Genomic DNA, 54,304 nt, shown 5'->3' with positions numbered 1-54,304 from the left:
ATCCGCACCAGCCCGGCCCGCGCCGCGATGTCGCGCCAGATCGCGACCACATCGTCCTCATCGAAGCTGCCGAGCCGGTGGAGCTCTTCGCCCTCCGCATCGACCAGGATCAGGCTGAACCGGTCGGCCCCAGCCATCTCGGCCTCCTCGACGGCGTAGGCCAGCGCGATCCCGGCGGCGCGACGGGCGCCCGGGATGCGGCCGATCACCGGAAGCGGCGAGACCGTGAGGTGGAGCGTACCCGCGGCACCCTGCATGCAATGTCCTGCGCGACGTTCGTCGGTAAACGCGGAAGTGTTCATCTGTCCGAGTCCCTGGGGCAAGTGGCGGCCCCTGTCGGGCCGTCCGTTATGCCAAGCAAAATCGCACCCGAACTCCTCCGCACCGCTTAAGAGCCGTCGTTAAGCGAATCTGGACAGGGCTGTCATTTGCGGAATGCTCAATGCTTCCTTGAATGCTCAACATTTCCTTGCGCGGATTGGTCGTTATCGATTGATCAACCAGCATCCTTGTGGCGATGCGGGCGGCGCCGTACAACGGCACGGCCGGGTGCGCGACCCTCCGCGCCCGGCCCCCTCAGCCCGAACGTCCTGCCATCCGCGCGATCGGATGAACGGCGCGATGGTCTGTCCGGCCCTCAACGGATCCCACGCGGAGCGCGATGCCCGAGCCCCTCTCCGACGACGCCGTATCCGCCCTGATGCCAGAATTGCGCGCCGTCATGCGCGAGGCCGCCGACATCGCGCAGCCGTTCTTCCGGCTCGGCGGCCAAACCTCCGCGCGGATCTGGTCGAAGGCCGGCGGCTCGCCGGTGACGGAAGCCGACGTCGCTGTGGACGCCTTCCTGAAGGTCCGCCTGAGCGCGCTCGTGCCGCAGGCGGCATGGCTGTCGGAGGAGACCGCGGACGATCCGGCACGCCTCGGCCACGACCTCGTCTGGATCGTGGATCCGATCGACGGCACCCGGGCGTTCCTGTCCGGTCATCCCGACTGGTCGATCGCGGTCGCGCTGCTGGCGGGTGGCGAGCCGCTGATCGGGTTCGTGCACGCACCGGCGGGGAAGACTGATTACGAGGCCGTGCGTGGACGCGGCGCAACCCGCAACGGCGTGCCCATCCGGGTGGATGCGCGGCAGGATCTGACCGGCGCACGCGTCACGGGTCCCAAGCCCATGCTCGACCGTCTCGCCCGGGGCGCCGGGCCGAACCCCGATTTGAGCGTGGTGGCGCGGATTCCGTCCCTCGCCCTGCGGCTCGCACGGGTGGCGGAGGGCAGCGTCGATGTCGGCATGATCTCGGGCCATGCCCGGGACTGGGATCTGGCAGCGGCCGACCTCGTCCTGCGGGAAGCCGGCGGGGTCGTCTGCGATTTCGACGGCGCAGCGACCCCTTACAACCGGGCCGAGCCGGTCCACGGCGAGTTGCTCGCGGTACCGGCGGCCCTGCGCGATCCCGTCCTCACGGCTTGGAGCCGCTGAGGACGATGCGGCCCGTCAGGCCGCGCGTACTTCGCGCAGCGTGACCGCGCCCGGGGCGAGCCCGAGGCGATCGGCGAGATGCCAGTGCAGCTCTCGCGAGGAATGGTAGTTGTAGGAGCGGTCGATCAGGTGGCTGATATCGCCCCCGGTCTGATTTGCAGTCCCGGCCTCGGCCAGCTTGCCGACCCGGAAGGTCGGGGCGTCGGTCACGGGGGACCGGACGCCACGGCGGCGTGTATATTCAAATAACATAAGCGTCTTTTCTTTTCTGGACCGGACAATGGCTCCGTCCGGCGTCGTTTCTGGGATATTGCCTCCGACGCGACCGGCCTCCGGACGGGTTTGCCCGGATCGGTAGCGTCGGAAGGGGGAGCCGCATCGTGCGGCCTGTTCGTGGTCCCGACCCGGCACTCCGCTCGGCGGAACCCCCTGTCACGTCGTGCGCATCAGGGGGAGCCGGGCGGGACCCGCCGACGGATCAGGCCGCCTGGAGATTGCCCGCAGCGTCCTTGCCGCTGCGCTTGTCGGTCAGGATCTCGTAGGTAACCCGCTGACCTTCGATCAGGTTGCGCATTCCGGCGCGCTCGACGGCCGAGATGTGCACGAACACGTCCTTGCCGCCGTCGTCGGGCTGGATGAAACCGTAGCCCTTGGTCTCATTGAACCACTTCACAGTGCCGGTATTCACGTAGTGTACCTCGTTCGTCCATAGGCCACCCGCGCGGCGTGAGCGCCGCGTGATGCACCACGGTCTTTCTGGATTTGGCCAGTGCGGCGGGGCGCGAGTCGCTGAACCTTGAACAGCGTCAGCCTCGGTGGATGAGCCCCCCGGAGACGTATTTAGGCGCCGGCTGCGGCCGCAACAAGGCGCCGACCGCGCATCTTCTGCGTCGCAGGGGGGATGAAGGCGCAACCGCCGTCCACGGCCCCCTGTGATTTCGAGCTCTCACGATGCATATACGGAATGCGCGCAAGCAGTTACCGCGCGCGGCTCTGGACGATACATGGCAGGCATATCGGTTTCGCTGGACGGCGCGAACATCCAGCTGTCCTTCCAGAAGGACGATCAGGCGACCGCGGTGGTGATGGATGCCCGCGCCGCCCGCGCCCTGGTGCGGGCCGTCGGGCAGTTGCTCACGGCGATCGACGATACCGACGAGCCGGATATGGCGGATGAGATGGGCGATGAAGAGATCGCCATGCTCGACGTGACGTCGTCGGCGATCGAGATCGGCACCGACGAGGAGGGTCAGGCCGTGGTTGCGCTCCAGGCCGGGGCGCTGCCGCCGTTCCAGCTGCGCCTGACCGACGAAGAGGCCCGCCACGTCGTGACGAGCCTCTCCGAGATCCTCAACGCGCCGCGCGACGTCCGCACTTCGCACGGCGGCCACTGACACGGTCGGACTTACATGCGCGTGCCGGGATCGGTGGGCGTTCCCGGGAAGATGTCGGGCTCGGAGCCCGGGCCGCCCGGTTCGCCGATGCCGGGATCGTTCACCGGATAGGGCGTGCGCGGTCCGGTCGGCCCGATATCGGGCTCCTCATCGGGGATGGGCGGGGGCGGCGGCAGATCGCCGGGCGTAGGCTCGGGCAGGCCGGGATTGGCCATGACGCGGCTCCTCTTTGTTCGGGATGAGGACCAACGGATCGGACTTCAGGGAGTTCCGGCCTGCGTCCATCGCAGAGCTGGTCGGACCATGACTCGCGGGAACAGGCGCGCACAGTGTCAGTTGATCGGGCCGACCCTCAACCGCAGGAGGCTGTTCATGCCTGATATCAAGCAAGCCAAGATCCTGATCCTCGCCACCGATGGGTTCGAGGAAGCCGAGTTGACCGTGCCGCAATCCAAGCTGTCCCAGGCCGGCGCGAAGGTCACCGTCGCTGCCCCGCAGTCGCGCCAGAGCAAGGGCACGATCCGTGGCTGGGACAAGACCGACTGGGGCAAGGATGTCGCGGTCGACACCGATCTGGAGCAGGTCGATCCGTCCGCCTACGACGCGCTCGTGCTCCCGGGCGGCCAGATCAACCCGGACAAGCTCCGGCTCGAGCCCAAGGCGCTCGCAGTGATCAAGAGCTTCCTGACCTCGGGCAAGGTGGTTGCCGCAATCTGCCACGCGCCCTGGCTGCTCATCGAGGTCGGAGCGGCCAAGGGCCGCGACCTCACCTCGTTCAGCTCGATCCGCACCGACGTGATCAATGCCGGCGGCCGCTGGCACGACAAGGAGGTGGTGACCGATCAGGGCATCGTCACGAGCCGCAACCCCGGGGATCTCGACGCCTTCTGCGCCAAGATCGTCGAGGAGATCCAGGAAGGCGGCCACGGCACGCGGCAGCTCGCGGCCTGACAGGCGCAGAGCGGGCGCTTCAACCGCGCCCGCGCTCGCCCACGATCTCCAGTACGGTGCAGCTCCGGATCGGGCGCCCGTACTCGTCGGTCCCCTCCACGGTGACGCGGTGGGCGCCCGGCGCGAGGTCGTCGGGCAGGCGCGCCGTCCAGATATGGGTCGAGGGCGTCGCCTGCACCCAGCTCTTCTTGGTTTCGGGATAGCGGGCGAAAAGCTCGGCGACGAACGGATCGGTCCGCCGGGTCCGGGTCAACGCCTGGGCCGCCCGGTCGCCGATCCGGAAGGCGAGGTTCGTACGCGGGCCGCCATCGAACACGTTCACAACCAGAGTCGTGTCGGGCAGCGCGTCCTGCGGCACCGGGGGGCGGAGGCCCTGCACCGGCCGGGTAAGGCGGATCACCTCCACGGCCCCGCCCCGCGCCTCGCTTTCGAACAGGATGCGCATCGTCTCGTCCGGCTGGCCCTGCGCCGGGACGTAGCGGGTCGTGTAGTCCGCGCCTCGGATCGACAGGACGTGGAAGCCGTTCGGCGTGCCGTCGCGGCTGTCGGCCGAGGGGATGCCGGTGCGCGTGTCCGGCCCGCTCCACCATGAGCCCGAGACGGCGGTCAGCACGTGATGGTGGTGTCCGTCGGCCGGGTAATGATGCTCGGTGGTGTGGGTGTGACCGGACAGGCTCAGGACCTTGCGCCCTGCCAGCAGGTCGAGCAGTGCCGCGCGGTCGATGGTGATGCCGTGCGGATCGTCCGGCGTCGTGTCGGTGAAGAGCGGGATGTGCATCGCGAGCACGATCAGGTCGTCCCGCGGGATCTCGGCGAGCAGGTTGCGCAGGAAGGTCAGGCTGCGCTCGCCGATATGGCCCCGGTAGGTGTTGGCGCCCACCGGAACCGGCGGCCCCAGCCACTCGACGTTGTCGAGCATCACGAACCACGCCCGCCCGTGGCGGAACGCGTAGGTCGGCGCGCCGAACACCCGCTTCCAGGTCTCGCGGCTGTAGCCTGCGTCGGGCGCCTGCATGTTGAGGTCGTGGTTGCCCGGCAGGCTGTACCAGGGCAGGCCGATCCGCCCGACGATCCGGTTCGACCGGCCGTAGAGCGACAGGTCGTCGAACAGTACGTCGCCCATGGTCATGCCGAAGGCGGCCGGGATCGCCATGGCGCGGGCGATCGCGGTGTCGCGCACGTGGTCGAGCTCGAACCGGCTCTCGGGCTGCGGATCGGTGAACAGGATCACGTCGAAATCCGCGGGCTCATCCACCCGGGTCAGGGTGAAGTCGATCGCGGCCGGCAGCGGCCCGGTCGGCGCCAGACCGCGGTAGCGGAGCCCCAGATTTGCGGGCGTCCCGTCCGGCTGGTGGATGTAGGAATGACGCGGCACGTTGTCGGCGTCGCGCGGCAGGGCGTAGCCCGGCGGCTTGATCACGAAGACCGCCCCGTCACCCGGCATCGGCAGGCGGTAGCGGCCCTGGTCGTCGGTGCGCGCGATCTCGCGGCCGTTGGAGACCAGCACACCGGGCAGCGGCGCGCGATCCACGCCGGTCACGTCGGTGGCGTAGACGATCCCGGACGCCTCCGTGGCCCCCTGCGCGTCGGCGCGGCCGGCCACGAGGCCGAAACCCGCGAGACCGACCACGGTCTCGCGGCGGGTCAGGCCACCGTCACCGGATGTGGGTTCGCGCGACATCGGGGGCTCCTGCACGGTGTCCTGCTCCGCCGCAGGTGCCGGCACAGCGCCCCCGCGGCTCGGGCTCTGACGGCCAAGCAGACACATTTGACCGGGCGATGACAGATGCGCTCCCAAATGCGCGAGGCCCGCATCTCGGGAGATGCGGGCCTCGAACGATTCGGAGCGGGCCGGGCGGAGGATTACTCCTCGTCGCCGGGCTCGAAGGTTTGCGGCATCGGCTCGGCGCTGGCGACCGGGGTCGGGGCGCCGATGGTCGAGGGGACGTTGACGCCGTCGCGCTTGTAGATGTCGTCGCGGAACTGAACGATCCCGTCCGGGGTCGACCACGCGGTGATGTAGGTCCAGTAGACCGGCACCGGCTGGGCGATATTGGCATCGACGCGCTTGCCGCTCTCGATCGCCTCCTCGACCTTCTGGCGATCCCAGCCGGGCGTCTCCTTCAGCAGCCACGTGATGTACTCGCGCACGTTCTGCACGCGCACGCAGCCCGAGGAGATGAAGCGGAAATCATCGCCGAACACGCCCTTGGTGTTCGTGTCGTGCATGAACACGCCGTAGGGGTTCGGGATGTTGATGCGCACGATGCCCATCGAGTTGAAGTCGGCGCCCGAATCCTGCCGGTAGGTGTAGCGGGTGCCCTCGTCGGAGAACCAGTTCACCGATTTCGGCGAGATTTCCTGGCCGTTCGACAGGATGCGGATCCGGTTGTCCGTGAGGTAGTTCGGATCCTTCTGCATCTTCGGGATCAGGTCCTTCTTCACGATGGAAGCCGGGACCGTCCAGGTCGGGTTGAAATTGATCTGGGTCGCCTTGGTGTTCATGATCGGTGATTGCCGGTCGATCTTGCCCACGCCCGCGGCGTGCAGCGTGACGACCTGACCGTTCTCGACCGTCTCGACCAGGGCGGCCGGGATGTTGGTGATCACGAAGCGGCGGCCGAGATCGCCCGAATAGGAGCGCAGGCGCACCACGTTGGTTTCGAGCTGGCGCAGGCGCACGTCGGCGGGCACGTTCATCGCCTGCTGGGTGGCGAGGCTCATCGTGCCGGTCTGGCTGAGGCCGTGGCGGGCCTGGAAGCGCTTCACGCCGGCGGCGACGTAGGAATCGTATACGCCCGAGCTGCCGGCCGCGGCATCGAGGTCGCCGGTCACGATCAGGCGCTGGCGCACGGCGGCCACGGCCGGGCCGCGGGAGCCGATCCGCAGATGCTCAGCGCCGGACACCTGCCGCCAGCCGCCGCGGTTCACGATATCCTTGTAGCGCTCGACCATCTGCTCGGTCGCCGCCACCGTCTGGGGCGACAGGATCGGCACGGTCTCGCGCTGCACCTGCATGCCGGCGGGGGAGGCATAGTCCTGCGCCCATTCGGCCTGGGCGTAATTGCCCTGGTCACGGGCCTCCGCGGCGCCGATCCCAAGGGCGCCGAGGGCGGCCACGCTCAGGAAAGTGGTGAACCGGTTGTGTGCCGTCTTGCGCATCGGTCGCTGGCTCTGGTCCGGAGTTTGTCAGGTCGTGACGGGAGCGAGTATCTCGGGCGCCACGGTGTCGGGTTGGATTTAAGACTCCCTATCGAAGGGGCCGGAATGTGGCATCGTCGTGCGCCAGCGCACGCCGCGATCGGGTGCGGCGCGGGGGCAACAGCCACGGACGAGCGGGTGTGGCAGAACTGCCATAGCGGTCCGGCCGGGACCGCGCACGGGCGCAGCATGGACCGGGCTTCGGCCAGACCGAGACGACGCGACGGCGATCCAGTGGCGCCCCTGCGCGCCGCGATCGCCGTGCTGGCACTCTACGCCTTCGTGCTCCAGGCCTTCCTGGGCGGGCTGATGCCGATCCCGGCCGCGGCCGACGGCCTGTGCGCGCAGCATGCGGCCTCCGACTCGCTGCCGGCCAAGCCGCTCGCGCACGGACATGGCGATTGCTGCGCGGCGGCACAGGCGACGGGCGCTGCCCTTCCGCACCGGGCTGCCCCCGCCGCCCTCGGGTGGCCGCCAGAGGTCCGTGAGGCCCCTGCCGACTGGATTGTCGGACGGCTCGGCCCCCGCGCCCCGCCCGACCGCAGCGCATCACCGCGTGGCCCGCCATCCGCCTGAGCGATCGTTCTATCGACGAACTCTCAGGACGGATGCATCCCATGAAGATTTTTGTCCCGGCCGTGATCGGCCTCGGCCTCGTCGCCTCCGCGGCGCAGGCCCACGCGGTGCTGGAGCGCAAGCAGGCGAGCCCCGGCTCGACCTATCGCGGCGTCGTCCAGATCATGCACGGCTGCGACGGCAAGCCGACCACCAAGGTCAGCGTCACGATCCCGGAGGGGCTGATCGGCGCCAAGCCGATGCCGAAGCCCGGCTGGACGCTGGCGACCACCCGCGGCGCCTACGCGAAGACCTACACGACCCACCACGGCAAAGCCTCTGAGGGCGTGACGGGCATCACGTGGAGCGGCGGCAGCCTGCCGGATGATGAGGTCGACGAGTTCACCTTCCTGGCGCAGGTGGCCGACACGTTCGAGCCCGGCGCGACGGTCTACGTGCCGGTGCAGCAGGATTGCACGGAGGGCGGCTATTCCTGGTCCGACATTCCGAAGCCCGGTCAGGACGCCCATGACCTGAAGGCGGCGGCTCCGGCCTTCCGCATCGTTCAAGCCGCCCAGCAGAGCGGGGCGGCCGCCCCGGCGACCGCCATCAAGGCCGGCGACCTCACGATCGAGACGCCGTGGCTGCGCGCCACCCCGAACGGCGCCAAGGTGGCGGGCGGCTATGTGCGCATCACCAATACCGGCAGCACGCCGGACGTGCTGACCGGTGCGGCGGTGCCCTTCGCCAAGTCGGGGGACATCCACTCCATGTCGATGGAGGGCGGGGTCATGAAGATGGCGCCGGTCTCCGAGGGGCTGACCATCAAGCCCGGTGAGACCGTCGAGCTGAAGCCCGGCGGCTATCACCTGATGTTCGAGGGCCTCACCGGCGCGCCGAAGGCCGGCGAGACCGTCGCGGGGACGCTCACCTTCAAGCGGGCCGGAACCGTGCCGGTGAGCTTCTCGGTGGCGCCGATCGGGGCCTCCGCCCCCGGCGGCCAGCACCAGCACCAGCACTAGCGGCCCGGCGGGAGCAGCACCCCGAGAGAACGAGCGATCACGAGCGCCCGATGGCGTGCGCCCGATCCCACGGCACCCGGACCGGACCACCGGGGCGTCGCCCCCGGCTGAGCCCGGCGGGGCGCCGCCTCGTGGCGATCCTCGTCCTGTACGCCCTCGCGCTGCAGAGCGTCTTCGGCGGCCTCGCGATGGCCGCCGCGGCGGGGCCGGAGCATGTCCTGTGCCTCTCCGGCAGTGGCATCGACGGGTCGGGACCGGGCGATCCGCACGGCCCGGCCCACGCGCCGATGGCCTGCTGCGTCGCGTGCCACGCCGCCCCGGCCGCCCTCCCGGCCCCCGCGCCGGTCCAGGCCGTGCCCACCCTCTACCCGGTCACGCTCATCCGGGGGCGGCCGGCACGCGCCGCCCTGCCGCGGGCGCCCCCCGAGGCGGGTCCCCGCGCCCGAGCCCCGCCCGCCGTCGTCTGATCCGATCGCCCCTTTCCGATCCTCAGACACGGACACGCCATCATGCCCCACCTCTTCCGGGCCGGCCGCCGCGCCGCCCTGTCGTTCCTCGCCTGCGCGACGCCATGGGCAGCCCGGGCCGAGGCCCCCGCCATCGCCCTCCCCGAACTGAGCGTCATCGGCAGCGCCACGCCCACCGGGCCGCTTCCCGGAGAGGCGCGCGGCTCGCTCTCGGTCCCGAGCGTCGATCGCCAGCGCGCGACGCTCTACCGGACGGTCGGATCGGTCGCCTTCGTGGACGCCGCGACCCTCCAGGATCGCTACGCCAACACGATCCGCGACGTGCTCAAGGACGTGCCCGGCGTCTACGTGCAGGAACGCTACGGCCAGGAACTGCGCCTGTCGGTGCGCGGCTCAGGGATCGCCCGCGGCTATCACCTGCGCGGGCTCGAAATCCTGCAGGACGGCATCCCGTTCAACCTCGCGGACGGGAGCGGCGACTTCTACCAGATCGACCCGCTCGCCCTGCGCGCGGTGGAGGTCTACAAGGGCGGCAACGCCCTCACCTTCGGGGCGACGACGCTCGGCGGCGCGGTCAACTTCGTCACGCCGACCGCCTACACGGCGCTCGCGCCCAACATCCTGCGCATCGACGGCGGCAGCTTCGGCACGATCCGCGAGCAGGCGCAGATGTCCCGCATCGACGGACCGCTCGATGTGCTGGTCAACGCGACGCTGACCAATTCCGACGGCTTCCGCGCCCACGAGGCGCAGGCGACCAGGAATTTCAACGCCACTCTCGGCTACCGGATCGCCCCCGACATCGAGACGCGCTTCTATCTCGGCACCTATCTCACCGACCAGAAGCTGCCGGGCAGCCTGACCCTCGGCCAGAGCCTCGCCACGCCGACGCTGGCCAACCCAAGCGCGATCACCGGCAACCAGTCGCGCAAGGTCGAGACGGAACGCATCGCCAACCGCACCTCGTTCCTGCTCGATATCGGCAAGCTCGACGTGGATACCTGGGCGATCCACAAGAGCCTCTACCACCCGATCTTCCAGGCACTCGATCAGGACGGCTGGACCTACGGGATCAGCCCGCATTGGGCCGGGACCTTCGATCTCGGCGGTTTTCGCGACGACGTCGTGCTGGGCCTGCGCGCCTTCGCGGGCCAGAATTTGGCATTGCAATTCGTCAACATCCGCGGCCAGCGCGGCGCACAGACGCTGAATGCGCTCCAGAGCGCGTCAAACTACGAGGCCTATGGCGAGAACCGGTTCTGGTTCCTGCCGGACGTGGCGCTGATGACCGGCGCCAAGGCGTTCTCGTCGAACCGCACCTACAGCGACAAGGGCGGCCTGCCCGGGGATGTGACCCCGCGCTTCGCCGACGCGACCTATGCCGGCCTCAACCCGAAGATCGGTCTGCTCTGGCAGCCGCTGCCGGACGTGCAGGTCTTCGGCGACATCACGCGATCCCGCGACGTGCCGGACTTCACCGACCTCGCGCAGCAGAACCTCCTCAACACCACCTTCGTGCCGCTCCGGGCGCAGCGCGCCTGGACCTACGAGGCGGGCGCCCGCGGCCGGATCGACCGCCTCGCCTTCGACGTGACGCTCTACCGCGCGGATCTGCGGGACGAACTCATCAATTTCTCGACCAATCCCGGCCTCAACATCCCGGCCGCGACCTTCAACACGCCGCGCTCGATCCACCAGGGCGTCGAGGCCGCCGTGACCCTCGACCTCGGCGGCGATCTCATCGGCGCGGGCGACGCCTTGAGCGTGACGCAGATCTGGACCCACAACGACTTCCGGTTCGTGCGCGACCCGATCTTCGGCAATGACCGCATCGCCGGCATCCCCACGAACGTGCTGCGCACGGTCCTGACCTATCGCCACCCGAGCGGCTTCCACATCGCACCGGCTGTCGATTGGGTACCGGAGGGTGCTTTCGCCGACCACGCCAACACCCTGCGGGTGCCGGGCTACGCGCTGCTCGGCATCGAGGCCGGGATCGACTTCGCGAACGGCGTCGCCCTGTTCGTGGATGCCCGCAATCTCACGGACGAGCGTTACGTATCGGATATCGCCGTCGTCGCGAACGCCCGGACATCCGGGGGCGCAGCGGGCTTGGCCGCATTCTATCCCGGCAACGGTCGCAGCGTGTTCGCGGGCTTGCGCGCCGCGTTCTGAACGCTGGCATCCGCGGTGAGACCGCTTATCTTGGAGTCCGGCACGCCGTTAACGTTAAAGAAGGTTGAAGCCTGATCCCGGCGCCGATCGGCGCTAGGATTGCAGCGTCGTCGGACAGCACGGGACGAGGCGTCCCATTTCCGGGCGGATAGAGCCGTCGGACGGCACGGGAGAGGCAGGATGAACGGCTTCGATGTCACGTTCCGGGACGATCAGGACTGGGTCGATTTCGGCAAGTCCTACGTCAATTCGGAAGCCTTCAAGTCGCTGTTCCGCGAGGGGATGAAGCTCGTCGAGGAGACGGCCGCCTATCTGGACGGCGAGGGACGCGACGAGTCACGCCTCATCTCCCGCGACGCGACGCTGAGCTACGCGGCCGAGAGCATGCGGCTGACGACGCTGCTGATGCAGGTCGCCTCCTGGCTGCTGGTGCAGCGCGCGGTCGCCGAGGGGGAGATGACGCCGGCCGAGGCTCTCCTTGAGAAGCATCGCGTCAAGCTCGGCACCAGCGAGCCGCCGAAGCCGCAGGATTTCAACCTCCTGCCCGTGCGCCTCCAGCAACTGATCATACGAGCGCGGCGCCTGCACAGCCGCATCCTGCACCTGGATGGCCTCATCACCGAGGACCGGCCGACGCCGGCCCCGGTGGAAAGTCCAGTCGCCGCCCAGCAGGGCCTGCTCCGCATGGCGTTCCGCTTGAGCGACGGCTGAGCTTCGCCACGAGCGATCCGGCTTCAGAAGGCCGGGAACTGGCCGGGAAACTGCTCCTTGAGGAGCTGGCGGATGGCGTCGTTCTGGAAGGCGCGCACCAGCCGCGGCACCCAGGTCGCGTTCCTGTCTGCCTCGCGGACCACGATGACGTTGTTGTAGGGATTGGCCACCGCGGATTCGAGCGCGATCGAGTCCTTGCCGGGCGTCAAGCCGGCCGCCACGGCGTAGTTGGTGTTGATCACCGCCGCGTCGAGGTCGTCCAGGCTGCGCGGGAGCTGTGCGGCGTCGAGTTCGTGGATTTTCAGCTGCTTCGGATTCTCGACCACATCGAATACGGTGGGCAGGAGGCCGACGCCCCCCTTCAGCTTGATCAGTCCCTCCGCCTGCAGCAGCAGGAGCGCGCGGCCGCCGTTCGACGGATCGTTCGGGATGCCGACCGCGGCGCCGTTCTTCAGCTCGCTCAGGGCCTTTACGCGCCGGGAATACAGGCCGATCGGCGTGACGATCGTCTCGGCCACCGGGACGATCTTGTAGCCGCGCACCTTGATCTGATTGTCGAGGAAGGGCCGGTGCTGGAAGGCGTTGGCGTCGAGATCGCCGGCGGCCAGGGCCTCATTCGGCAGAAGATAATCGGAGAAGACCACCAGCTCGATATCGAGCCCGTCCCGGGCAGCGATCTCCTTGGCCTTGGCCCAATGGACCTCGGAATCGCCCCCCATGATGCCGAGCTTGATTCGGTCTCCGGCGGAAGCCGGCGCCGACACGGCCCACAGGATGGCGACGGTGAAGAGAAGCAACCCGACCCCTCGGATCAGATCCGCCCCGTATGCACGCAGTCTTTCGAGCCGCGTCGAAACCGGATGTTCAGCATAGCGCAACGCACGCACCCCGAGACTCCCCGATGATGAATCGAACGGTCCGGGATCTACGATGCTTCGACGGCAACGAAAATGCTTACAGCGCGCGCGAGACTGCGTGCCGAGGCCGATCGGCGGCCGTGCCGGGGAGGATCAACTCCGATCCGACGGAGAGATAACCGCCTTCTCACCCGGGCAGGCAGAATTATGAAAAACGGTCTTGTGGAAAACAGGCGGACAATCGAAGGCGGCATGACTGGAGAGGGCACGTCCACGCCTGCGAGGCCATCATAGAGAAACGGGCGGCCTCCCCGAGGAAGCCGCCCGTCCCGAAACGCGTCGCACCCGGGGATGCGGCGTTCGAATAGCTCAGCGCTTGCCGAGGTTGCCGAAACGCGAATTGAAGCGCGAGACGCGGCCGCCGCGGTCGAGCATCTTCTGCTCGCCGCCGGTCCAGGCCGGATGGGTGAGCGGATCGATGTCGAGGTTGAGGGTGTCGCCCTCCTTGCCGTAGGTCGAACGGGTCCGGTACTCGGTGCCGTCCGTCATCACGACCTTGATGAAGTGGTAATCGGGGTGCTCCGTCCCCTTGGCCTTCGCGGCCGCGTCCTTCGCCATGACCTGGGTCCCTGATCTGGCACGCCGGCGGGAAGCGCAGGAGGCGCCGCCCGGCCCGGAATGCGGAAGATGTCACCGGTTGCACCGAACCGTGGGTTCGTGCAACGGCACGTACAAGCCGACCGTGGTGGCGGCCCGCGGCCATTGAACACACGCAATCGGATGAGCGGCGGCGTATACCGCAGGCGCTTCCCGGTCACAAGCGCCGCCGACCGGGAGATCGACTGAGGCGAGAGGCGTGATGGCTCGTAGATCCAAAATGGCCGTCGGGGGACGGCCCAAAGCTCCGCTGAGCGCGCTCCGGCCGCTGCTCCCGTTCGCGCTCCGCTACCGCGGCCGGATCGTCGCCGGGCTCGTCGCCCTCGCCTGCGCGTCGGCCTCGACGCTGGTCGTGCCGGTCGCCATGCGCCGGGTGATCGATCACGGCTTCACGGCCGACGGGTCGGGCGTGATCAACGCCTATTTCCTCGCGCTGGTCGGCGTCGTGGCGGCCTTCGCGCTGTCGAGCGCGGCCCGGGTCTACACCGTCGTGACGCTCGGCGAACGCGTGGTGGCGGATCTGCGGGCGGCCGTGTTCGCCCGGCTCACGATCCTGGATCCCGCTTTCTTCGACCGGGCGCAGTCGGGCGAGATCGTCTCGCGGCTCACCGCGGACGCCACGCAGATCAAGTCGGCCTTCGGGGTCTCGGTCTCGATCCTGCTGCGCAACCTGTTCCTGTTCGTGGGCGCCACCACCATGATGGTGGTGACCAGCCCGCGGCTGTCCGTGATGGTGCTGGCGGCCATTCCGGTGATCGTGTTCCCGCTGATCGTGTCGGGCCGGGGCGTGCGCCGGCGGTCCCGGGCCGCCCAGGACCGGCTGGCCGAGGCCTCTGCCTACGCCGCCGAGGCGGTCGGGGCGGTGCGGACCATGCAGGCCTTCGGCCGCTCGAGCAGCACGGCGGCCCGGTTCGCCGCGGCCTCCGAGGAGGCCTACGGGGCCGCCCGCGACTCGGTCCGGGCGCGGGCGCTGCTCACGGGCGTCGCGATATTCCTCATCTCCGCCTCGGTGGTGGGGGTGATGTGGTACGGGGCGCAAGGGGTGCTCACCCACGCGATGACGGGCGGCGAACTCTCGCAATTCGTGCTCTACGCGGTGTTCGGCGCGGGGGCCCTCGGCCAGCTCTCCGAGGTCTATGGCGACCTCGCCATGTCGGCGGGGGCGGCCGAGCGGCTCACCGAGATCCTGGCGGCGGAGCCCGCGATCCGTGCGCCGGTGCCGGCCCTCCCCCTTCCGGAGCCCGCAAGGGGCGCCGTGACCTTCGAGGCCGTGCGCTTCGCCTATCCGACGCGCCCTGGCCACACCGCCCTCGATGGCTTGAATTTCACGGCGGCCCCCGGCGAGCGGATCGCCATCGTCGGCCCGTCCGGGGCGGGCAAGTCGACGGTCTTCCAGCTGCTGCTGCGCTTCTACGATCCGCAGGGCGGCCGGATCCTGGTCGACGGCGCCAACATCGCGCAGGTCGATCCCGAGCGCCTGCGCGCCCGCATCGCCCTGGTCCCGCAGGATCCGGTCGTTTTCTCCGGCAGCGTCACCGAGAACATCCGCTACGGACGGCCGGAGGCGAGCGAGGCGGAGGTCCGGCATGCCGCCGAACTCGCCCATGCCCACGGCTTCGTCACGGCTCTGCCCCAGGGCTACGACACGCAGGTCGGCGAGCGCGGCGTGACGCTGTCGGGCGGCCAGCGGCAGCGCATCGCCATCGCCCGGGCGATCCTCAAGGACGCGCCGATCCTGCTCCTCGACGAGGCGACCTCGGCCCTCGACGCGGAATCCGAGCGGGCCGTCCAGGCCGCCCTCGGTACCCTGATGCGAGGGCGCACGACCCTGGTCATCGCCCACCGGCTCGCCACGATCCGCGCCGCCGACCGGATCCTCGTCCTCGACGAGGGCCGCATCGTCGAGACCGGGACCCATGAGAGCCTGCTGGCCCAGGGTGCGCTCTACGCGCAGCTCGCGAACCTGCAATTCACCGACGCGCTCGACGAGACCGCCCGGGGCAAGGAGCCCCGCACCCGGGGTGAGCGGTTGCCGGCGGCCGAATGAGGCTTCGCCCCGAACGGGAGTCGGCCGCTACCGCTCGGTGAGCTTCATCTCGATCCGGCGGTTGCGGGCATAAGCCTCCTCAGTGGTGCCGGCATCGAGGGGCTGGAACTCGCCGAAGGCGCCGGCCAGCAAGTGCTGCGGCGGGATGCCCTTGCCGGCGAGGTACTGCACCACCGCGATGGCGCGGGCGGCCGAGAGCGCCCAGTTCGACGGGAATTGCGACGTGCTGATCGGTCTTGCATCGGTGTGGCCGTCGACCCGCAGCACCCAGGGCAGATCCGCCGGGATCTGCCTGGCGAGGTCCGAGATCGCGCCGGCGATCCGGTCGAGCTCCGGCCCGGCTTCGGGCTTCAGGGTCGCGGAGCCGGCCGGGAACAGCACCTCCGATTGCAGCACGAACCGGTCGCCGACCACGCGGATGTCGGGGCGGTTGCCGAGGATCTGGCGCAGGCGGCCGAAGAAGTCGGAGCGGTAGCGCGCCAGTTCCTGGACCTTCTGGGCCAGCGCGACGTTCAGCCGGCTGCCCAGCTCGGCGATGCGGGCCTGGGATTCCCGGTCACGGCTCTCTGAGGCGGCGAGCGCGTCCTCCAAGGCTGCGAGCTGGCGGCGCATCGCGCTGATCTGCTCGTTCAGCAGGTCGATCTGGGACAGGGCCCGCTTGGTCGCACCCCGCTCGGCCTCCAGTTGCCTGTCGAGGGCGCCGGCCGCCCCCTGGCTGACGGTGGCGGCCTCGGCCTGGGTCTTGGCCCGATCACGCTCGGCCTCGACGCCGGCGAGGGTCGTGCGCAGGTTGCGGACCTCGTCCTCCTGCGTGCGACGGCTCGAACGCTCCAGGGCAAGGAGGTCGGTGAGATCGGCGATCTGCCGGTTCAGCTTGGCGAGCGTCTCATCCCGTCCGGTCAGCTCCTGCGACAGGAAGAACTGCCCAACCACGAACACGGTCAGCAGGAATACCACGGACAGCAGGAGCGTCGCCAACGCGTCGACGTAGCCCGGCCAGACGTTGAGGGTGCGCCGGGACCGCGCCGCCGTGGACGCCATCAGACCCGCTCCCGGCCGAGCCGGTCGAGCACCTGCTTCAGCTCGCGCTCGCGGCTCGCCTGGGCCTCGACCCAGTCGCGGATCATCTGCTGCTCGGCGCGCATATGCTGCACGAGGCCCTGGATGCCCTCGGCGAGGTTGGTCATGGCGAGCGTCGCGGCGCGGCTGCCGCCGCCCTCGGCCACCAGGGAGGTCAGGCGATCGATCGCTTCCTTGAGTTCCTGCGTGCCGGTGCCGCCCGCCCGGATCGGAACCGCCACCTCGGCGGCGATCTCACCGGACATCAGCCAGTCCTGCAATTCGTTGTGGAAACGCGCATGCGCCTGGCCCGCCTGCAATTCCAGGAAGCCGGTGATCAGCGACGAGGCGAGGCCGAACAGGGAGGCCGAGAAGGCCAGGCCGATTCCCGACAGCGGCACCGCCAGACCCGATTTCAGCTCGTCGAACATCACCCCGGCATCGCCGCCGCCGCGCATGCCCTTGATCACGCCGCCCACGGCCGAGAGCGTATCGATCAGGCCCCAGAAGGTGCCGAGCAGGCCGAGCAGGATCAGGATGCCGGCGATGTAGCGCAGGATCTCGCGCCCCTCGTCGAGGCGGGCCGCGATCGTGTCGAGATAGCCGGCGGTGCCGGCAAGCGTCGTCCCCCCGACCCGGGCCGCGACCATCGGGGCCATCGGCGCCAGGAGGGCGGGCGGGCGCTTCGCTTGGTCGCCGCGCGCCGCAGCGTTCACGTAGGCGACCTCGCGGAACAGCCGGATGACCTGTCCGAAGGCGATCACGACCGCGATCAGCAGCACCCCGAGGATGAGCCCATTCAGCCCCGGATTGGCCAGGAAGGCCGGCGTGATCTGCTTGAACAGGATGAAGGCGAGGAAGCCGACGAGGATGAGAAAGACGACCATGCGCCCGAGATAGATTCCGGGCTGGGCCAGCGGCTCCGTGTTGTTCTCGCCGGTATCGCGGGCGGCCATCGGTCGCTCTAGCCTGATCTCAAACGATGCGGCCGCCGGCGGCGTCCGTCGTGCTCACTGTGGAGGCAGGACCTTGCGGGATCAAGTCGCGCCCAGGACGCAGCCGCATCGCGTAGTGAACGGGGGCCGAGACGCGGATCTCGGCAGCGCCATCGGGACCAACCCTAATCCCAGAACTGCGGCGCGCTCTCTTCGAGATGCGGCCCGAGCCGGAGCGCCGCCACCTTCGTGGCGAGCCCCCGCGCATCGATCTCGACGGCGATGCCGCTCAGCGTACCATCCCCGGTGGCGACCTCCCAGCGGGAGCCCGGCGTCTTCTGGATCATCCGGCGGATCGGCTCGTCCTTCTGCATGCCGATCACCGAATCATAATCGCCGCACATGCCGGCATCCGACATGTAGGCGGTGCCGCCGGGCAGGATCCGGTGATCGGCCGTGGGGGTATGGGTGTGGGTGCCGACCACGAGGCTCGCCCGGCCGTCGAGGTAATGGCCGAAGGCCTGCTTCTCGCTGGTCGCCTCGGCGTGGACATCCACCACCACGGCATCGGCCGCCGCGCCCAGGGGGCAGGCCGTGATCTCGCGCTCCACCGCCGCGAAGGGGTCGTCCATCGCGTCGAGGAAGACGCGGCCCATCACGTTGACCACGAGGACACGGGCACCGCCCGGCGTCTCCACCACGGTGGCCCCGCGGCCCGGGGTCCCGGGCGGGTAATTGGCCGGGCGCACCAGCCGCGGCTGGCGGGCGATGAAGACCAGCGCCTCGCGCTGGTCGAAACTGTGATTGCCCAGCGTCACCGCATCGGCGCCGGCCTGGATCAGCTCGTCGCAGATCGATTCGGAGATGCCGAAGCCGCCGGCCGCATTCTCGCCGTTCACCACCACGCAGTCGAGCCGCCAGCGCTCGCGCAGGCGCGGCAGCTGCTCGCACACCACCGTGCGGCCCGAGCGGCCGACGACATCGCCGAGGAAGAGCAGCCGCATCGGTCAGGCCGTCCTGTCGAAGCGGATCAGACCCGCCTCGGTGATCACGCAGTCGAGGGGGCGGTCGTGCGGCTCGGCCGGCACGCGCTCGACCTCCTGCACGGCGAAGCCGATGCCGACGGTGAAGAGCGGGCGGTCGCGGGACAGGCGCGCGATCGCGCCGTCGTAATAGCCGCGGCCGTAGCCGATCCGCTGGCCGGTCCGGTCGAAGGCGGCGAGCGGCACGATCAGCGCGTCGGGATCCACGAGGGGCAGGGACGGATCGGGCTCGCTCAGCCCGAAGCCGCCGGAGACCAGCGTGTCGCCAGCGCGCCATTCCCGGAAGACGAGGCCCGCCTTGGTGACCTGCGGCAGGGCGACGGCCTGGCCGCGGTCCAGCAGACCCTCTGCCGCGGCCCGCGGATCGACCTCGCTGCGGATCGGCCAGAAAGCGCCGACGAGCCGGGCGCGCGTCAGTTCCGGTAGGGCGAGGAGCGTGCGGGTGATCGCCGCCGAGGCGGCCTGCCTGTCCTCGACGCCGAGCGCGTCGCGGGCCGCCAGCGCCGCGCGGCGGAGTTCTGCCTTGCGCGTCGCGTCGGCGCTATCGGAGGAAAGGGAGTGCGGAGCCACGTGAGCCGTTGGAGGATCGATCCCGGGAAACCTACAGCGTAGGTGGGCGCCGTGTTGGCCAGGTCCAGGGACGAGGCCAGGGACAGCTCCCGAGGGAGTCGATAAGGCCCCGGGGATAGTGCTCCTGACGAACTCTGCAGCCCCGCCTCCGACATGTAGCGGCCCGGACGCGTTCCCGCCAGGGCTTCGCGGTGGAGAAAATGGTGCCGGCTGCGATTCGCTTTCAGGTGCCGATGAACGCCCTGTAGCGCGGCGCACGCCCCGCCCCGTCGATGCACTCGATCCCGCCGCCCGCGTTGAGGGTATGCAGGCGGTTGCCGGGCCAGGCGGGGCCGGGCTCGATCCGGCCGATCACGGTCTGGGCGAATCCCTCAGAGTCAAGGCGCTCGATCCGGGCGAGGACCAGGGCGCGACCGTAGCCGGCGGCACAATCCTGAATCGGGCGGATCAGGTGGCCGCCCCGCGATACGATCCGGCCCGCCGGGCGCGCCAGGGACGGATCGACCAGGACGGGGTTGGCCGGATGCGGCACATAGGGGCCGCGGAAATCGGGCGCCGACCAGAGCTGGAGCGCGTCGTGGAAGGAGCCCGCCCCGGCCGGCGCGTCAGGCCCGGCATCGCGCATTGTGGCGAAGATCCACCAGCGGCCTGCATGCTCGACGAGCGTCGCGTCGCTCGCCACCACGCCGGAGAGGAGCGTCGCCTCCTTGACCCAGCCGCCGGGGAAGTTTGTCGCGCGGTAGAGATCGACCGTCCCGGCGGCGGAACTCTCCGGCACCATCCACACGGAGCCCTCACGCTCGAAGACGAACGGATAGGAGAGGTGATGCGCCTCCTCCAGGACCGGCACGGGCGGCCCCTCCGGCCCGTCCGGCCCGAAGCGCACCGCCGCGATGATCGCCTTGCCGGTGGCGTGCGGGAAATCCTCGACGAAGAGGTGCGTGTGCCCTCCGACGGCGATCGGAAACGGATCGGCGTAGAAGCGCCGTCCGTCATCGGGCAGGACATTCCAGCCCGTCTCCGGATGGCGTCCCAGATCGATCAGATCCGGCCCGGCGAGGTGGCGCCAGCCGCAGCGCCAGTGCGGGGCGTTGTAGCACAGGCGGTACAGGCGCTGGACGAGCGCGCCCGCGAGCATGCGCCCGGCCCGCACGCCGAGGCGCGGAACAGAGAGCGCCACCGCGTGGCCCACGGGCGCATCGCCGCAGGCCGCCACTGCGATCCGTCCGGCGATCCGGTCGCGCAGGGCCGCGGCGATCAGCGTGATCGTCCGGGCGAGCGCGTCCTCGAAACACGCCAGCACGATCCCGGGCCGGTCCGCGCCGAGGCGGCCGGCGGCGCGGAGCGCGCCGTTCTCCACCAGGGTGAGACGCGGCGCGGCGCCCGCGAGCAGGCTCGCCAGCAGCGCGTCCGCGCCGGCTCTGCCATCGTAGGCGAGGTGCCAAGTGGCGGGGCCGGACGGGACATCGCCGCACAGGTCGAGCACGAGATCGGGCGCGCCGTCGGCCTGTCGCCACCGGTCGAGTTCGGCACCGGCCATCGGCTCGGAGCCGAGGCGGGGCAGGCCGTGGACGAGCGCCTCGAGCCTGAACAGGAGATCGGCCGTGTGCGGCCATGCCCCGGTTCCGGGCGCATCCGCTATGCTGACGGTGCCGATGCCGGGGATCGCGCTGATCCGTTGCAGCAGTGTACGATGCCAGCGGCGCGGCCGGGCACCGTCGAGGCGAACACGCACATGCATCGTTCTGCGTGCTCCTCTGCAGCCCCGTGATCGGTTGATCAACGGACCGACCTTCGATCCAATCCCTAACCGTAAGGGAGATGATTACACGGCATAGCTGACCCGAAGTTGCATCGGGTATTTACGACATGTTCAGTAATGGGTACGTCTTGCCGAGACAATCTCAGCTTCTGAACCATACGAGCAATTCGCGCGACTCTTGCAACCGGGCGAGCGGCCGGTGCGAACCTGGCCAGGATTGAGACGACGGTGACCGATCGTGACACGGATCGACCCTAACCTCGCTGTCGCGACCTGGCTGGCGCCGGTGCAGCCGGCTTTGCCCGAGCGGCCCGCCCGGCCGGAGACCAGCGCCGAGGCCGGCGATCTGTGGCGCATCCTCTGGCGGCGCAAGCGGATCGTGTTCGGGACCGCCCTGCTGCTCGCCCTCCTGGCCGGGGCCTATGCCCTGCTCACGCCGTCCCTCTACACGGCGACCGCCCAGATCCTGATCGACCCGCGCGACCGGCAGGTCGTCTCCAACGACGTCAACCCGGGCACCCTCTCGCCGGATGGCGGCATCGCGCAGGTCGAGAGCCAGGTGAAGGTGATCGAGTCCGACGCGGTGCTGGGACGGGCCGTGGCCCGGACCGGACTCGAGACGGAACCGGGCTTCGGTGTGCCGAAGAGCAGCTGGCTGGCGCGGGCCAAGGCCTCCCTCCGGACCCTGGTGGCCGGGCCGCAGCCCGAGCGGATGGCCGACGCGCGGGGCCGCGCCCTCGACCAGCTCCGTCGCAGGCTCGCGGTGAAGCGCGCCGACAAGGTGTTCGTGATCGACGTGATCGTCACCACGATGGATCCCGACCTCTCGGCGCGCATCGTCAACGCCATCGCGAACGCCTACCTCGCGGACCAGACCGAGGCACGCGCCGAGGCCGCCCGGCGGGCGGCGGGCGATCTGCGGGGCCGGCTCGACGAGCTGCGCAACGCGGTCAACGACGCCGACAAGAAACTCGAGGACTACAAGGCCAGCCACGGCCTGATCACCGCCAGCGGACGGCTCGTCAACGAGCAGCAGCTGACCGACCTGAACTCGCGGCTGGTGGCGGCCCAGGCCCGGACGGCCGACGCGCAGGCCCGCCTCCAGGGGATCCGGGACGCCCGCGGCCGGGCGATCAGCGCAGGTGCGATGCCGGAGGCGGTCCAGTCCGCGGTCATCGACCGCCTGCGCGGCCAATACGCCGAAATCGCCGCCAAGGAGGCGGATCTGCGCACCAATCTCGGCGAGCGCCACCCGTTCATCGCGGCCGTGCGCACCCAGATGCAGGATGTCCGCCGTCTGATCGACGCCGAACTCGGCCGGATCGCCGGCGCCGCCGAGACCGAGTTCCACCGCGCCCAGGCCAACGAGCGGACGCTCACCGCCGAGCTGGGTCGCCTCCGGCAGCAGGCGGCGGTCAACTCTCAATCCTCGGTTCAGCAGCGCGAGTTGGAGCGCGAAGTCGAGGCCGCGCGCTCGGTCTACAACAGCTTCCTGGTCCGGGCTCGCGAGATCAAGGAGCAGACCAGCATCGACAGCTCGAACGCGCGGATCATCACGGCGGCCCGGCCGCCGGAGGATCCGAGCTGGCCGCCGCGGCTGATCCTGATCGCCGCCGCCCTGTTCGGCGGTGTCGGCCTCGGCGCCGGGCTCGCGCTGGTGCGGGAATATCTCGCGCCCACGGTGCTGTCGCCGCGCCAGCTGGAGCGGATCTCGAACGCGCCGGTCGTGGCGGTGCTGCCCGGCCTGCGGCCGCGGGGCGCCAACGCGGCGGCCGCGAGCTTCACCCTGGATCACCTCGCCGCGACCACGGGCAGCCGCGGGCGCTCGATGGTGCTGATGGTGACATCGGGCGAATCGGACGAGCTGCAGCGCCGGGCCGTGATCGGGCTGCTCGCCGCGGTGGCGGTCGGGCGCGGCGACCGGGTCCTGCTCGTGGACGCGGATCTGCGGGCCGACGGTTCCGGCACAGGGGGCCTCCTCGACGTGCTGCGCGGCGAGCAGAGCCTCAACGCGGTGACCGCGATCGATCCGAAATCCGGCGCGCGCAAGATCGGGCTCGGCGACACCCGCAAATCGATCCGCGATGCCCTGACGACGGACAATATCGAGCGGTTCGTGGCCGGCGTGAAGGGCCGGTTCGATCTGGTCATCGTGGATGGCGGCGTGCTCAGCGAGAACCTGCGCCTCGGCCCGCTGGCCAATGCGGCCGACCGGGTGCTGATGGTCGCCTGCAACGGCGCGACCCGCCAGCGCGACCTGATCGACCTCGTCGACACCTCCGAGGCGCTGGGCCGGCCGATCTCGGGCTCCCTCCTCCTGGATCGGCGCCGGGCGTGAGGCTCGCGCGGGCCGAACCGACCGCGCGCCTTGCCGCGCCCCGCACCGCGCCGGTGCGGACGGGCACAGGGCGGCGTGTGATTTCCCGAGCTGAGTCCCTCGTCTACATCCTTTGGGCGGCGATCCTCGTCGGTGTCTCGGGCGGCCTCCTCTGGGCCATCGGGCTCAATTATGACGGGCTCACCGGCTCGGCGGCCTCGAAAATCCATCCGGCGACCTACCTCGCGGTGGCGTTGTTCGGCTGGATGCTTCTGCGCGCCGGCAATCCCGTGATCCCGGCGGCGCAGGCCCTGAACCGCCGGCCCGCCAGCGTGCTGCTGGCCTTCTGCGGCGTGTTGCTCCTCGCCCTGATCGCGGCCCGCGGCGGCAACGGGCTCGCCGGCTCGATCGACACCTTCGTGCTGGCGGGCCTCCTGCCGATCCTGCTCATGGATCGCGACGCCGCGACCCTGGAGCGGATCGAGACCGTGTTCCACCTCCTCATGCTCGCCAACGCGCTGCTGGGCCTCTACGAGCTCGCCAGCGGACAGCGCTTCTTCCCGTTCCGGCTCGACGGTATGGCCTTCGAGACGGACACGCGCTCGGCGGCCCTGCAGGGCCACCCGCTCAGCAACGCCACCGTCACCGCCTGCTACATCCTGGCGCTCGCCGCGGGCGGCGGACGGCTCGGTCCAGCCCTGCGCGCCGGGATGATCGCCCTGCAGCTCGTGGCGTTGGTGACGTTCGGCGGTCGCTCGGCCACCATCGTCACCCTGGCCCTCGGCGGCGCGGTCGGCCTCGTTGCCCTTGGCCGCGTCCTGCGGCGCGGGCGGATCCCGCTGATCGGCGCGGCCTGCGCCTGCTTCGCGCTGACGCTGGTGCCGGTCGCCGTGGCGGTGCTGGCCGCGATCGGCTTCTTCGACACCCTGCTGGACCGGTTCTCCTCGGACGGCGGCAGCGCGCAGGCCCGGGTCGACATGCTGGCGGTCTTCGACGCGATCCCGTTCCGGGACCTGCTGCTGGGCCCGGATCTGGTCCAGGTCACCACCCTGCGGCGGATCTACGGGCTCGAATGGGGCATCGAGAACTCGATCGTCTCGACCCTCCTCTACCACGGTATCCTGATGACGACGCTCCTCGTGGTGGCGGTGGGCCTCTACCTCGCGGAGGTCGCTCGCACCTGCCGCCGCGGGGTCTGGCTGCCGATCCTCGCCTTCGTGATCCTGGTCAACACCTTCGAGGGGCTGGCGGGCAAGACCACGCTGCTGGCGAAGTTCGCCCTGATGCTGATCGTCCTGTTCCCGCAGGCGCCGATCCGCGGACGCGCCGCAGACCACCTCACGGCGAAGCCTTGAGGCCCAGCGCCGCCACCAGGGCGGGATCGACCGCGTGCGCGTCGTCCATCAGGCCCAGCCCGTCGAACAGATTCCAGAACGACCACGCGAAGCCCGCCCGCTCGGCCGTGAGCCGCACGTCGCGGAGATAGGCGGCGCGGTCGGCGGCGCGCGCGGCCTGATAACGGGCATCGGTGCGCAGGGCCCCGAACTCGCCCATCAGCACATTCCGGCGCGGGATGCCGTAGAGGTCGGCCCAGGTCGCGACCGGCTCCATGGCGGCGGCGAGGAAGGCGGGTCCGGGCTCGGCCTCACCGTAGTCGCGCAGCTTGGCCTCGATCACCGCGAGATCGCGCGCCTTCTCGGCCTGCGGAACCGACCGATCGGCCGCCATGCGGGTCCGCACCGCCTCCAGCGTCCCGGTCATGCGCCCGCGCGTCCCAGGCCAGGGCACGGCGTTGAGCCAGCGATAGAACGGCTCCTCGGTGAGCCAGGTCGCCCCCTGATGGGAGAACAGGTACGGCTCATAGAAGTGGAAGGTGTAGAGCAGCGGCGCGAACCGCGCGAGCGGCGCCGGGTCGAGGGCCGTCAGGCCGGCAACGAGGCTGCCGCAGGAGCCCGTCGCCACCAGGGTCAGCGCCGGTGCGGCGGACCGGGCCGCGGTCAGAAGCCCCTCCTGGACGCGGGTCCACGCGCGGGCGCCGCAGGCTTGCGGCGGCTCGTTGACCGGCTCCAGCGCCACCCGGTCCACGCCTTTGCGGGCGCACAGGCGGGCCAGCTCGCCGACGAGATCCCGATAGGCCGGGAGGAGCGGCGCCCGGTCGGTGCCGTAGAAGGCCTCCGGCGTGTAATGGTGGGTCGCCGCGTTCGCCTGGACGTTGACCACCACGCGCAGGCCGGCCGCCAGAACCGTATCGATCGCGGCCGACAGGCTGCCGAGGAGGTCGGCCCGGCGCGCACCCGTGAAGGCCACGAACGGGCCGGGATCGAGGGGCAGGCGCGCGAAATCGAAGCCGAGGGCGGCGAGCCGCATCAGATCGGCGCGGCTCGGCACGGGGCGATCCGCCTGGAACGGCGGCCAAGCATAGTCGATGCGCGGCGCCGGGAATTCCGTGGTGAGCGAGAACCAGGGCCAGAGGGCGATGCCCCGGCGCAGCGGCATCGGCTCGACGGCGCTCCGGGCCGGAAGCACCCCCGCACCCAAAGCGGCGAGGCTGCCGGCGAGCAGCCCCCGCCGGCTGCGCCTCACCATTCGGCCCCGGCCGTGGCCCCGACGGGCTCGGCCAACGGCGCCTTGACGCGTTCCGCCGGTGGATAACCACCGAGCCGCCGCACCTCGTCCTCGTAGGCCGCCAGGACGTCGCCCCACCGGAACGCCTCGGCGCGCCGCCGAGCCGCCGCGCGGGCAGTCTCGACCGCATCCGCGTCGGCCAGCACGCACTCGATCGCGGATGCACAGGAGGCGACGTCGTCGAAGTAGAATTGCCCGTCGCCGGCGGTTCCCCGGTTGAACGGGTTGTCGTGGGCGATCACGGCATTGCCCGCCCACAAAGCCTCCACCAGCGACGGGTTGGTGCCGCCCACCATGTGGCCGTGGAGGTAGGCCAGCGCGTGGACCCGCAGGGCCTGGACCTGATCGGGCTCGTAGATGGCGCCGGGAAACAGAACCTCGGGCGAGGCGGCCTCCTCCACGGCGCGATGATAGCGGTTGTGGACACGCATGGCCCCGAGCACCACAAGGCGGACACCCCGGTGCCGGCGCGAGAACGCCTCCACCATCGTCAGGATGTTGTTGTCGGGCTCGATGCGGGCGATCGAGACGAGATAGCGGCCGGCCTCCAGCCCCAGCGGCGGCGGCCCGACCTCGGCGGGCGGCGGGTCGCCGCCATAGGGGATGGTCACGATCGCCCGGCGCGGGCGCCGGCTGGCCAGGTGGTCAGCGATGGCCGGATGGTCGGCGACGAGCCGGTGCGAGGACCACCCCGCAATCCATTCGCTGACGTAGAAATAGGCCCGGATGGGCAGCGACCATTTCGGGCGGCGCCACTCGATCCCGTCCATATTGGTCAGGATCCGGGCGCCGCTGGCGCGCAGATAGGGCAGGAAGGCCGCGCCGTTGTAGCCGAGCACGAGGCAGACGCCGCCGCGCCTTGCCGCGTCGCGAGCGCAGAGGGCATCGAAGGCCAGGGTCGCGGCCGGCCCCTTGAGCCCGACTTCCACGGTGATCAGCTCGATGCCGTTCCAGACCCGTGTCGAGATCCGCGCGCCGACGCGATCGACCTCTCGCTGGCAATAGACGCCGACACGCCAGCCCCGAACGGCGAGATAGCGGGCAAAACGTTCAGCGAAAGTCTCGAACCCGCCATGCGCGGCCGGGATCCCACGCGTTCCTAGAATAAGCACCGCGGGTACCCGATCAGGCATTGTCCTTCCTTCCAATATCGGCTCGTATACTATAAGAGACATTGACGGCCAAGCGACCCAGGGTTTTTCAACCTTTAGTTTGCCATTTAACCAGCACTTAATCCCACGGTAGAGGACCTGATCTTGCAGACCATTCGCGCTGCATTGACCGACGATCGGGAGGTCTCGGTTAATCCGGGATCGTACGGTGCGCCCGCGCGGAGGATGATGATCACCTGCGTGCATCAAGGCTTTGAACTTTACGGATCGGACCGCTGCTTCATCGAGACGGTCCGCACCCTGCGCACCCTGCATCCGACCGCGCGGATCGACGTGATCCTGCCCAGGGAGGGTCCGATCGTGGCGGCGCTGGAGCCCTTCGCCAGCCGCCTGGTGATCGAGCCGCTGTGGATCCTCCGGCGCAAGGGTCTGGCGCGGCGCCTCGCCGTCGCGCCGATCGCCCTGCCGGTCGCGGTGCTGCGCGCGCTTGGGCGGATTCGCGCGAGCGACCTCGTCTACATCAACACGACGGTGGTGGCCGACTACCTGCTCGCCGCGCGCCTGCTGCCCGGGCGCAGCCTCGTCCACGTTCACGAGATCCCGGAAGGGGCGGTGCTGACGGTCCTGCGCGGACTGATCCGCTGGAGCGGCGCCGACGTGGTCTTCAACGCGCATGCCACCGCCCGGGCCTACGCGCTGCCGACGGGGACCAGCGCCCGGGTGGTCTACAACGGCATCGCCGGGCCTGCCGCGATCAATGCGGGCGGATACGACGGCAGCCGTCCGCTCCGGGTGCTGATGCTGGGGCGTATCAGCCGGATCAAGGGTCAGGACGTGCTGATCGAAGCCGTGGCCGCGCTGCCCGACGCGCTGCGACGGCGGATCCAACTGCGCATCGTCGGCAGCGCCTTCGAGGATGAGGCCCGCGAGCGCGCCCTGGCGGAGCGGATCGTCACGTCCGGCCTCTCGGAACAGGTGAGCCTCGAACCGTTCGTGGCCGATCCGACCCCGCTCTACCGCTGGGCCGACGTGGTGACCATGCCGTCGCAGCGTCCGGAATCCCTCGGCCGGGTGGCGATCGAGGCCATGGCGTACGGCGTACCGCCGCTGGTGACGGCGATCGGGGGCCTGCCGGAGGTCGTGGAGCATGGGCAGACAGGATGGATCGTCCCGCCCGGCGGCCCCGAGCCGATCACGCAGGCCCTGGCCGGCATCCTTGCCGACCCGGCGGCCTGGAACGGCTTCGGGCAGGCCGCACGGGCGCGCTACGAGGCGCTGTTCTCGGAGGCCTCCGCGGCCGAAGGCATCGCCGACGCGGTGCAGGCGCCCCTGCAGCGGGCGCGGAAGTGGGGTCGCCCCGCGGTTCCGGTCGGATGAGCCGGGATGCGCGACGGGACCAGTATTGGAGCCGGATCGGAGGTCGCGCTGCATGGCGTCCACGGCACTGGTCCGCAATCGAAACCCACGTCCCGCAGACGGCCCGGCCGGCAAAATAGTCCGATGGCTACGCACCTCGTGTGGAGCAGACCACCGGAACCGGCCTCGACGCGACAGGACCTGAACGGCGCGCCGGTGAAGCGGTCTCGATCGGCCGAAGGGAACGCATAGACATGGATGTCGCCGATTTCATTCAGCAGATCGCCGCGAAGGTCTCGGGCGAGAACCTGCTCGCCGCCGGCCTGCTGTTCGCGACCGCGTTGGGCTGCGCCCTGATCGCCTATCTGCGCACGGCGGAGACGTACGCGTTCGCCGAGTTCTTCGAGTTCGCGCTCCCGCGGGAGGTGAGGACGCATCCGTCCGCCCGGGCGGACCTGCTGTTCTACGTCACCCGCAAGGCGATCATGCCGTTCCTGCTGATCCCGGCGGGAGTGACCTTCGTGGTCGCGGTCGGCTACGCCACCAACCGGGTGCTGGGCACGCTCTTCGGCATCGATCAGCCGATCCTCGGCGAGCCCGGGCCGATCACCGTCGTGATGTTCACCGCCACGATGCTGCTCGCCTACGACCTGTCCTACTACCTCTACCACACGGCCCAGCACCGTTATCCGTTCCTGTGGGAGCTCCATAAGGTCCACCACTCGGCCGAAGTGATGGTCGGGATCACCAAGGATCGGGTCCATCCCCTCGACGAGCTGATGAACCGGGCCTGGGACGGCGTGATCCCCGGCCTCTGCTTCGGGATCTGGAGCCTGCTGGCCTTGAACCCGGTCGAGCTCACCGTATTCGGCATCAACGTCTACATCATGCGCAACATCCTGATGATGGACTTCGTGCGCCATACGCATTTCAAGATCTCGTTCGGGCCGCTGAACACGATCATCCTGTGCCCCCAATGGCACCAGCTCCACCATTCGACGGCGCCGGAGCATTACGACAAGAATTTCGGGCTGCTGTTCTCGTTCTGGGACCGGCTGTTCGGAACCCTCTGCGTTCCGAAGCCGGATGATGACTTCACGTTCGGTCTCGTCGATCGCGACGTGGCCGATTACCAGTCTCTGTCGGGGCTCTACGTGCTGCCGCTGAAGAAGATGGGCCGCCGGATCGCCCAGCAGGTCCGGCGCCTGCGCGGCGTGCCCGCCCCATCCCGGCCGGGGGCCTGACCATGGTGACGGAGCGTTTCGAGTCCATCCGCACGGCCGAGCGGCTGGCCGAGGTCGGACCGGCCTGGACCGCCCTGTGGGCGGCGCGTGGCGCCCTGGTGTTCCAGAGCCACGCCTGGATCTCCGCATGGTGGGCCAGCGCGCCCGACCGGGAACGAAGGGCGCTCGCGATCGTGCTGGCGTGGCGGGGCGACGATCTCGTGGGCGTGCTGCCGCTCGCCACCGTGCGCCGGAAGGGATTCCGGGTGCTCGAATGGGCCGCCAAGGACTGCTCCGATTTCGGCGACGCGCTGCTCGCCGACCGGACGGACCACGATCTCGTCCGGCGGATGTGGCGCCATGCCGGCCGGGCCGGCGGCTTCGATCTCGCCTATCTCAACCGGCTCCTGCCGGATGCCGCAGCCCGGACACTGCTCCAGCCGGAAGCCGGCGGGGTGCGGCTGCATCTGAATCACCGTGACGAGGCCAATTGGCGGGTGCGTGGCCCGTGGATGACGGGCCAAGCGTGGTTCGACGCCCAATCGAAGAAGACCCGGCAGAACTACCGGCGCGGCCAGAAGTCCTTGAGCGAGCGCGGCCCCCTCGCCTTCCGCCTGCTTGGCCCGGAGGAGCCCCTCGGGCCGGTGCTCGACCGGCTGACCACCTTCAAGCGGGCTTGGCTCCAGCGCCACGGCCTTCCCTCCACGGCCTTCTACGACGCAGGCTCCCGGGCGCTGCCCGCCATGGTGCAGGTCCTGGCCGAGACCGGGCTGCTGCACGCCTTCGTGCTGGAATGCAGCGGCGCGGTCGTGGCGGTGTCGATCAACTTCGTCCAGGCCGGCGCGATGATGGCCTTCGTCACCACCTATGATCCGGAGGTCGAGCGCGCCTCGCCCGGCATGGTGCTGATGATGGACTACATCATGTGGTCGATCGACCGCGGGCTGCACGTTGTGGATTTCCTCTGCGGCGACGAGGGGTTCAAGAGCCGGTTCGGCACCGAGTCGCTGACCCTGGCCTCGATGACGGGTGCGCGCACGCCGCAGGGCGCGGCGGCGCAGCTCGTGGACCGGGCGCAGCACGCGTGGCGTCAGCGCTTCGGCAAACGGGCGGCCGCGGCCGGCCAGCCCTCCGCGTCGGAGATCGCGGCCTGACGATCGGGCTACGCCGCGCCGCTTCGGCCGCCGAGGCTGGCTCGGATCGCGTCGACGCAGCGGGCGAGATCCCCGTCGTCGACCCAGACATGGGGGCTGAGCCGCAGCGCCCCTGCACGCTCACTCGCGAAGACGGCATTCCGGCGCAGGCCCTCCACGAGGCCGGCGGGGAGCCCGCCCGGCGGCCGGATACCGAGGATATGGGGCGCCCGCAGGCTTCGCGGCGCGATCGGAAGATCGAGCGCGGCCATCGCGTCCGCGAGCCGGTCGGTGAGGCCGCGCAGGCGGGCCGCCACGGCCGGCACGCCCCAGCCGGCGATCAGCTCCAGCCCGGCCGCAGCCATCGGCAGGGCCACGGGATCGTTCAGTTCGCCCCGATCGTAGCGCCGCGCGCCCACGGCCGGCGGGCGATTCCCGGAATGCTCGTCGAGCGCCAGCCCGTCCTGCCGGTGCGGCGCCGCGTACAGGAAGGCGAGGCCGTAGGGTCCGAGCGTCCATTTGTAGGTCGGGAACGCCAGGAAATCGGGCCGCCAGCGAGCCACATCCACCGGAACGGCGCCGACCGCCTGCGTCGCGTCGATCACCAGGGCCGCCCCGGCCGCGTGGACCGCCGGCGCGAGACGGTCGAGGTCGATCAGGCTCCCGTCGGTCCAGTGCAGGGGCGTCAGGGTGGCGATTGCCAGCGGCGGCGCGCCCGGACGCGCGATCGCGGCGAGCAGCGCAGCGGTCCAATCGCCGTCCGGGGGACGTGCGACCTCCTCCACGATGAGACCCCGGGCAGCGGCCAAGCGATCGAAGGCGAAGCGCAGGGATGGAAACTCGTCGGCCACCCGCAGCAGGCGTCCGCCCGGGACGGAGGCGAGGTTATGCGCCGCCACCGCCATGGCGTGGCTGACCGCACCGACGATCGCGACGTCGTCCGGCCCGGCGCCGATCAGCCCGGCCGCCGCGGCCCGGGCGCGCTCGACCCAGGCGGGAATGACCTCGCGCGGATGGTCCCAAGGGCGGCGCTTGATCAGGAGACCCGTTTCGCCGGCGGCGCGCACGCAGAGCGGCAGCGGCGACCACGCCGCCGCATCGAGATAGCTGACCTCGGCCGGCACCTCGAACAGATGGCGCTGGCAGGGAAGTTCTTGGGCGGGCGCGGGCATGGCGAACCGGAGCGTAGCGGATCGGATCCGCACGGGCGATGATTCGCGCCGATGCCAGGACTTGATCGCGCGTTCCCGATGCCGCAAGCCGGCACGCTACCGGCCCCGTGCCGACCCATCTGCCCCAACCTGATCCAATGCCATCATGGGTCGCCTGAGTTCCGACTGCTTCGACACGGCGCCCGCGCCGCTGCGGGTCGCCGATGCGGTGGCGCTGATTCGAGAGCGCCTGCCGGTGCTCGCCGGCATCGAGACGGTGCCGCTCGCGCGCGCCGACGGCCGGATCCTGGCGGAGGATCTGATCGCGCCGCTCGATCTGCCGCCCTTCGACAATTCCGCGGTGGATGGCTACGCCTTCCGGGCGGCCGATCTCGCATCCGGAACGGACAGCCTGCCCCTCGGCGGCCGGGTGCCGGCGGGGCACGCGCCGGCCGGAAGCGGCGCGGGTCACGCGGTACGGATCTTCACCGGCGCGCCGATGCCGCCGGGGACCGATACCGTGGCCATGCAGGAGGACGTCCGGATCGCCGGGCAGGCCGTGCATCTGCCGGCGGGCCTCGCGCCGGGCGCCAACCGCCGCCGGGCCGGCGAGGATATCGCCCGCGGCGCCCGCGCGATTCCCGCCGGGACCCGGCTCGGCCCCCGGCACCTGGCACTCGCCGCCGCGCTCGGGCTCGCCGAGCTGCGCCTGCGCGTGCCCCTCCGAGTGGCGCTGTTCTCCACCGGCGACGAGCTGATTCCAGCGGGCGAGCCCCTGACGCCCGCCGGCATCCACGACGCCAACCGGCCGATGCTCGCCGCGCTCCTGCGGCGGCTCGGCGTCGAACCCAGCGACCTCGGCATCCTGCGCGATGCGCCCGGACCGGTGCGCGACCGCCTCGCGGCGGCGGCCGCGGAGCACGACCTGATCCTCACCTCCGGGGGCGTATCGGTCGGCGAGGAGGACCACGTCCGCGCCGCCGTCGAAGCATTGGGGGCGCTCACGCTCTGGCGCCTCGCGATCAAGCCGGGCCGCCCTGTGACGCTCGGGACCGTGGCGGGCACGCCGTTCATCGGGCTGCCGGGCAACCCCGCCGCCGCCTACGTCACGGCGCTCGCCGTGCTCAAGCCCGTGGTCCTGCACCTCTCGGGGACGGCGGACGCAACGCCGATCCTGACCGTGCGCAGCGGCTTCGCCCTGGCGAAGCGTCCTGGCCGGCGGGAGTACCTGCGGGTGTGTCTGCGCCCGGGCGAGGCCGGGTCGCCCGAAGCCGTCATCGCGCCGGGCGGTGCCCTGACCGGCTTGTCGGCCAGCGACGGGCTGGTCGAACTCGCCGAGGATCTGACTGCGATCCGCGTCGGCGACCTGCTGCCGTACCGGCCGCATGGGGACCTGGGCTGACGTGCATCCGTCGCAGGAAGCACTGCGGCGACCGCCCCCGTCATCCAAACCCGATCTAGACACCAACCGCCGCTCGTATATACGCCCCGTATACACATGGGGTCGGGAAGGGCACGGACGCGGGTTTTTCGATCAGGCAACAGCCAAGCGGTTCGGATACCGACCGAGTACCGACTGAATGGACCTGAAGTCGAGATCTATCGGCGGGGCGATGAGATCGTGCTGCGCGAGGTGCGAAACCGCGACCTGACAGCAGCATTCGATCTGCTGACGGAGTTGCCGCTCGATGATCTCGTACGCGACGACGGCCTGCCGCAGGATCGCGAAACGCCGTGACTCCGCGTTTCATGCTGGACACGAACATCTGCATCCATATCCGCCGTGCGAGGCCGCCGCAGGTGCTGGAGCGGTTTCGTTCGCTTAAGCCCGGCGCGGTCGTTATGTCGCCGATCACCTTGGACGAACTTCTGTTCAGTGTTGAGAAGATCCGCGATACCCCAAGATTCGCGGCAACGAACCGGGCGCTTGCCCAACTGACGCAGCTCATCTCAACAGCACCTTCGACACATCGACGGCCGCTCAATACGCGCTGTTTCGTGTGAAGCTCCAAAAAGCCGGCGCATTGATCGGGAACAACGATCTCTGGATCGCCGCGCAGGCAGCCGCGCTCGACGTGACATTGGCGACCGACAACACGCGCAAATTCGACCGGCTGAAGCCCGACCTGTGTGTCGAGACCTGGGCCGAAGGAGCGGCGGGCTCGCCTGAGTGACGACGCCGTGTCCGGGACCAGCCACACGTCCGTACGCGTTTACGCCATCGGCGGCGGGACTTCGCGGTCAGGAGCCTGTACAGCGACCGCTCGTTCGAACCTTCACCCGCCCGAGATCCCGTGCCCCTGCTCGCAGACCGCGCCCCCGCCAAGGTCAACCTGACGCTCCACATCCTCGGGCGGCGGGCGGATGACGGCTACCACGCGCTGGAAAGCCTCGTGGCCTTCGCGGGCACCGCCGACCGGCTGACCCTGGACCCCGCCGCCCCCCTCGGGCTGACCGTCTCGGGTCCGACCGCCGGACCGGCCGGCCCGACCGGCGACAACCTCGTCCTGCGCGCGGCACGCCACCTCGCGGCGCGGGTGCCGGGCCTGCGCATGGGCGCCTTCCACCTGACCAAGCGCCTCCCGGTGGCGGCCGGCATCGGCGGGGGCTCCTCCGACGCCGCCGCGGCTCTGCGCCTGCTCGCGCGCCTCAACGGGCTGCCGCTCGATGACGCGGCCGTCGTGGCGGCGGCGCGGGAGACGGGGGCCGACGTGCCGGTTTGCCTGGATCCCCGGGCCCGGATGATGCGCGGCGTCGGCGACGAGATCGGCGCGCCGCTCGACCTCGCGCCGCTGCCGGCCGTGCTGATCAATCCCGGCGTGCCGGTGCCGACGGCGCCGGTGTTCAAGGCGCTCGGCCTCGCGGTCGGGCAGAGCCTGCCTGGGGCGGAGCACCCGACGATCGATGAGGGGCTCGGCGGCGAAGCCCTCGTGGCGGCCATTGCCCCCGCCCGCAACGACCTGGAGCCGCCGGCCCTCACGGTGGCGCCGGTGATCGGGACCGTGCTGGCCGCCTTGCGCGAGCGCGGCTGCCGGCTGGCGCGCATGTCGGGCTCAGGCGCGACGGTGTTCGCGCTGTTCGCCGACCGGCGCGGGGCGGTCCGGGCGGCCTCGGGCCTGCGCGCCGCCCATCCGGACTGGTGGGTAGCGCCGACCTTCCTGCGCTGAGCCCCGCCGGGTTCAGGCCGACTCCGCCTCGTAGAGGGTGACGACGCCGCCTGCCTCCGGGACGATCACGCGCCAGCGTCTTGCATGCGGCAGGTCCCCGGGATCGATCGCACTCGCGACGCCGCTGACGACATCGAAGGTCGCGAGCCGCCCGTCCCCGTCGCGTCCGCACAGATAGGCGCTGCCGTCCCCGAGATGGAGCGCACCCGGAACGGCGGCAGCCGGGCCGAAGGCGATGTCGCCGATCGCGCCGCTGGGCGCCAGGACCGCGCCGCGCAATTCGAGAACGTCAAGGTCGGTTGCGAGACCGGGCAGGAGGCGCAGATCGCCCGCGTCGCTGCGCCGGTTGAGCAGCAGCGCCCCGCGCCGCCCCTCTTGGGTGACGACGAGGGCCAGATCCGGCCCGTCCGGGCCTGCCGCCAGATAGCAGGCGCCGGGCTTGAGCCGATCCAGGCTGATCGTTCGTCCCGGGATCCGAATCTCCACACTCATGCTCCTGATCCCGCGCGGCGCTCACCCCGGCCCCTCCGGAAGAACGCGCGGCGCTCGGCTTCGGCCCGCACGACGGTGGCGCGCACCTGCAGCAGATCCTTGCGGGTCAGCAACCCGACCAAGCGCCCGCTCTGCGGATCCGTGACCGGCAGGCGGCCCTGCCCGGCCGAGAGCATCACGTCGAGGGCGTGCGAGACCACGTCGCCCGGATGGACCGTGGCGAGGTCAGCGTCCGAAACGCGCTCGCCGAGCGTATCCGCCGCCGGATCGCCGTCCGGTTCCTCCAGGGTCCAGCGGAGGGCGTCGCCGCGCGAGACCAGCCCGACCGGCCGCCCCACCGCGTCGACGACCGGGTAGGCATGATGGGCGCCGGCCTCGATGGCGGCGAGTGCCTCCGGCACAGGCAGATCGGCATCCAGCGCTTCCACCGCCCGGGTCATTACCGCCTCGACCCGGGTGAGGTCGTAGGGATCGATCCCGTATTCCCGGGTGATGTGCTGGCCGCGCCGGGCGATTTTTTCCGTGAGGATCGAGCGCTTCAGGAGCAGCACCGTCACCGCGTAGGCCGTCATGGTGGCGGCCAGCAGCGGCGCGAGCGCCGCGACATCGCCCGTCACCTCGACCGCGAAGACCACACCCGTGAGCGGCGCCGGCAGGGTACCGCCGAGCAGCGCCGCCATGCCGATCAACGCCCAGAACCCATGCGCGCCCGGCAGGAGGAGCCCGATCAGCCAGCCCACCGCGCCGCCCAGGATCAGCAGCGGCGCGAGCACGCCGCCCGAGGTGCCCGACGACAGGGCGGCGAGCCAGATCACCGCCTTCACCACCAGGATCGTCACGACGGCACTTGCCGGCATGTGGCCGGACAGGAGATCATGAATCACGTCGTAGCCGACACCGAGCGCCCGCGGCTCCACGAGACCGCCCAGGCCCACCACGACGGCGCCGAGGGCGGGCCACCACATCCAGTGAACGGGAAGGCGGCCGAACCCGTCCTCCAGGGCATAGAGCGCCCGGGTCAGGGCGCCGGAGATCAGGCCGCAGGCGAGGCCCAGGGCCGCGCAGGCCGGCAGGCCCCACCAGGGCAGCGCCGGGTTGTCGGCGAAGGGAAACAGCGGCCCCGCCCCGAACAGGGCCGGCCGCCAGCAGGCCGCCGTCACCGCCCCGACCGTCACCGGCACGAGACTGCGCGGGCGCCACTCGAACAGCAGCACCTCGACGGCGAGCAGAACCGCCGCCACGGGGGTCCCGAAGATCGCCGTCATGCCGGCCGCAGCACCGGCCACCAGCAGAGTCTTCCGCTCGGTGGCGCTCAAGTGAAAGAACTGCGCGAACAGCGAGCCGACCGCGCCGCCCGTGACGATGATCGGCCCCTCCGCACCGAACGGGCCGCCGGTGCCGATCGCGATCGCCGAGGAGAGCGGCTTGAGCAAAGCCACCTTGGGCGACATCCGGCTGCCGCCGATCAGGATCGCCTCCATGGCCTCCGGAATGCCGTGGCCGCGGATTTTTTCCGAGCCGTAGCGCGCCATGGCGCCGACGATCAGGGCGCCGATCACCGGGATCGCCACCATCCAGGGTCCCGGGGCGGCGCCGGCGAGGGAGGTCAGGGCCGTGTCGAAGCGGCCGTACCACGCGAGATTCGTCACGAGGCCGATCAGCGTCAGCAGGATCCAGGCGGTGCCGCTCGCCGCGGTGCCGGTGACGACGGCCATCCCGGCCAGGATCACCACGCGCCGATCCGCGCTGAAATCACCCAGCGCCCGGCGTCGCGGACCCTCGCCGCCGCGCCCGAACTCGCTCCCGCCGTCCATCCAGGTCTCCCCCATCGATCGCGAGCCATTTATATCGTATTCCGATACATTCAAGCGCGGGGCGACGACTTGGTGCCGGGCCGGTCGGCATGGGATGCGCATGAGAGGCCGATCACCCGGGGGGAATGCGATGGACGCATCGGACGGCGAGCGCTTATCGACGGAGCAATACGCGGCGCTGGCGAATTTCCGCTTTCAACTGCGGCGCTTCCTGGCTTTCAGCGAGGCGGCGGCGGCCCGGGTCGGATTACCGCCGCAGCAGCATCAGGCGCTGCTGACCCTGGCCGGCCATGTCGGGCGTACCCCCGCGACCGTCGGGCTTCTGGCAGAGCACTTGCTCATCGCGCCCCACAGCGCCGCCGAGTTGGTCGCCCGCATGGTCGAGGGCGGCTTGCTCACGAAGACCAGGGCCGTGGAGGATCGACGCCGGAGCGAACTGGCGCTGACGCCCCGCGCCGAGGCGCTGCTGCGAACCCTGACCGCCGCCCATCTGGAAGAGTTGCGCGGGCTGGCACCCGCTCTGGCCGAAGCGCTGGCACCGCGTTGACGCCGAGTACCGCCGCAGCGAAGATCCCCTTGGGGGACGTCATGATGCCGGATCGCGATGCCAGCAGCCTCAAGCTGCGGCGCTTCTACGCCGAACTCGTCGCCGGTCACGCAGGGCCCGACATCACGGCCGCTTTCGCATCCGTCCCGAGGGAGCCGTTCGCCGGCCCCGGACCCTGGTCGATCCCCGGCGCGCAGATCGGGCAATCCCGGCACGGCGGCCCGCGCTACGTGCGGACACCCGATGATGATCCCGCCTTCCTCTATCAGGACGTGCTGATCGCCCTCGACGCCGAACGGGCCATCCATATCGGCCAGCCGAGCCTCCACGCCCTCTGCCTCGGCGCGCTGGCGCCGCGCCGCGGCGAGACGGTGATCCAGGTCGGCGCCGGCAGCGGCTACTACACGGCGCTGCTGGCGCATCTGGTCGGGCCGGAGGGGCGCGTCCACGCCTTCGAGATCGATCCCGGCCTCGCCGCCAAGGCGACGGCCAATCTCGCGCCGTGGCCCTGGGTGCAGGTACATGCCCGGTCGGGCACCGCGGCAGGGCTTCCACCGGCCGATGCGATCTACGTCAATGCCGGCGCGGCGCGCCCGGCCCGCGCCTGGCTCGATGCCTTGAAGCCGGAGGGTCGGCTGCTCTTCCCGCTCCAGGCGCCGGACAGCCGGGGCGGCATGCTGCTGGTGCGCCGTTCGGGAAGCGCGGCGGCTTGGCCGGCGCGTTTCGTGTCCGCCGCCACCTTCATCACCCTTCAGGACATGCCGGAGGAGGAGACGGCAGCGTTGCGCGAGGCCTTCGTCAGCGGCCGGCCGTTTGCCGTGCGTGCGATCCGCTTCGACCGGCCCGTCGATGCGCGCTGCTGGTACGACGGCGGCGACTGGTGGCTTTCGACGCGGGAGCCGTGACGCGCCGCCTCAGCGCGTCGATCGGATCACGGCAGGGGTGGACAGGCCTGAAAGGCTGCCAGTGCTTCCGCCCGCGATGACAGGGCCGACAGGTTCGGATGCGCATCATCCGTGACCAACTCACTCAGGGCGGTGCGGGTGAAGCGCCAGACGACGCAGGCCGTGATGTCCGGCTGAAGCGGCTGCGGCCCGAACAGCCACGGCTGTTGCGCGCTGGCTGCTGCCTCCAGCGCGGCGTAGGCGGCCGCGATCTGGCCCTCGATCCGTTCGATCGTCGGCGCATGCCGCTTCGCCTCTGGACGCAGTCTATACTCGTAGACATGCTGCACGGTCTTCTCCGCCGCGGCGAGCGCGAGGCCGAGGATGCGACTGGCGCGGGCATGCTCGTCCGGGGCCACCGGCATCAACCGCGCCCGGTCGGGATACAGCCAAGCGAGATGCTCGAGAATGACGCCGGATTCCATCAGGACGAGTCCCGCATCGGTCACGAGTGTCGGCGCCTTGATCACCGGATTGACGGCCTGAAACGCCTCGGCGTCCCGGAAGACGGAGAGCGGCCGGTGCTCGAACGGGATGCCGACCATGCGCATCGTGATCGCCACACGTCGAACGAAGGGCGAGTCGAGTAAACCGATGAGGCGCATGGTGAGACCTCCGAGGAATGCGCGCGGCGCTGGCCGCCGCATCCGGAAGCCTCACATCCACGGACCCGCGTTGCCAGTGGCAGAAATGGCCACTACCGTCGCGATTATGCCAAATGCGCCACGGCACGGGCTCGCGATCCTCGCCTATGACGGCCTCTGTACCTTCGAGTACGGATGCGCCGTGGAGGTGTTCGCCCTGCCGCGGCCGGAATTCGGCGTGCGCTGGTATCGCAGCGTCATCGCCGCCGCCGAGCCCGGGCCCCTCAGGGGCGTCGGCGGCGTCACCGTGCAGGCGGATGGCGGCCTCGAACTGCTCGAAAGCGTCGAGACCATCGTGATCCCGGGGTGGCGCGGCCCGGACGGATCCGTCCCCGAACCGCTCCTGCATGCCCTACGACGGGCGCACGCGCGCGGTGCGCGGATCGTGTCGATCTGCGCCGGGGCATTCGTGCTCGGGGCCGCGGGGCTTCTGGCGGGCCGCAGGGCGACCACGCATTGGCATCATACCGGGCGACTCGCGGCGATCCCGGAGGTGCAGGTCGAGGTCGATGTGCTCTACGTCGATGAGGGATCCATCCTGACGTCGGCCGGGAGCGCGGCCGGCCTCGATCTGTGCCTTCACGTGGTCCGGAAGGATTTCGGCGCCCAGACCGCCAACCTTGTGGCGCGCCGCCTCGTGATCCATGCGCATCGCGACGGCGGACAGGCTCAGTTCGTGCAGAGGCCAGTGCCCAGGAGGGCGGGAGCGAAACTCGGACTCTTGTTCGACCGGGTGCGTGGCAGCCTCGGTGAGGTCTGGACGGTCGAGCGCATGGCCGCCGAGGCGGGCCTCAGCCTACGCAGCCTGCATCGGCATGTCCGTGCCGCCACCGGCACGGCGCCTGGCACGTGGCTCATCGCCGAGCGCCTGGCCGAGGCGCGGACGATGCTCGAAGAAACGAACCGCCCGGTGGAGGAGATCGCAGAGCGCGTCGGGTTCGGCTCCGCGCCCGCCTTGCGCAGCCATTTCCGTGCGATCCTCGGCGTGACGCCGACCGACTATCGGAAACGCTTCAGCACGCAGCCGCTTCCGCCCCGGCGAGGCGCTGCCGCGTAACGCCGAAGCGGCAGACCGTCTCAGCGCGCCCGCGCCACGCAGAAATCGATGGCCCCGTTGAGCGCCGCCTTCACCGGGCCGTCCGGGAACACGTCGAGCGCCGCCCGGGCCTCGGCGCCGTAATGGTGGGCGCGGGCCACGGTCTCCTCCAGGGCGCCGTGGCGCTGGAGCAGGTCGAGGGCCGTTTCCAGGTCGCCGTCACGGATCTCGCCCTGCTGGAGGGTGCGCCGCCAGAAGCCGCGCTCGCCCTCGCTGCCCCGGCGATAGGCCAGCACGATCGGCAGGGTGATCTTGCCCTCGCGAAAATCGTCGCCGACGTTCTTGCCGAGCTCGGCCGAGGTGCCGCCGTAATCGAGCACGTCGTCGATCAGCTGGAAGGCGATGCCGAGGCTCATGCCGTAGGCGCGCGCCGCCGCCTGCTCGGCCTCGGGGCGTCCGGCCAGCACCGGCCCGACCTCGCAGGCCGCCGCGAACAATTCGGCGGTCTTGCCGCGGATCACCGCGAGGTAGGCGGCCTCGTCGGTTTCCAGGTTCTTGGCGTTGGTGAGCTGCATCACCTCGCCCTCGGCGATCACCGTGGCGGCGGCCGAGAGGATGTCGAGCGCCCTCAACGAGCCGACCTCCACCATCATCCGGAAGGCCTGCCCGAGCAGAAAATCGCCCACCAGCACCGAGGCCTCGTTGCCCCACTTGATCCGGGCCGCGACCCGGCCGCGGCGCATGTCGCTCTCGTCGACCACATCGTCGTGCAGGAGCGTCGCGGTGTGCATGAACTCGACGCTGGCGGCGAGCTTCACGTCCCCGTCGGTGTCGCCCGCGTAGCCGCAGAGCTTGGCGCAGGCGAGCGTCAGGATCGGGCGCAGGCGCTTGCCGCCGGAGGCGATCAGGTGGTTGGCCACCTCGGGGATCATCGTCACCTCGGAGCCCGTGCGCGACAGGATCGTGGTGTTGACCCGCGCCATGCCGTCCGCCACCAGCGCGACGAGGTCGTTCAGCCCCGCCTCGACCTCAGGCTTCGGGTTCTCGATGGAGAGGGCCATACCCAAGATGCGTGACCTCCAGACCGGTTCCGCCCCGGGCGGCGGGCGATCCCTTCGCACGGGCTCCGCGGCGCCGCAACATCGGCTCCCGTACGATATGGGTCGCCCGGAGCGCAGAGCCGACGCGGCGAAACCGCCGCCCCTCGGAGATCTCTGATGGTCGAACTGATCCGCGCCAACGATGTCGTGCTGATCGGGTTCGCCCGCACCCTCCTGGAAGCGGCCGAGATTCCGGTCCTCGTGGCCGACAGCCACATGAGTCTCATGGAGGGCTCGATCGGCGTGTTCGGGCAGCGGCTGCTGGTGCCGCGCGACCACGAGGCTCAGGCGCGGCGTCTCCTGGGCGATGCCGGCCTCGCCCACGAGCTGCGCCAGCCGTGACGGAGGGGCCCGACGCTTTCCTGGGCGGTCTCCTGCGATTGCACCAGCCGCCGCGCGGCGCACACCGGGCCGGGACCGACGCGGTGCTGCTCGCCCGCTGGCTGACGCCGGCGCCGGAAAGCCGCCTCTGCGATGTCGGCGCCGGGACCGGCGCGGTGGGACTCGCCTGCGCCGCGCTGGTGCCGGGGCTTCGGCTGACCCTGGTCGAACGCGACCCGGCCCTCGCCGAGCGGGCACGGGCGAATGCCGCGCTCAACGGCGTCGAGGCGGAGATCATCGCGGCCGATGTGCTGGCCCCCGCGGCAGAACGCCGCGCCGCCGGCCTGCTACCGGATCGGTTCGACATGGTTCTGACCAACCCGCCCTTTTTCGAGGCCGGGACGCACCGCGTCTCGCCGCGCGCGAACCGAGCCGCAGCTCACACCTTCGCCGTTGGAAGCCTGGATGCCTGGATCCGCACCTGCACGGCGATCCTCCGACCGGGCGGCCAGATCGGGCTGATCCACCGGGCCGACGCGCTTCCTGCCTGCCTCGATGCGCTCAAGGGCCGCTTCGGTGGGCTGGCGATCCGCCCCGTCCATGCCCGCGCCGAGGCCCCGGCGATCCGCGTTCTGATCGCCGCCACCAGGGGAAGCCGCGCGGGCCTGAGCCTGCTGCCGCCCCTCGTGCTCCACGGCCCCGACGGCGCCTTCACCCCGGAGGCCGAAGCGCTCCACCGGGGCTCAAGTCAGGGTTTCGAAAGGTCGGGACCTTTCGCGGGTCCAGGGCGGAGCCCTGGTAACATCTCAGGGCTCTGCCCTGAGGACCCGCCAAAGGGTTGAGCCCAGCCCTTTTAAGGTGTTTGCGGAAGCAACGAGACAGGGGCCAAGCGCACTCTCCTCCCCCTTGTGGGGAGGAGTTGGAGGTGGGGGTGGTGCAGACGGCACCGCTGCGCCTCATCCTGCACCACCCCCACCCCTGGCCCCTCCCCACAAGGGGGAGGGGAAAAGGCGTTGCTCTTTCAGGATGTTAGAGCCACGACTTGCGATTTTCGCAGCTGACCCAAACACCTTAAAAGGGCTGGGGCTGAGCCCTTCGGAAACCCGGATTCGACCGGCTCTCAGGCTGCCAGGGCGGCCGGCGCCTCGTCGCGGATACCGAGGAACCGCTCGACCTCCGGCAGATCCGGGAAGGCCAGGAATTCCGGCCGCAGCGGCGCGGGCAGGCCCTCGAAATTGAGCCCGGGGAACGTGTCGGGATGCGGGTAGAGCTGCCACGCCCCGCCCTCCTCCAACGGAGGGAATAGGATCGCGACCTTCTCTTCGCCGAGGCGCACGATCCGCGACGGAGAGTACGACAGGGTCTCGATGCTCCAGTCCCGGCGGGCCTTCACGGTGCGGCGCGTGGCGCGATGCATGGCTGTCTCCTGCGATTGGGAATCCGGGGTCAGGCGGCGCTCTTGCGACCGGGGCGCTTGGGCCAGCCGAGCGCCACGAGGCGGGCCTTGGCGTAGTCGCGGACCTCGTCGCGGGTGCCGGGCGGCATCGTGGCGAGGACCGCCTGGGTGGTGCCGTCGAGCATCAGGTCGGTGACCGCATTGATGGTCGCGGCCTCGTCGATGCGGCGCTTGAGGTCGCCCTCGGCCTCGGTGACGTCATCGAAGGCGGGCGCCTCCTCAAAGTCCTCGTCGACGGCCCGGACGGGGATCTGGTGGGCGCGGAACTCGTCGGCCTCCTCCTCCGAGTAGACCAGCCCGTGCAGCTCGATCAGCTTGAGGATGACGCGATCCTTCCCGCGCTTCTCGGCCATGGCGTAGACGTAGGCCGCCTGCTTGCCGGACACGCGGTAGTTCACGTTGACCAGCGCCTCGCCCAGCGACCACTCGACCCGCTCGGTCCCGGGCTTCGCACCGGGCAGGCGGCCGGTCACGAGGATCACCGCCTCGTCGCGCTCGGCCCGGATGATGGTCGGCGGCTCGAACACGATGCCGGCCTGCGCGGCGATCCGCTCCAGCGTCTTGTGGTAGATGACGGCCGTCCCCTGGACGCGCCAGACGTTGCCCCCGAAGGGCTCGCCATAGCGGACGAGGATGTCGGCGATCTGCTTGTCGGCGGTTCGCATGGCAGTTCGATCCGGCGGAAGGGGCTGCGTCATCCACAGCTTTCTGAAACAACGCTCTTCTGTTCTCTTTTTGTTCGTACCTATATGCGTAACTCACCCGCCTTACGCAAGGGCGGGCGCGCGGCGCATTCGCGTTTTTGGCTTCCCACCGGCCGAGCGCCGTCTCGTCGACGCACGCGCGGTCCCGTGATCCGGCGCGTTGAAGCCCCGCATTGTTGCTGCACCGCACCGTAAGGTAGACCGGCTATCACGAAGTCCGAGACAGCAGCCGCGATGACGCCTTCCCTCTGGACCCGCCTGTCGAATCCCAGCCACTTCATGCGGTGGTCGGGCGCAATCGTGCCGTGGCTCGCCACCCTGTCGCTCGCGGTCCTGGCCGTCGGGCTCTACCAGACCTTCTTCGTGGTGCCGCCCGATTATCAGCAGGGCGAGACCGTGCGGATCATGTACATCCATGTCCCGGCGGCATGGCTCGGCGTATTCTTCTACGGCGCCATGAGCGTCTCGGCGATCGGCACCCTGGTCTGGCGCCATCCGCTCGCCGACGTGGCCCAGCGCGCGGCGGCACCGGTCGGCGCGGCCTTCACGCTGATCTGCCTCGTGACCGGCTCGCTCTGGGGCAAGCCGATGTGGGGGACCTACTGGGTCTGGGACGCGCGGCTGACCTCGATGCTGGTCCTGTTCCTGATCTATTGCGGCATCATCGCGCTCTGGCGCACCCTGGAGGATCCGAACCGCGCCGCCCGTGCGGTGGCGATCCTGACGCTGGTCGGCGCCGTGAACCTGCCGATCATCAAGTTCTCGGTGAACTGGTGGTCGACCCTGCACCAGCCGGCCTCGATCCTGCGCATGGGCGGCTCGACCATCGATCCCTCGATGCTCTACCCGCTGCTCGTCATGATCGCCGCCGCGACGCTCGGCGGAACGACCCTCCACCTCTACACGATGCGCACCGAGATCATGCGCCGCCGGGTCCGGACCCTGACGATCCGCGAGGCCGAGCGCCTGGATCGCACCCAGCCCCGCATCACGCCGCAGCCGTCGGGCGGGCTGCCGGTGGGCCAACCGGTTTAGGATCGGCACGATGGATCTCGGGTCTCACGGCGGCTTCATCCTGGCAGCCTACGCCTTCACGGCGCTGGTGATGGCCGCGCTGGTCGGCAACGCGCTCCGCGACCGGCGGGCGCAGCTGCGGGCGCTCAAGGGTTTCGGCGAGGAGCGGCGATGAGCGCTCCGCTTGACGATGCGGCCGAGCGGCCGCCTCCGGTCCGCCGCTCCCTGCTGCTGATCCTGCCGGTTCTGGCCTTCGCGGCGCTGGCCACCGTGATGTTCCTCCGCCTGCGCTCCGGGGTCGATCCGGCCGCCTTGCCCTCGGCGATGATCGGCAAGCCGGTGCCGCGCTTCGACCTGCCGGCCGTCCCAGGGCTCAGCGCCGCAGGTGCTCCGGTGCCGGGTCTGTCGAGCGCCGATCTGAAGGGTGAGATCACGGTGCTCAACGTCTTCGCCTCATGGTGCGCGCCCTGCCAGGTCGAGCACCCGATGCTGATGCGGCTGGCCAAGGAGCCCGGCATCCGGCTCGTCGGCATCGACTACAAGGAGCCGAACCCCGAGGCCGGGCAGCGCTTCCTCGCCCGGCACGGCGTGCCGTTCAGCGCCGTGGGGGCCGACGCGAGCGGGCGCGCGGCGATCGATTTCGGCGTCTACGGCGTGCCCGAGACCTTCATCATCGGGCCGGACGGGGTGATCCGCGACAAGCTCGTCGGCATCCTCACGCCTGAGAATTTCGCGAGCGTGCTGGCGCGGATCCGATCCGCCGGCAAGGTCGCGGCAGCGCAGTGATCACGCCTCCGGCTGCGGCGCCTTGTTCTCGTAGCGGGTCAGCAGCGGGGTCTGGGCCAGGGCGAACAGCACGGTGATCGGCATGATGCCGAACACCTTGAAGTTGACCCAGAAATCCTCGGTCTGCGTCCGCCACACGACCTCGTTGAGCGCCGCCAGGACGAAGAAGAACAGGCCCCAGCGGAAGGTCAGCTTGCGCCAGCCCTCCTCGGTGAGGCTGAACATCGAGTCGAGCACCACCGACAGGAGCGGCCGCCCGAAGGCGAGGCCGCCGAGCAGGATGGTGCCGAACAGGGCATTCACGATGGTCGGCTTGACCATGATGAAGGTCTTGTCCTGCAGCGCCAGGGTCAGGCCGCCGAACACCACCACCACGACGCCGGATACGAGCGGCATGATCGGCAGGCGCCGCATCAGGACATAGTGGATCGCCAGCGCCACCACGGTCGCCGCGATGAACAGGCCGGTGGCCACGAACAGCTTCTGATCGGGGGCGACGCCGAATTTTTCGGAATAGGCATTGCCGAGGAAGAACAGCACCAGCGGCCCGAGTTCCAGCGCCAGCTTCATCAGCGGCGGCAGGTGGCGGCGCGGGGGGACGGATTCGATCTGCATGCGCGTCAGTTGGCTCGGATGCGGCGCCCACGGTACCATCGGGGGCCGGACTGGATTCGTCGGGGTGTGTGTAACGCGAGGCGCGCGATGTCCATCACGATCGAGAATGCCGAGGTCGAGGCGCTGCTGGCCGACCTCACGGAGACGACACGGCGGACAGCGCCGGATCTGTTGCTCGACCTGCTGCGTCGGGAGCAGGCGCGGATGTCTGGCGAGGCGGAGCGCCGTATCGCCGAAGGCTTGGCCGCCGACGAGGCGATGCGTCGTCGCTGGCATGCGAGTCCCGTTGTGGACCCGCGCCCGATCGAGCAGATCCTCGCCTACGACGAGAACGGACTTCCGGTGTGATCGTCGTCGATTCCTCGGCGTTCATCGCGATCCTGCGCGACGAACCGGAGGCGGAACGCTTCTCACGTGCGGTCGCTCTCGCGGAAGCCCCGGCGATGGCGGCGGCTACCTATCTCGAATGCGCCATCGTGGCCGCCCGGGTGCCGGATGGACGGGCGGTCCTCGACGCTTGGATTGCTGCGCGGCGGATCTCCGTCGTCCCGGTCGACCACACCCTCGCGCAGATCGCGGCCGACGCCTTCGCCCGCTACGGCAAGGGCCGGCACCCGGCCGGCCTCAACTTCGGCGACTGTTTCGCGTACGCGCTCGCCCGGTCGCTGAACGCGCCGCTCCTGTTCAAGGGCGACGATTTTTCGCGCACCGACGTGCTGCGCGCCGCCTAATCCTTCTCCAGCCCGGCGATCGCCCTCGCAAAATCCCGGGCCGCGAAGGGCTCCAGATCCTCCACGCCCTCGCCGACGCCGATGAAGTGGACCGGCAGGCCGAACTTCGCCGCCAGCGCCACCAGGATGCCGCCCCGGGCGGTGCCGTCGAGCTTCGTCATCACGAGCCCTGAGACCGGCGCCGCCTGCGAGAACAGCTCCACTTGGCTGATCGCGTTCTGGCCGACCGTCGCGTCGAGGACGAGGAGCGTCGCGTGCGGCGCCTCCGGGTCCTGCTTGCGCAGGACGCGCACGATCTTCTCCAGCTCGGCCATCAGGCCGGCCTTGTTCTGAAGCCGGCCCGCCGTATCGATCAGCAGCACGTCGGTGCCGGCGGCCGCGGCCTGCTTCAGCGCGTCGAAGGCGAGCCCCGCCGCGTCCGCCCCCTGCGCACCGCTCACCACCGGCGTGCCGGTGCGCGCGCCCCAGACCTTGAGCTGGTCGATCGCCGCGGCCCGGAACGTATCGCCGGCCGCCAGCATCACGGTGCGACCCTCCGCCCGCAGCTTCGAGGCGAGCTTGCCGAGCGTCGTGGTCTTGCCGGCGCCGTTCACTCCGACGGTGAGGATCACGAAGGGTTTTTTGGCTGCATCGACGGCGAGCGGGATCGCGACCGATTCCAGCGCCCGCTCGACCTCGGTGGCCAGGATCGCCCGTACCTCGTCGGGCGAGATCCCCTTCTCGTAGCGGCCCTTGCCGACGGCTTCCGAGACCCGCATCGCGGTCTCCAGCCCGAAATCGGCCTGGATCAGGGCGTCCTCCAGATCCTCCAGGGTGGTGGCGTCGAGCTTGCGCTTGGTGAACAGCCCCGTCACGCGCTCGGACAAAGCCGAGGAGGTCCGCTTCATCCCGGAGGTGAGGCGGCTCCACCAGCCCTTGGCCTCGGGCTCGCGATCCGGTCCGGCGCCGGCATCATGGGCCAAAGCCGCGGCGGCATCGACCGGCTGGATGTCGGGCTGCGGCTCGGTCACCGGCTCGCGGTTCGCGTCTCCGGTATCCACCGGATCGGCGCCGTGGGCGGGATCGTCGCCGGCCGTGCCGGCGGGCGGACGCTCGGGCTCGCCCTCATTCGGCAGCAGGTCCGCGCCCTCGACCACCTCGGCCACGGGCGCGCCGGTCTCCTCCGGCGGCAGCGGGATCGTCTCGACATCCTCCGCGCCGGTCGCGAAGTCGGGCTGGCCCTCCGAAGGCGAGGCCGCCTCGGCGGGCAGTTCCGCCTCCGGCTTGTCCTCCGGCTTTTCCTCGGGCTTGTCCTCGGCCGCACCCTGGCCCTTGCGCCCGAACAGGCGTCCGAACCAGCCGGGCTTCTCCTCGCTCGCCATGCCGTCGCGTCCTCACCCACCTTGCCGACCCGGCGCCAACGATCTAGCCGGTCCGGATGTCCAACGCCTTCGACATAGGCGCGCGCCTCCTCTACCGCGATGCCCTGCTGCTCGTCATCGACAAGCCGCCGGGTCTCCCGGTCCATCCGGGCCCGCGCGGCGGCGAGACCCTGACCGACCATCTCGACGCCCTGCGCTTCGGACTGCCGCGCCGGCCCGAGGCCGCGCACCGGCTCGACCGCGACACGTCGGGCTGCCTTGCGCTGGGCCGCCACGCCAAGGCGCTGGCGCGGCTCGGCAAGCTGTTCGCCGGGAGCGCCGTCGACAAGACCTACTGGGCGATCGTCGAGGGCGGCCCCGCCGAGGAAGCCGGCTGCATCGACCTGCCGCTGGCTCGCCGTTCGGACGATCCGCGCTCCTGGTGGATGAAGGCCGATCCCGCCGGGGACCCGGCGCTGACGCACTGGCGGGTGCTCGGCCGGGCGGGCGGGCGGACGTGGCTCGAACTGAAGCCGGTTACCGGCCGCACCCATCAGCTCCGCGTGCACTGCGCGGCCTCCGGCTGGCCGATCCTGGGCGACGCGGTCTATGGCGGCGCGCCCCGCGGGAGCGCCCTGCACCTGCATGCGCAGTCGCTGTCGATCCCGCTCTATCCGAAGCGCGAGGCCATCACGGTGACGGCGCCGCCGCCGGCCCATATCGCCGAAGCTTTGGCGCAGATGGGGTAGGAGGAGGCGTGACGCGATGCGGATCGGTGAGCTGACACGGCGGACCGGTGTGAGCATCCGCTTGCTGCGATACTACGAGGAACAGGATTTGCTGCATCCCGAGCGGTCGTCGAGCGGCTACCGGGAGTATGTCGAAGCCGACGTCACGCGCGTGAGACGCATTCAGGCCCTGCTCGCGGCGGGTATGGGCACGCGCAGGATCGCCCGCCTTCTGCCATGCCTGGTGCAGCACGAAGACGGGCTGCGCCTGTCATGCGCTGACCTCTACGGCGTGCTGGTCGCCGAGCGAAACAGCCTCCTCGACCGGATCGCGAGCCTGAACGCGTCGGTTACGGCCCTCACGGCGATCATCGAAGCGAGCCCCGCCGGGCCACCGCCTGCACACGGTCGTTGAGATTCCGCTTGACCCTCACATTGATGTGAGACCGTAGCATCGGCAGCATGAGCAAGCGAATCGTCTATCATCAATACGGAAATCCAGACGTCCTACATCTGGACGACGAGATCGTCGCAAGCCCAGGACGCGATCAAGTCTTGGTGCGCAATGAACTGATTGGCGTCAATCCTATCGACTGGAAGCTTGTCGCTGGTTTCTTCCAGCGGACAGACCCCGCGCCATTTCCCGGCACGCCGGGCTGGGCCAGCACCGGAATCATCGAGGCTGTTGGGGCTGGCGTCACTGCATTTAGCGTCGGGCAGGCGGTGATCGTCGACAGCCGCGCCCGGCTCGCGGTGACATCCGGCAGCCGGGCCGGCACGTTCCGGCAGTACTTGGTCGTGGATACGCGCCAGATCGTCCCGCGACCGCCTGAGGTCGGCGTCGAGCAGGCAGCCGGCCTGCCATCGTCAGCGGTCGCCGGCTATTCCATGATCCATCATCTCGGCGTGACCGAGGACGATACCGTGCTGGTTCACGGGGCCGCGGGCGGCGTGGGCTCGGCCGCCGTCCAGGTGGCGGTGGCGCGCGGTGCGCGCGTCGTGGGAACCGCCTCTCCGGACAATCACGACTATCTCAGATCCCTCGGCGCGCATCCGATTGATTACCGCGCAGACATCGTGAATGCGGTTCGTGCCTTCGGCCCCATCACAGCGAGCGCCGACGCAGTCGGCGGAGCGGCCTCAGTCTCGGCGACCGTCGCGTTGTTGCCCCTCGGCGGACGCGCGGTGACAGCGTGGGGCGACGCCCATTCCGAGGCCGCCCGAATTCCCTGGGTCGCGCATCCCAACGACGAACTCCATCAGGTCGCGACGCTCGCGGCACGCGGTCAACTGACGGTACGGATTGCCGACATCCTACCCTTGGCTGACGCGGCCGCCGCCCTCAAACGCGTCAAAGCGGGGCATAACCGGGGGAAGATTCTTCTTCGTCCCGAATAAGGCAGTCCGGCGTCGGGTGTCCTGCTGACGGTGCCCTCTCAACGCCCAGGTAAGCTGCGAAACTCCTTCGGAGCTACGCGCCGATCAGCCGCGCACCGTCGTGAGCTGCGATGGCGACGGCGCACACCGTGCCGGGCTCCGCGTCCGTTGCCAGCCGCACCGGCGTGAAATCCTCGGCCCGTCCCATCCCGCCGCGCTCGGCGAGCACGGTCAGCCGCCGCCCGACCTGCGCGTCGAGGTGCTGCCGCAGGGCCTGCGCCCCCGCCTCCCGCAGCCGCGCCGCCCGCTCACGGATGGCCTGGGGCGCCACCGGCGGCATCCGCGCCGCCGGTGTCTCGGGGCGGGGCGAGTACGGGAAGACATGGAGATGCGTCAGGCCGCATTCCGCCACAAGGTCGAGGGAGCGGGCGAATTGCGCCTCGGTCTCGGTCGGGAAACCTGCGATCAGGTCCGCCCCGAACACGATGTCCGGGCGCAGCCGCCGCGCCGTCTCGCAGAAGCGGATCGCGTCGGCGCGGCTGTGGCGACGCTTCATCCGCTTGAGGATCAGGTCGTCGCCCGCCTGGAGAGAGAGGTGCAGGTGCGGCATCAGCCGCTCCTCCTCGGCCAGGGCTACCAGCAAGGCCTCATCCGCCTCCACGGAATCGATCGAGGACAGGCGCAGGCGCGCAAGGCCCGGCACCGCCCGGAGGATTTTACGCACCAGGATGCCAAGGGAGATGGGCGCGTCCGGCAGGTCGCGGCCATAGGCCGTGAGATCGACGCCGGTCAGCACGACCTCGCGGCCGCCATGCGCCACGATCGTCTCGACCTGCGCGATCACGTCGGCGACCGGCACCGAGCGCGACGGGCCACGGCCGAACGGGATGACGCAGAAGGTGCAGCGGTGATCGCAGCCATTCTGAACCGGTACGAAGGCCCGCGTATGCCCGGCCACGGCCGCGACCCGCGTCGCATCGGCCACGCGCGACGTCATCACGGCGCCCGGCCCTGTCGCGGCCGCCGACCAGCCCTCCGGTCGCAGCTTCTCGCCATTGCCGACGAGGCGCGCCACCTCGGGCATGGCGGCGTAGGTCTCGGTCTCGACCTCGGCGCCGCAGCCGGTGACGACGATCTCCGCATCGGGCCGCTCGCGGGCGATCCGGCGGATCGCCTTGCGCGCCTGCCGCCCGGCCTCGGCGGTGACTGCGCAGGTGTTCACCACGATCCGGTCGCGCTCATCCGCGCCGGCATGGACCCGCAGGGCCTCCGACTCCACGATGTTGAGCCGGCAACCGAAAGTGAGGGTCTCGACGGGCATCAGGCGAGGCCGGAAAACAGCTCCGGCGCGAGCGTGCCCTCGGCGACGAGCGCGACCGGGCCGGTCATCAGGACGTGATCGTCCGCGCGCCATTCCACGAACAGCTCGCCGCCGGGCAGCGCGACCTGCGCCTGCCGGCCGATCATCCGGAGCCGGGACGCCGCCACCACGGTGGCGCAGGCAGCGGTGCCGCAGGCGAGCGTCAGCCCGGCGCCGCGCTCCCACACGCGCAGCTTGATCGTCTCGCGGCCCGTCACCTGGGCGATCGAGATGTTGGCCCGCTCAGGAAAAAGCGGGTGGTTCTCCAGCATCGGCCCGATCCGGCCGAGGTCGAACGTGTCCGGATCGGCCTCGACGAAGAACACCGCATGCGGGTTGCCCATGTTCACGACGCCCGGCGAGTGCAGCACGGGATCGTCGATCGGGCCGACCTGCAATTCGATCCGCCGCGTATCGGGGAACGGCTCCGACAGGGGGATCTCGTCCCAGGCGAGCCTCGGCCGGCCCATATCGACCGTGAAGGCACGCTCCGAGACCCGGCGCACGCCGAGGAGGCCGGCCTTGGTCTCCAGCGTCAGGCGGCTGCCCTCGGCCGGGCGGGCCATGGCCGGGTCGTCGAACATCGCGTAGGCGACGCAGCGGGTGCCGTTGCCGCAGGCGCCGGATTCCGAGCCGTCGGTGTTGTAGATCCGCAGGAACGCGTCCGTCCCGGGGCTCACGGGATCGTGCAGCACCATCAATTGATCGAAGGCGGAGCCCGGATCCTGCGCGATCGCCCGCGCCTCTTCGGGCTGAACCCGCGCGCCGGAGCCGCGCAGATCCAGCACCACGATGGCGTTGCCGGCGCCGTGCATCTTCAGGAAGCGTCTGTGGGCCAGTGCGCTCATGCGGTCCCGCGGCTGGAAGGGGTCGGCCGGCTATATGGCAAAACCGCCGGGCCGGCGCGAGGGGGCCGCCGTCGTGGCAGATGCGCCGCATCCGCGGCTCTCCTGTGCGGCCTCCATGCACGGCGCACTCGCAGGCGATCCCGATCACCGCTACCCTATGTGGTGGGAGCCCCGGCCGGACGATCCGCCGGGACCCGACCGGAGCGCCCATCGTGATCCGCCTTCGTCCGCTCGCCGTCCTGTCCGTCGGTCTCATGCTCGTTGCTGGCCCGCTCGCCGCGCAGCAGCCGGCACCGCCCGCCTCGACGGCGCCGTCACCGGCCCAGACGAACCCACTACCGACCACCACGGCCCCGAACCCGGCGCCCGATCCGGGCAAGAGCGCGGCGCCCGCGCCCGAACAGGCGGTGGCGCCCCCGCCGACCGGGCAGACAGCGGTCGGGACCCCCGCACGCCCGACCCTGATCGACAAGCCCGGCGAGCCGGGCGACGTCGACGAGGTGACCCTGCCCGCCAAGCCCGCCGCGATCGTGACCGGCAAGACCAAGTGGGAGGAGGCCGTGCCGAACCTCAAGCAGGCCTTCGCGCGGATCGAGGCGGATCTCGCCAAGCTCGGCGTCGCGCCGGCGGGCCGGCCGCTCGCGGTCTTCACCCGCACCGACGATGACGGCTTCGAGTTCGAGGCGATGATCCCGGTCAAAGCCGCACCGAGCCCGGCACCGGCGGAGACGGACGGCCTGCGCTTCGGCACGACGCCCTCCGGCAAGGCGCTGCGCTTCGCCCACAAGGGCTCCTACGAGTCGATCGACGGCACCTACGAGACGCTGACCGCCTATCTCGATGCCAAGGACATCGTGGTGCAGGACCGGTTCGTCGAGGAATACGCCACCGACCTGAAGGACAGCACGGACGATAATCTGGATGTGAATATCTATGCGCTGGTGAAGTAGCGGGTTGTTATCGAGGCTGCATCGCGGCCTTCCTGTTCTCTCTATGGAGGTGCCACCTGTAGGTGGGCGAGAGAGGGGGCGGCGGTGCAGAACAGGGCGCTGGACTTGATGTAAGCAGCGCCCCTTTCGGTAGCACGGCTCCCCTTCCCCGACTTCTGCTGACGCCGGGGCTACCCCGCCCGCTTCACGGCCCATTCCTACTGAACTAGAGCCGTTCCCGGGAGCGTTGCGACGCGTTGGCGGCTTCACCGTTGAGGGGTGAAGGAGCCCGGGATGCCTTCACCGTTGTCTGTCGATCGGCGCGAGCGCGTCGCAGCGGCTGTGGCTGTGGCTGTGGCTGTGGACGCTTCCGCCCATCGAGCGGCGGCCCGGTTCTTGTAAGCGTGTCGAGGCCCAGGCCGCGCGGATCCCCTCGATCTAGGGTGTGAACCGAACCAAGCTATTGCAAGGTTTGTGGTTTTGTGATTCCAGGCGGCCGTTTTGCGGCCTGGAGGTGGCGATGGCAGACCTGTTCTGGCTCTCGGATGAGC

Annotated in this window: 58 protein-coding genes and 1 other RNA gene (1 of these 59 cut by a window edge); 32 read left to right on the top strand and 27 right to left on the bottom strand. The window is 70.3% G+C overall.

Going from position 1 to position 54,304, the window contains the following annotated elements; translation table 11 throughout:
• Window positions 1-257: the 5' portion of a DUF6101 family protein gene (locus FVE89_RS26670; protein WP_161393170.1), read on the bottom strand. 199 nt of this gene lie to the left of the window's left edge; 257 of the gene's 456 nt are visible here — the first part of the coding sequence; it begins with the start codon at window positions 255-257; the stop codon falls past the left edge of the window.
• 404 nt (window positions 258-661) lie between these two features.
• Between FVE89_RS26670 and FVE89_RS26665 the strand changes: the two genes are divergently transcribed.
• Entirely contained in the window at window positions 662-1,477 is an 816-nt protein-coding gene (locus FVE89_RS26665) for a 3'(2'),5'-bisphosphate nucleotidase CysQ (protein WP_161393169.1), read from the top strand.
• 15 nt (window positions 1,478-1,492) lie between these two features.
• Here the strand turns inward: FVE89_RS26665 and FVE89_RS26660 are convergent, their stop codons facing one another.
• Together FVE89_RS26660 and FVE89_RS26655 are read right to left on the bottom strand one after the other, a co-directional pair.
• A complete protein-coding gene (locus FVE89_RS26660; protein ID WP_161393168.1) occupies window positions 1,493-1,729 on the bottom strand; it encodes an AsnC family transcriptional regulator in 237 nt (78 codons plus the stop codon).
• 226 nt (window positions 1,730-1,955) lie between these two features.
• Complete coding sequence (locus FVE89_RS26655) at window positions 1,956-2,165, bottom strand: cold-shock protein (protein ID WP_091712733.1); 210 nt, start codon at window positions 2,163-2,165, stop codon at window positions 1,956-1,958.
• Window positions 2,166-2,481: 316 nt separating this feature from the next.
• On the opposite strand from FVE89_RS26655, the gene FVE89_RS26650 reads away from it, so the two are divergent.
• Window positions 2,482-2,871 carry a hypothetical protein gene (locus FVE89_RS26650; RefSeq protein WP_091712734.1) on the top strand — a complete coding sequence of 130 codons (390 nt, stop codon included), beginning with the start codon at window positions 2,482-2,484 and terminating at the stop codon, window positions 2,869-2,871.
• Between the two features lie 11 nt (window positions 2,872-2,882).
• On the opposite strand, the gene FVE89_RS26645 is transcribed toward FVE89_RS26650, so the two are convergent.
• Window positions 2,883-3,086, bottom strand: a complete 204-nt coding sequence (locus FVE89_RS26645; RefSeq protein ID WP_091712736.1) for a hypothetical protein — start codon at window positions 3,084-3,086, stop codon at window positions 2,883-2,885.
• 157 nt (window positions 3,087-3,243) lie between these two features.
• Here FVE89_RS26645 and FVE89_RS26640 point away from each other — a divergent pair, with 157 nt between their 5' ends.
• Complete coding sequence (locus FVE89_RS26640; protein ID WP_161393167.1) at window positions 3,244-3,822, top strand: type 1 glutamine amidotransferase domain-containing protein; 579 nt, start codon at window positions 3,244-3,246, stop codon at window positions 3,820-3,822.
• A 19-nt stretch (window positions 3,823-3,841) separates the two neighbouring features.
• Here FVE89_RS26640 and FVE89_RS26635 read toward each other — a convergent pair whose 3' ends face one another.
• Together FVE89_RS26635 and FVE89_RS26630 are read right to left on the bottom strand one after the other, a co-directional pair.
• Window positions 3,842-5,503: a calcineurin-like phosphoesterase family protein gene (locus tag FVE89_RS26635; RefSeq protein ID WP_161393166.1), complete on the bottom strand. Its 1,662-nt coding sequence runs from the start codon at window positions 5,501-5,503 to the stop codon at window positions 3,842-3,844.
• A gap of 182 nt (window positions 5,504-5,685) precedes the next feature.
• Window positions 5,686-6,984 (bottom strand): L,D-transpeptidase family protein, encoded by a 1,299-nt coding sequence (locus FVE89_RS26630; protein ID WP_161393165.1) that lies wholly within the window; start codon window positions 6,982-6,984, stop codon window positions 5,686-5,688.
• Window positions 6,985-7,257: 273 nt separating this feature from the next.
• Here FVE89_RS26630 and FVE89_RS26625 point away from each other — a divergent pair, with 273 nt between their 5' ends.
• The 5 genes from FVE89_RS26625 (at window position 7,258) to FVE89_RS26605 (ending at window position 11,953) form a co-directional block, all read left to right on the top strand.
• Window positions 7,258-7,599 carry a hypothetical protein gene (locus FVE89_RS26625; protein ID WP_342389824.1) on the top strand — a complete coding sequence of 114 codons (342 nt, stop codon included), beginning with the start codon at window positions 7,258-7,260 and terminating at the stop codon, window positions 7,597-7,599.
• Between the two features lie 41 nt (window positions 7,600-7,640).
• Complete coding sequence (locus tag FVE89_RS26620; RefSeq protein ID WP_161393163.1) at window positions 7,641-8,600, top strand: DUF1775 domain-containing protein; 960 nt, start codon at window positions 7,641-7,643, stop codon at window positions 8,598-8,600.
• A gap of 50 nt (window positions 8,601-8,650) precedes the next feature.
• Window positions 8,651-9,067: a hypothetical protein gene (locus FVE89_RS26615; protein WP_210254075.1), complete on the top strand. Its 417-nt coding sequence runs from the start codon at window positions 8,651-8,653 to the stop codon at window positions 9,065-9,067.
• A 42-nt stretch (window positions 9,068-9,109) separates the two neighbouring features.
• Window positions 9,110-11,242, top strand: coding sequence for a TonB-dependent receptor (locus tag FVE89_RS26610; protein ID WP_161393161.1), 2,133 nt, complete (start codon window positions 9,110-9,112; stop codon window positions 11,240-11,242).
• A 180-nt stretch (window positions 11,243-11,422) separates the two neighbouring features.
• A complete protein-coding gene (locus FVE89_RS26605; protein WP_161393160.1) occupies window positions 11,423-11,953 on the top strand; it encodes a DUF1465 family protein in 531 nt (176 codons plus the stop codon).
• 23 nt (window positions 11,954-11,976) lie between these two features.
• Here FVE89_RS26605 and FVE89_RS26600 read toward each other — a convergent pair whose 3' ends face one another.
• On the bottom strand, window positions 11,977-12,750 hold the full coding sequence (locus FVE89_RS26600) for a MetQ/NlpA family ABC transporter substrate-binding protein (RefSeq protein ID WP_202131099.1): 774 nt from the start codon (window positions 12,748-12,750) through the stop codon (window positions 11,977-11,979).
• 429 nt (window positions 12,751-13,179) lie between these two features.
• Entirely contained in the window at window positions 13,180-13,428 is a 249-nt protein-coding gene (gene rpmE / locus FVE89_RS26595) for a 50S ribosomal protein L31 (RefSeq protein WP_010682778.1), read from the bottom strand.
• 241 nt (window positions 13,429-13,669) lie between these two features.
• Between rpmE and FVE89_RS26590 the strand changes: the two genes are divergently transcribed.
• The gene (locus FVE89_RS26590) at window positions 13,670-15,514 is read left to right on the top strand and encodes an ABC transporter transmembrane domain-containing protein (RefSeq protein ID WP_161393159.1); all 1,845 of its coding nucleotides are present in this window, start codon (window positions 13,670-13,672) and stop codon (window positions 15,512-15,514) included.
• 27 nt (window positions 15,515-15,541) lie between these two features.
• Here the strand turns inward: FVE89_RS26590 and FVE89_RS26585 are convergent, their stop codons facing one another.
• From FVE89_RS26585 to FVE89_RS26560, 6 genes are all read right to left on the bottom strand, one after another.
• The gene (locus FVE89_RS26585; RefSeq protein WP_161393158.1) at window positions 15,542-16,555 is read right to left on the bottom strand and encodes a peptidoglycan -binding protein; all 1,014 of its coding nucleotides are present in this window, start codon (window positions 16,553-16,555) and stop codon (window positions 15,542-15,544) included.
• On the bottom strand, window positions 16,555-17,529 hold the full coding sequence (locus FVE89_RS26580; protein ID WP_161393157.1) for a MotA/TolQ/ExbB proton channel family protein: 975 nt from the start codon (window positions 17,527-17,529) through the stop codon (window positions 16,555-16,557). The genes FVE89_RS26585 and FVE89_RS26580 overlap by 1 nt, the downstream gene beginning before the upstream one ends.
• A 164-nt stretch (window positions 17,530-17,693) precedes the next feature.
• Window positions 17,694-18,512: a TIGR00282 family metallophosphoesterase gene (locus tag FVE89_RS26575; protein ID WP_161393156.1), complete on the bottom strand. Its 819-nt coding sequence runs from the start codon at window positions 18,510-18,512 to the stop codon at window positions 17,694-17,696.
• A 3-nt stretch (window positions 18,513-18,515) separates the two neighbouring features.
• Window positions 18,516-19,121 (bottom strand): 5-formyltetrahydrofolate cyclo-ligase, encoded by a 606-nt coding sequence (locus tag FVE89_RS26570; RefSeq protein ID WP_161393155.1) that lies wholly within the window; start codon window positions 19,119-19,121, stop codon window positions 18,516-18,518.
• Window positions 19,111-19,267, bottom strand: a non-coding RNA gene (gene ssrS / locus FVE89_RS26565) — 6S RNA. The genes FVE89_RS26570 and ssrS overlap by 11 nt, the downstream gene beginning before the upstream one ends.
• A gap of 77 nt (window positions 19,268-19,344) precedes the next feature.
• Complete coding sequence (locus FVE89_RS26560) at window positions 19,345-20,862, bottom strand: formyl transferase (protein ID WP_161393154.1); 1,518 nt, start codon at window positions 20,860-20,862, stop codon at window positions 19,345-19,347.
• Between the two features lie 259 nt (window positions 20,863-21,121).
• Between FVE89_RS26560 and FVE89_RS31610 the strand changes: the two genes are divergently transcribed.
• Together FVE89_RS31610 and FVE89_RS26550 are read left to right on the top strand one after the other, a co-directional pair.
• Window positions 21,122-23,221, top strand: a complete 2,100-nt coding sequence (locus tag FVE89_RS31610) for an exopolysaccharide transport family protein (RefSeq protein ID WP_161393153.1) — start codon at window positions 21,122-21,124, stop codon at window positions 23,219-23,221.
• A 77-nt stretch (window positions 23,222-23,298) separates the two neighbouring features.
• On the top strand, window positions 23,299-24,555 hold the full coding sequence (locus FVE89_RS26550; protein WP_342389822.1) for a VpsF family polysaccharide biosynthesis protein: 1,257 nt from the start codon (window positions 23,299-23,301) through the stop codon (window positions 24,553-24,555).
• Here the strand turns inward: FVE89_RS26550 and FVE89_RS26545 are convergent.
• Both FVE89_RS26545 and FVE89_RS26540 read right to left on the bottom strand, forming a co-directional pair.
• Window positions 24,539-25,786 carry a cellulase family glycosylhydrolase gene (locus tag FVE89_RS26545; protein WP_161393152.1) on the bottom strand — a complete coding sequence of 416 codons (1,248 nt, stop codon included), beginning with the start codon at window positions 25,784-25,786 and terminating at the stop codon, window positions 24,539-24,541. The two genes, FVE89_RS26550 and FVE89_RS26545, sit on opposite strands and share 17 nt — an antisense overlap.
• Window positions 25,780-26,958, bottom strand: coding sequence for a DUF1972 domain-containing protein (locus FVE89_RS26540; protein ID WP_161393151.1), 1,179 nt, complete (start codon window positions 26,956-26,958; stop codon window positions 25,780-25,782). The genes FVE89_RS26545 and FVE89_RS26540 overlap by 7 nt, the downstream gene beginning before the upstream one ends.
• A gap of 219 nt (window positions 26,959-27,177) precedes the next feature.
• Between FVE89_RS26540 and FVE89_RS26535 the strand changes: the two genes are divergently transcribed.
• The 3 genes from FVE89_RS26535 (at window position 27,178) to FVE89_RS26525 (ending at window position 30,670) form a co-directional block, all read left to right on the top strand.
• The gene (locus FVE89_RS26535; RefSeq protein ID WP_342389821.1) at window positions 27,178-28,314 is read left to right on the top strand and encodes a glycosyltransferase family 4 protein; all 1,137 of its coding nucleotides are present in this window, start codon (window positions 27,178-27,180) and stop codon (window positions 28,312-28,314) included.
• Between the two features lie 233 nt (window positions 28,315-28,547).
• Complete coding sequence (locus FVE89_RS26530; protein ID WP_161393149.1) at window positions 28,548-29,537, top strand: sterol desaturase family protein; 990 nt, start codon at window positions 28,548-28,550, stop codon at window positions 29,535-29,537.
• 2 nt (window positions 29,538-29,539) lie between these two features.
• On the top strand, window positions 29,540-30,670 hold the full coding sequence (locus FVE89_RS26525; protein ID WP_161393148.1) for a GNAT family N-acetyltransferase: 1,131 nt from the start codon (window positions 29,540-29,542) through the stop codon (window positions 30,668-30,670).
• Between the two features lie 8 nt (window positions 30,671-30,678).
• Here the strand turns inward: FVE89_RS26525 and FVE89_RS26520 are convergent, their stop codons facing one another.
• The gene (locus tag FVE89_RS26520; RefSeq protein ID WP_348644739.1) at window positions 30,679-31,854 is read right to left on the bottom strand and encodes an aminotransferase class V-fold PLP-dependent enzyme; all 1,176 of its coding nucleotides are present in this window, start codon (window positions 31,852-31,854) and stop codon (window positions 30,679-30,681) included.
• Between the two features lie 112 nt (window positions 31,855-31,966).
• On the opposite strand from FVE89_RS26520, the gene glp reads away from it, so the two are divergent.
• The 4 genes from glp to FVE89_RS26495 all read left to right on the top strand — a co-directional run bounded on the left by glp (window position 31,967) and on the right by FVE89_RS26495 (window position 34,967).
• Window positions 31,967-33,202, top strand: a complete 1,236-nt coding sequence (glp, locus tag FVE89_RS26515; RefSeq protein WP_161393146.1) for a gephyrin-like molybdotransferase Glp — start codon at window positions 31,967-31,969, stop codon at window positions 33,200-33,202.
• A gap of 347 nt (window positions 33,203-33,549) precedes the next feature.
• Window positions 33,550-33,804, top strand: a complete 255-nt coding sequence (locus FVE89_RS26505; protein WP_161393144.1) for a PIN domain-containing protein — start codon at window positions 33,550-33,552, stop codon at window positions 33,802-33,804.
• Window positions 33,805-33,824: 20 nt separating this feature from the next.
• Window positions 33,825-33,974 (top strand): hypothetical protein, encoded by a 150-nt coding sequence (locus FVE89_RS26500; RefSeq protein WP_210254074.1) that lies wholly within the window; start codon window positions 33,825-33,827, stop codon window positions 33,972-33,974.
• A gap of 120 nt (window positions 33,975-34,094) precedes the next feature.
• The gene (locus FVE89_RS26495; RefSeq protein ID WP_161393142.1) at window positions 34,095-34,967 is read left to right on the top strand and encodes a 4-(cytidine 5'-diphospho)-2-C-methyl-D-erythritol kinase; all 873 of its coding nucleotides are present in this window, start codon (window positions 34,095-34,097) and stop codon (window positions 34,965-34,967) included.
• A 12-nt stretch (window positions 34,968-34,979) separates the two neighbouring features.
• Here the strand turns inward: FVE89_RS26495 and FVE89_RS26490 are convergent, their stop codons facing one another.
• Together FVE89_RS26490 and FVE89_RS26485 are read right to left on the bottom strand one after the other, a co-directional pair.
• Entirely contained in the window at window positions 34,980-35,459 is a 480-nt protein-coding gene (locus tag FVE89_RS26490) for a hypothetical protein (RefSeq protein WP_161393141.1), read from the bottom strand.
• Complete coding sequence (locus tag FVE89_RS26485; RefSeq protein ID WP_161393140.1) at window positions 35,456-37,273, bottom strand: chloride channel protein; 1,818 nt, start codon at window positions 37,271-37,273, stop codon at window positions 35,456-35,458. Before FVE89_RS26485 ends, FVE89_RS26490 begins: the two co-directional genes overlap by 4 nt.
• 130 nt (window positions 37,274-37,403) lie before the next feature.
• On the opposite strand from FVE89_RS26485, the gene FVE89_RS26480 reads away from it, so the two are divergent.
• Window positions 37,404-37,820, top strand: coding sequence for a helix-turn-helix domain-containing protein (locus FVE89_RS26480; RefSeq protein WP_161393139.1), 417 nt, complete (start codon window positions 37,404-37,406; stop codon window positions 37,818-37,820).
• A gap of 44 nt (window positions 37,821-37,864) precedes the next feature.
• Window positions 37,865-38,725: a methyltransferase gene (locus tag FVE89_RS26475; RefSeq protein WP_161393374.1), complete on the top strand. Its 861-nt coding sequence runs from the start codon at window positions 37,865-37,867 to the stop codon at window positions 38,723-38,725.
• 26 nt (window positions 38,726-38,751) lie between these two features.
• Here FVE89_RS26475 and FVE89_RS26470 read toward each other — a convergent pair whose 3' ends face one another.
• A complete protein-coding gene (locus tag FVE89_RS26470) occupies window positions 38,752-39,369 on the bottom strand; it encodes a glutathione S-transferase family protein (RefSeq protein WP_161393138.1) in 618 nt (205 codons plus the stop codon).
• Window positions 39,370-39,475: 106 nt separating this feature from the next.
• Here FVE89_RS26470 and ftrA point away from each other — a divergent pair, with 106 nt between their 5' ends.
• Window positions 39,476-40,465, top strand: a complete 990-nt coding sequence (gene ftrA / locus FVE89_RS26465; protein WP_161393137.1) for a transcriptional regulator FtrA — start codon at window positions 39,476-39,478, stop codon at window positions 40,463-40,465.
• Between the two features lie 20 nt (window positions 40,466-40,485).
• Here the strand turns inward: ftrA and FVE89_RS26460 are convergent, their stop codons facing one another.
• Window positions 40,486-41,505 carry a polyprenyl synthetase family protein gene (locus tag FVE89_RS26460; protein WP_161393373.1) on the bottom strand — a complete coding sequence of 340 codons (1,020 nt, stop codon included), beginning with the start codon at window positions 41,503-41,505 and terminating at the stop codon, window positions 40,486-40,488.
• Window positions 41,506-41,661: 156 nt separating this feature from the next.
• Here FVE89_RS26460 and FVE89_RS26455 point away from each other — a divergent pair, with 156 nt between their 5' ends.
• The gene (locus tag FVE89_RS26455) at window positions 41,662-41,886 is read left to right on the top strand and encodes a DUF2007 domain-containing protein (protein WP_161393136.1); all 225 of its coding nucleotides are present in this window, start codon (window positions 41,662-41,664) and stop codon (window positions 41,884-41,886) included.
• A complete protein-coding gene (locus FVE89_RS26450) occupies window positions 41,883-42,707 on the top strand; it encodes a methyltransferase (protein WP_161393135.1) in 825 nt (274 codons plus the stop codon). Before FVE89_RS26455 ends, FVE89_RS26450 begins: the two co-directional genes overlap by 4 nt.
• Before the next feature lie 278 nt (window positions 42,708-42,985).
• Here the strand turns inward: FVE89_RS26450 and FVE89_RS26445 are convergent, their stop codons facing one another.
• Together FVE89_RS26445 and FVE89_RS26440 are read right to left on the bottom strand one after the other, a co-directional pair.
• Window positions 42,986-43,282 carry a hypothetical protein gene (locus FVE89_RS26445; protein WP_161393134.1) on the bottom strand — a complete coding sequence of 99 codons (297 nt, stop codon included), beginning with the start codon at window positions 43,280-43,282 and terminating at the stop codon, window positions 42,986-42,988.
• A gap of 29 nt (window positions 43,283-43,311) precedes the next feature.
• Window positions 43,312-43,986 (bottom strand): trna delta -isopentenylpyrophosphate transferase, encoded by a 675-nt coding sequence (locus tag FVE89_RS26440; protein ID WP_161393133.1) that lies wholly within the window; start codon window positions 43,984-43,986, stop codon window positions 43,312-43,314.
• 273 nt (window positions 43,987-44,259) lie between these two features.
• On the opposite strand from FVE89_RS26440, the gene FVE89_RS26435 reads away from it, so the two are divergent.
• Genes FVE89_RS26435 through FVE89_RS26425 form a run of 3 tightly spaced genes read left to right on the top strand, consistent with a single transcriptional unit; the run spans window position 44,260 to window position 45,825 of the window.
• Window positions 44,260-45,060: a heme ABC transporter permease gene (locus FVE89_RS26435; protein ID WP_161393132.1), complete on the top strand. Its 801-nt coding sequence runs from the start codon at window positions 44,260-44,262 to the stop codon at window positions 45,058-45,060.
• A 10-nt stretch (window positions 45,061-45,070) separates the two neighbouring features.
• The gene (ccmD, locus tag FVE89_RS26430) at window positions 45,071-45,214 is read left to right on the top strand and encodes a heme exporter protein CcmD (RefSeq protein ID WP_161393131.1); all 144 of its coding nucleotides are present in this window, start codon (window positions 45,071-45,073) and stop codon (window positions 45,212-45,214) included.
• A complete protein-coding gene (locus tag FVE89_RS26425; RefSeq protein ID WP_161393130.1) occupies window positions 45,211-45,825 on the top strand; it encodes a DsbE family thiol:disulfide interchange protein in 615 nt (204 codons plus the stop codon). Before ccmD ends, FVE89_RS26425 begins: the two co-directional genes overlap by 4 nt.
• Here FVE89_RS26425 and FVE89_RS26420 read toward each other — a convergent pair whose 3' ends face one another.
• Complete coding sequence (locus tag FVE89_RS26420; protein WP_161393129.1) at window positions 45,826-46,440, bottom strand: septation protein A; 615 nt, start codon at window positions 46,438-46,440, stop codon at window positions 45,826-45,828.
• Between the two features lie 87 nt (window positions 46,441-46,527).
• Here FVE89_RS26420 and FVE89_RS26415 point away from each other — a divergent pair, with 87 nt between their 5' ends.
• Both FVE89_RS26415 and FVE89_RS26410 read left to right on the top strand, forming a co-directional pair.
• Window positions 46,528-46,788: a type II toxin-antitoxin system VapB family antitoxin gene (locus FVE89_RS26415; RefSeq protein WP_161393128.1), complete on the top strand. Its 261-nt coding sequence runs from the start codon at window positions 46,528-46,530 to the stop codon at window positions 46,786-46,788.
• Window positions 46,785-47,171, top strand: coding sequence for a type II toxin-antitoxin system VapC family toxin (locus FVE89_RS26410; RefSeq protein WP_342389817.1), 387 nt, complete (start codon window positions 46,785-46,787; stop codon window positions 47,169-47,171). Before FVE89_RS26415 ends, FVE89_RS26410 begins: the two co-directional genes overlap by 4 nt.
• Here FVE89_RS26410 and ftsY read toward each other — a convergent pair.
• Window positions 47,168-48,532, bottom strand: coding sequence for a signal recognition particle-docking protein FtsY (gene ftsY, locus FVE89_RS26405; RefSeq protein ID WP_161393127.1), 1,365 nt, complete (start codon window positions 48,530-48,532; stop codon window positions 47,168-47,170). The two genes, FVE89_RS26410 and ftsY, sit on opposite strands and share 4 nt — an antisense overlap.
• A 56-nt stretch (window positions 48,533-48,588) precedes the next feature.
• On the opposite strand from ftsY, the gene FVE89_RS26400 reads away from it, so the two are divergent.
• From FVE89_RS26400 to FVE89_RS26390, 3 genes are read left to right on the top strand one after another with little or no spacing between them, the layout of a single operon-like run.
• Window positions 48,589-49,260 (top strand): RNA pseudouridine synthase, encoded by a 672-nt coding sequence (locus tag FVE89_RS26400; RefSeq protein ID WP_161393126.1) that lies wholly within the window; start codon window positions 48,589-48,591, stop codon window positions 49,258-49,260.
• 16 nt (window positions 49,261-49,276) lie between these two features.
• Window positions 49,277-49,654 carry a MerR family transcriptional regulator gene (locus FVE89_RS26395; protein WP_161393125.1) on the top strand — a complete coding sequence of 126 codons (378 nt, stop codon included), beginning with the start codon at window positions 49,277-49,279 and terminating at the stop codon, window positions 49,652-49,654.
• A gap of 47 nt (window positions 49,655-49,701) precedes the next feature.
• Window positions 49,702-50,637 (top strand): NADP-dependent oxidoreductase, encoded by a 936-nt coding sequence (locus FVE89_RS26390; protein ID WP_161393124.1) that lies wholly within the window; start codon window positions 49,702-49,704, stop codon window positions 50,635-50,637.
• A 73-nt stretch (window positions 50,638-50,710) separates the two neighbouring features.
• Here FVE89_RS26390 and mtaB read toward each other — a convergent pair whose 3' ends face one another.
• Complete coding sequence (gene mtaB / locus FVE89_RS26385) at window positions 50,711-51,937, bottom strand: tRNA (N(6)-L-threonylcarbamoyladenosine(37)-C(2))-methylthiotransferase MtaB (RefSeq protein ID WP_161393123.1); 1,227 nt, start codon at window positions 51,935-51,937, stop codon at window positions 50,711-50,713.
• A complete protein-coding gene (gene dapF / locus FVE89_RS26380; protein WP_161393122.1) occupies window positions 51,937-52,824 on the bottom strand; it encodes a diaminopimelate epimerase in 888 nt (295 codons plus the stop codon). Before dapF ends, mtaB begins: the two co-directional genes overlap by 1 nt.
• Window positions 52,825-53,036: 212 nt before the next feature.
• Between dapF and FVE89_RS26375 the strand changes: the two genes are divergently transcribed.
• On the top strand, window positions 53,037-53,774 hold the full coding sequence (locus FVE89_RS26375) for a GyrI-like domain-containing protein (protein WP_161393121.1): 738 nt from the start codon (window positions 53,037-53,039) through the stop codon (window positions 53,772-53,774).
• The last annotated feature ends 530 nt before the right edge of the window (window positions 53,775-54,304 follow it).

The organism is Methylobacterium sp. 2A (genome assembly GCF_009806555.1).
In the GTDB taxonomy this organism is placed as follows: domain Bacteria; phylum Pseudomonadota; class Alphaproteobacteria; order Rhizobiales; family Beijerinckiaceae; genus Methylobacterium.
The sequence above is the reverse complement of the archived record's forward strand: the minus strand, read 5'-3'. Positions and strand labels throughout refer to the sequence as shown.

Bases quoted from the DNA above. Each gene is read 5' to 3' on its own strand.
- rpmE (WP_010682778.1), bottom strand. From the start codon at position 13,428: ATGGCGAAGGACGCGGCCGCGAAGGCCAAGGGGACGGAGCACCCCGAT.
- FVE89_RS26475 (WP_161393374.1), top strand. From the start codon at position 37,865: ATGCCGGATCGCGATGCCAGCAGCCTCAAGCTGCGGCGCTTCTACGCC.
- FVE89_RS26660 (WP_161393168.1), bottom strand. From the start codon at position 1,729: ATGTTATTTGAATATACACGCCGCCGTGGCGTCCGGTCCCCCGTGACC.
- FVE89_RS26425 (WP_161393130.1), top strand. From the start codon at position 45,211: ATGAGCGCTCCGCTTGACGATGCGGCCGAGCGGCCGCCTCCGGTCCGC.
- FVE89_RS26590 (WP_161393159.1), top strand. From the start codon at position 13,670: ATGGCTCGTAGATCCAAAATGGCCGTCGGGGGACGGCCCAAAGCTCCG.
- FVE89_RS26505 (WP_161393144.1), top strand. From the start codon at position 33,550: ATGCTGGACACGAACATCTGCATCCATATCCGCCGTGCGAGGCCGCCG.
- FVE89_RS26640 (WP_161393167.1), top strand. From the start codon at position 3,244: ATGCCTGATATCAAGCAAGCCAAGATCCTGATCCTCGCCACCGATGGG.
- FVE89_RS26585 (WP_161393158.1), bottom strand. From the start codon at position 16,555: ATGGCGTCCACGGCGGCGCGGTCCCGGCGCACCCTCAACGTCTGGCCG.
- FVE89_RS26420 (WP_161393129.1), bottom strand. From the start codon at position 46,440: ATGCAGATCGAATCCGTCCCCCCGCGCCGCCACCTGCCGCCGCTGATG.
- FVE89_RS26435 (WP_161393132.1), top strand. From the start codon at position 44,260: ATGACGCCTTCCCTCTGGACCCGCCTGTCGAATCCCAGCCACTTCATG.
- dapF (WP_161393122.1), bottom strand. From the start codon at position 52,824: ATGAGCGCACTGGCCCACAGACGCTTCCTGAAGATGCACGGCGCCGGC.
- glp (WP_161393146.1), top strand. From the start codon at position 31,967: ATGGGTCGCCTGAGTTCCGACTGCTTCGACACGGCGCCCGCGCCGCTG.
- FVE89_RS26610 (WP_161393161.1), top strand. From the start codon at position 9,110: ATGCCCCACCTCTTCCGGGCCGGCCGCCGCGCCGCCCTGTCGTTCCTC.
- FVE89_RS26650 (WP_091712734.1), top strand. From the start codon at position 2,482: ATGGCAGGCATATCGGTTTCGCTGGACGGCGCGAACATCCAGCTGTCC.
- FVE89_RS26395 (WP_161393125.1), top strand. From the start codon at position 49,277: ATGCGGATCGGTGAGCTGACACGGCGGACCGGTGTGAGCATCCGCTTG.
- FVE89_RS26575 (WP_161393156.1), bottom strand. From the start codon at position 18,512: ATGCGGCTGCTCTTCCTCGGCGATGTCGTCGGCCGCTCGGGCCGCACG.
- ftrA (WP_161393137.1), top strand. From the start codon at position 39,476: ATGCCAAATGCGCCACGGCACGGGCTCGCGATCCTCGCCTATGACGGC.
- FVE89_RS26400 (WP_161393126.1), top strand. From the start codon at position 48,589: ATGTCCAACGCCTTCGACATAGGCGCGCGCCTCCTCTACCGCGATGCC.
- FVE89_RS26440 (WP_161393133.1), bottom strand. From the start codon at position 43,986: ATGCGAACCGCCGACAAGCAGATCGCCGACATCCTCGTCCGCTATGGC.
- FVE89_RS26540 (WP_161393151.1), bottom strand. From the start codon at position 26,958: ATGCCTGATCGGGTACCCGCGGTGCTTATTCTAGGAACGCGTGGGATC.
- FVE89_RS26525 (WP_161393148.1), top strand. From the start codon at position 29,540: ATGGTGACGGAGCGTTTCGAGTCCATCCGCACGGCCGAGCGGCTGGCC.
- FVE89_RS26580 (WP_161393157.1), bottom strand. From the start codon at position 17,529: ATGGCCGCCCGCGATACCGGCGAGAACAACACGGAGCCGCTGGCCCAG.
- FVE89_RS26530 (WP_161393149.1), top strand. From the start codon at position 28,548: ATGGATGTCGCCGATTTCATTCAGCAGATCGCCGCGAAGGTCTCGGGC.
- FVE89_RS26665 (WP_161393169.1), top strand. From the start codon at position 662: ATGCCCGAGCCCCTCTCCGACGACGCCGTATCCGCCCTGATGCCAGAA.
- FVE89_RS26415 (WP_161393128.1), top strand. From the start codon at position 46,528: ATGTCCATCACGATCGAGAATGCCGAGGTCGAGGCGCTGCTGGCCGAC.
- mtaB (WP_161393123.1), bottom strand. From the start codon at position 51,937: ATGCCCGTCGAGACCCTCACTTTCGGTTGCCGGCTCAACATCGTGGAG.
- ccmD (WP_161393131.1), top strand. From the start codon at position 45,071: ATGGATCTCGGGTCTCACGGCGGCTTCATCCTGGCAGCCTACGCCTTC.
- FVE89_RS26615 (WP_210254075.1), top strand. From the start codon at position 8,651: ATGGCGTGCGCCCGATCCCACGGCACCCGGACCGGACCACCGGGGCGT.
- FVE89_RS26390 (WP_161393124.1), top strand. From the start codon at position 49,702: ATGAGCAAGCGAATCGTCTATCATCAATACGGAAATCCAGACGTCCTA.
- FVE89_RS26645 (WP_091712736.1), bottom strand. From the start codon at position 3,086: ATGGCCAATCCCGGCCTGCCCGAGCCTACGCCCGGCGATCTGCCGCCG.
- FVE89_RS26490 (WP_161393141.1), bottom strand. From the start codon at position 35,459: ATGAGTGTGGAGATTCGGATCCCGGGACGAACGATCAGCCTGGATCGG.
- FVE89_RS26485 (WP_161393140.1), bottom strand. From the start codon at position 37,273: ATGGACGGCGGGAGCGAGTTCGGGCGCGGCGGCGAGGGTCCGCGACGC.
- FVE89_RS26455 (WP_161393136.1), top strand. From the start codon at position 41,662: ATGGTCGAACTGATCCGCGCCAACGATGTCGTGCTGATCGGGTTCGCC.
- FVE89_RS26470 (WP_161393138.1), bottom strand. From the start codon at position 39,369: ATGCGCCTCATCGGTTTACTCGACTCGCCCTTCGTTCGACGTGTGGCG.
- FVE89_RS26560 (WP_161393154.1), bottom strand. From the start codon at position 20,862: ATGCATGTGCGTGTTCGCCTCGACGGTGCCCGGCCGCGCCGCTGGCAT.
- FVE89_RS26480 (WP_161393139.1), top strand. From the start codon at position 37,404: ATGGACGCATCGGACGGCGAGCGCTTATCGACGGAGCAATACGCGGCG.
- FVE89_RS26620 (WP_161393163.1), top strand. From the start codon at position 7,641: ATGAAGATTTTTGTCCCGGCCGTGATCGGCCTCGGCCTCGTCGCCTCC.
- FVE89_RS26605 (WP_161393160.1), top strand. From the start codon at position 11,423: ATGAACGGCTTCGATGTCACGTTCCGGGACGATCAGGACTGGGTCGAT.
- FVE89_RS26545 (WP_161393152.1), bottom strand. From the start codon at position 25,786: ATGGTGAGGCGCAGCCGGCGGGGGCTGCTCGCCGGCAGCCTCGCCGCT.
- FVE89_RS26630 (WP_161393165.1), bottom strand. From the start codon at position 6,984: ATGCGCAAGACGGCACACAACCGGTTCACCACTTTCCTGAGCGTGGCC.
- ftsY (WP_161393127.1), bottom strand. From the start codon at position 48,532: ATGGCGAGCGAGGAGAAGCCCGGCTGGTTCGGACGCCTGTTCGGGCGC.
- FVE89_RS26635 (WP_161393166.1), bottom strand. From the start codon at position 5,503: ATGTCGCGCGAACCCACATCCGGTGACGGTGGCCTGACCCGCCGCGAG.
- FVE89_RS26460 (WP_161393373.1), bottom strand. From the start codon at position 41,505: ATGGCCCTCTCCATCGAGAACCCGAAGCCTGAGGTCGAGGCGGGGCTG.
- FVE89_RS26445 (WP_161393134.1), bottom strand. From the start codon at position 43,282: ATGCATCGCGCCACGCGCCGCACCGTGAAGGCCCGCCGGGACTGGAGC.